The sequence below is a fragment of the Curtobacterium sp. MCLR17_043 genome, assembly GCF_003224215.1.
In the GTDB taxonomy this organism is placed as follows: domain Bacteria; phylum Actinomycetota; class Actinomycetes; order Actinomycetales; family Microbacteriaceae; genus Curtobacterium; species Curtobacterium flaccumfaciens.
In genome coordinates this window covers 55077-111546 of record NZ_QKLH01000015.1, presented here as the reverse complement: position 1 = coordinate 111546, position 56470 = coordinate 55077, and the positions used below count along the sequence as shown (strand labels likewise).

The 56470-nt window shown below is 69.0% G+C and carries 52 protein-coding genes and 1 pseudogene (1 of these 53 running past the window's edge); 19 read left to right on the top strand and 34 right to left on the bottom strand.

Translation table 11 applies throughout. The annotated features are described in order from the left end of the window. Nucleotides 1-196 precede the first annotated feature (196 nt). From DEJ03_RS14575 to DEJ03_RS14565, 3 genes are all read left to right on the top strand, one after another. Nucleotides 197-1327, top strand: coding sequence for an ROK family transcriptional regulator (locus DEJ03_RS14575; RefSeq protein WP_110865159.1), 1131 nt, complete (start codon nt 197-199; stop codon nt 1325-1327). A 105-nt stretch (nt 1328-1432) separates the two neighbouring features. Further along, the gene (locus tag DEJ03_RS14570) at nt 1433-3448 is read left to right on the top strand and encodes a beta-galactosidase (RefSeq protein ID WP_110865158.1); all 2016 of its coding nucleotides are present in this window, start codon (nt 1433-1435) and stop codon (nt 3446-3448) included. After that, nucleotides 3445-5604 carry an alpha-galactosidase gene (locus DEJ03_RS14565; protein ID WP_258370836.1) on the top strand — a complete coding sequence of 720 codons (2160 nt, stop codon included), beginning with the start codon at nt 3445-3447 and terminating at the stop codon, nt 5602-5604. Before DEJ03_RS14570 ends, DEJ03_RS14565 begins: the two co-directional genes overlap by 4 nt. A 346-nt stretch (nt 5605-5950) precedes the next feature. Here the strand turns inward: DEJ03_RS14565 and DEJ03_RS14560 are convergent, their stop codons facing one another. Beyond that, nucleotides 5951-8506, bottom strand: coding sequence for a glycoside hydrolase family 2 protein (locus DEJ03_RS14560; protein WP_110865157.1), 2556 nt, complete (start codon nt 8504-8506; stop codon nt 5951-5953). A 116-nt stretch (nt 8507-8622) separates the two neighbouring features. On the opposite strand from DEJ03_RS14560, the gene DEJ03_RS14555 reads away from it, so the two are divergent. The 6 genes from DEJ03_RS14555 to DEJ03_RS14535 are packed head-to-tail and all read left to right on the top strand — an operon-like array spanning nt 8623 to nt 16365. Beyond that, nucleotides 8623-10308 (top strand): ABC transporter substrate-binding protein, encoded by a 1686-nt coding sequence (locus DEJ03_RS14555; protein WP_110865156.1) that lies wholly within the window; start codon nt 8623-8625, stop codon nt 10306-10308. Nucleotides 10309-10342: 34 nt separating this feature from the next. Further along, nucleotides 10343-11332, top strand: coding sequence for an ABC transporter permease (locus DEJ03_RS14550; protein ID WP_110865155.1), 990 nt, complete (start codon nt 10343-10345; stop codon nt 11330-11332). Nucleotides 11333-11346: 14 nt separating this feature from the next. Next, on the top strand, nt 11347-12387 hold the full coding sequence (locus DEJ03_RS18065) for an ABC transporter permease (protein ID WP_181422741.1): 1041 nt from the start codon (nt 11347-11349) through the stop codon (nt 12385-12387). After that, nucleotides 12384-13340, top strand: a complete 957-nt coding sequence (locus DEJ03_RS18060; protein WP_051596654.1) for an ABC transporter ATP-binding protein — start codon at nt 12384-12386, stop codon at nt 13338-13340. Before DEJ03_RS18065 ends, DEJ03_RS18060 begins: the two co-directional genes overlap by 4 nt. After that, nucleotides 13337-14230 carry an ABC transporter ATP-binding protein gene (locus DEJ03_RS14540; RefSeq protein ID WP_110865154.1) on the top strand — a complete coding sequence of 298 codons (894 nt, stop codon included), beginning with the start codon at nt 13337-13339 and terminating at the stop codon, nt 14228-14230. Before DEJ03_RS18060 ends, DEJ03_RS14540 begins: the two co-directional genes overlap by 4 nt. Next, a complete protein-coding gene (locus tag DEJ03_RS14535) occupies nt 14227-16365 on the top strand; it encodes a glycoside hydrolase family 36 protein (RefSeq protein WP_110865153.1) in 2139 nt (712 codons plus the stop codon). The genes DEJ03_RS14540 and DEJ03_RS14535 overlap by 4 nt, the downstream gene beginning before the upstream one ends. A gap of 209 nt (nt 16366-16574) precedes the next feature. Here DEJ03_RS14535 and DEJ03_RS14530 read toward each other — a convergent pair whose 3' ends face one another. The 6 genes from DEJ03_RS14530 to DEJ03_RS14505 form a co-directional block, all read right to left on the bottom strand. Beyond that, nucleotides 16575-16994: a tripartite tricarboxylate transporter TctB family protein gene (locus DEJ03_RS14530; RefSeq protein ID WP_110865152.1), complete on the bottom strand. Its 420-nt coding sequence runs from the start codon at nt 16992-16994 to the stop codon at nt 16575-16577. Nucleotides 16995-17099: 105 nt separating this feature from the next. Continuing rightward, the gene (locus DEJ03_RS14525; protein WP_110865151.1) at nt 17100-17732 is read right to left on the bottom strand and encodes a response regulator transcription factor; all 633 of its coding nucleotides are present in this window, start codon (nt 17730-17732) and stop codon (nt 17100-17102) included. After that, nucleotides 17729-18931, bottom strand: a complete 1203-nt coding sequence (locus DEJ03_RS14520) for a sensor histidine kinase (RefSeq protein ID WP_146237752.1) — start codon at nt 18929-18931, stop codon at nt 17729-17731. The genes DEJ03_RS14525 and DEJ03_RS14520 overlap by 4 nt, the downstream gene beginning before the upstream one ends. 29 nt (nt 18932-18960) lie before the next feature. Continuing rightward, on the bottom strand, nt 18961-19782 hold the full coding sequence (locus tag DEJ03_RS14515; RefSeq protein ID WP_110865149.1) for an ABC transporter permease: 822 nt from the start codon (nt 19780-19782) through the stop codon (nt 18961-18963). After that, the gene (locus DEJ03_RS14510; protein ID WP_181422740.1) at nt 19779-20618 is read right to left on the bottom strand and encodes an ABC transporter ATP-binding protein; all 840 of its coding nucleotides are present in this window, start codon (nt 20616-20618) and stop codon (nt 19779-19781) included. The genes DEJ03_RS14515 and DEJ03_RS14510 overlap by 4 nt, the downstream gene beginning before the upstream one ends. Before the next feature lie 164 nt (nt 20619-20782). Then, nucleotides 20783-21355, bottom strand: coding sequence for a hypothetical protein (locus DEJ03_RS14505; protein WP_110865147.1), 573 nt, complete (start codon nt 21353-21355; stop codon nt 20783-20785). A 139-nt stretch (nt 21356-21494) separates the two neighbouring features. On the opposite strand from DEJ03_RS14505, the gene DEJ03_RS14500 reads away from it, so the two are divergent. Further along, nucleotides 21495-22427 (top strand): NADP-dependent oxidoreductase, encoded by a 933-nt coding sequence (locus DEJ03_RS14500; protein ID WP_110865146.1) that lies wholly within the window; start codon nt 21495-21497, stop codon nt 22425-22427. Between the two features lie 152 nt (nt 22428-22579). Here DEJ03_RS14500 and DEJ03_RS14495 read toward each other — a convergent pair whose 3' ends face one another. Continuing rightward, on the bottom strand, nt 22580-23179 hold the full coding sequence (locus tag DEJ03_RS14495) for a GIY-YIG nuclease family protein (protein WP_110865145.1): 600 nt from the start codon (nt 23177-23179) through the stop codon (nt 22580-22582). Between the two features lie 238 nt (nt 23180-23417). On the opposite strand from DEJ03_RS14495, the gene DEJ03_RS14490 reads away from it, so the two are divergent. Both DEJ03_RS14490 and DEJ03_RS18270 read left to right on the top strand, forming a co-directional pair. Next, on the top strand, nt 23418-24173 hold the full coding sequence (locus DEJ03_RS14490) for a DUF4839 domain-containing protein (RefSeq protein ID WP_181422739.1): 756 nt from the start codon (nt 23418-23420) through the stop codon (nt 24171-24173). A 21-nt stretch (nt 24174-24194) separates the two neighbouring features. Next, nucleotides 24195-24704: a DUF6998 domain-containing protein gene (locus DEJ03_RS18270; RefSeq protein ID WP_258370834.1), complete on the top strand. Its 510-nt coding sequence runs from the start codon at nt 24195-24197 to the stop codon at nt 24702-24704. Between the two features lie 274 nt (nt 24705-24978). Here the strand turns inward: DEJ03_RS18270 and DEJ03_RS18265 are convergent. The 6 genes and pseudogenes from DEJ03_RS18265 to DEJ03_RS14465 all read right to left on the bottom strand — a co-directional run. After that, nucleotides 24979-25134, bottom strand: a pseudogene (locus DEJ03_RS18265) (nuclease-related domain-containing protein); the annotation flags it as partial. Between the two features lie 18 nt (nt 25135-25152). Next, nucleotides 25153-25875, bottom strand: coding sequence for a hypothetical protein (locus tag DEJ03_RS14480; protein ID WP_146237751.1), 723 nt, complete (start codon nt 25873-25875; stop codon nt 25153-25155). Next, nucleotides 25872-26765 (bottom strand): hypothetical protein, encoded by an 894-nt coding sequence (locus tag DEJ03_RS14475; RefSeq protein WP_146237750.1) that lies wholly within the window; start codon nt 26763-26765, stop codon nt 25872-25874. Before DEJ03_RS14475 ends, DEJ03_RS14480 begins: the two co-directional genes overlap by 4 nt. Next, complete coding sequence (locus DEJ03_RS17745) at nt 26755-28572, bottom strand: hypothetical protein (RefSeq protein ID WP_146237749.1); 1818 nt, start codon at nt 28570-28572, stop codon at nt 26755-26757. Before DEJ03_RS17745 ends, DEJ03_RS14475 begins: the two co-directional genes overlap by 11 nt. Next, nucleotides 28569-29549: a PD-(D/E)XK motif protein gene (locus DEJ03_RS14470; RefSeq protein ID WP_146237748.1), complete on the bottom strand. Its 981-nt coding sequence runs from the start codon at nt 29547-29549 to the stop codon at nt 28569-28571. Before DEJ03_RS14470 ends, DEJ03_RS17745 begins: the two co-directional genes overlap by 4 nt. After that, the gene (locus tag DEJ03_RS14465) at nt 29546-32131 is read right to left on the bottom strand and encodes a Z1 domain-containing protein (RefSeq protein ID WP_146237747.1); all 2586 of its coding nucleotides are present in this window, start codon (nt 32129-32131) and stop codon (nt 29546-29548) included. Before DEJ03_RS14465 ends, DEJ03_RS14470 begins: the two co-directional genes overlap by 4 nt. 111 nt (nt 32132-32242) lie before the next feature. On the opposite strand from DEJ03_RS14465, the gene DEJ03_RS14460 reads away from it, so the two are divergent. After that, a complete protein-coding gene (locus DEJ03_RS14460) occupies nt 32243-32686 on the top strand; it encodes a very short patch repair endonuclease (protein ID WP_110865138.1) in 444 nt (147 codons plus the stop codon). Nucleotides 32687-32695: 9 nt separating this feature from the next. Continuing rightward, nucleotides 32696-33784 carry a DNA cytosine methyltransferase gene (locus DEJ03_RS14455; RefSeq protein ID WP_110865137.1) on the top strand — a complete coding sequence of 363 codons (1089 nt, stop codon included), beginning with the start codon at nt 32696-32698 and terminating at the stop codon, nt 33782-33784. 499 nt (nt 33785-34283) lie between these two features. Here the strand turns inward: DEJ03_RS14455 and DEJ03_RS14445 are convergent, their stop codons facing one another. Genes DEJ03_RS14445 through DEJ03_RS14425 form a run of 6 tightly spaced genes read right to left on the bottom strand, consistent with a single transcriptional unit; the run spans nt 34284 to nt 40285 of the window. Then, nucleotides 34284-35789: a PTS transporter subunit EIIC gene (locus DEJ03_RS14445; protein WP_110865136.1), complete on the bottom strand. Its 1506-nt coding sequence runs from the start codon at nt 35787-35789 to the stop codon at nt 34284-34286. Nucleotides 35790-35834: 45 nt separating this feature from the next. Beyond that, nucleotides 35835-36758, bottom strand: a complete 924-nt coding sequence (murQ, locus tag DEJ03_RS14440; protein ID WP_110865135.1) for an N-acetylmuramic acid 6-phosphate etherase — start codon at nt 36756-36758, stop codon at nt 35835-35837. Between the two features lie 8 nt (nt 36759-36766). Continuing rightward, nucleotides 36767-37681, bottom strand: a complete 915-nt coding sequence (locus DEJ03_RS14435; RefSeq protein ID WP_181422738.1) for a MurR/RpiR family transcriptional regulator — start codon at nt 37679-37681, stop codon at nt 36767-36769. A 56-nt stretch (nt 37682-37737) separates the two neighbouring features. After that, the gene (locus DEJ03_RS17740) at nt 37738-38325 is read right to left on the bottom strand and encodes a hypothetical protein (RefSeq protein ID WP_146237746.1); all 588 of its coding nucleotides are present in this window, start codon (nt 38323-38325) and stop codon (nt 37738-37740) included. Continuing rightward, a complete protein-coding gene (locus DEJ03_RS14430; protein WP_110865133.1) occupies nt 38322-39614 on the bottom strand; it encodes a hypothetical protein in 1293 nt (430 codons plus the stop codon). The genes DEJ03_RS17740 and DEJ03_RS14430 overlap by 4 nt, the downstream gene beginning before the upstream one ends. Continuing rightward, nucleotides 39614-40285, bottom strand: a complete 672-nt coding sequence (locus DEJ03_RS14425; protein WP_258370833.1) for an ATP-binding cassette domain-containing protein — start codon at nt 40283-40285, stop codon at nt 39614-39616. Before DEJ03_RS14425 ends, DEJ03_RS14430 begins: the two co-directional genes overlap by 1 nt. 167 nt (nt 40286-40452) lie before the next feature. Between DEJ03_RS14425 and DEJ03_RS14420 the strand changes: the two genes are divergently transcribed. Continuing rightward, nucleotides 40453-40881: a hypothetical protein gene (locus tag DEJ03_RS14420; RefSeq protein ID WP_146237745.1), complete on the top strand. Its 429-nt coding sequence runs from the start codon at nt 40453-40455 to the stop codon at nt 40879-40881. Between the two features lies 1 nt (nt 40882). On the opposite strand, the gene DEJ03_RS14415 is transcribed toward DEJ03_RS14420, so the two are convergent. The 5 genes from DEJ03_RS14415 to DEJ03_RS14395 all read right to left on the bottom strand — a co-directional run bounded on the left by DEJ03_RS14415 (nt 40883) and on the right by DEJ03_RS14395 (nt 44017). Further along, on the bottom strand, nt 40883-41497 hold the full coding sequence (locus tag DEJ03_RS14415; RefSeq protein ID WP_110865130.1) for a hypothetical protein: 615 nt from the start codon (nt 41495-41497) through the stop codon (nt 40883-40885). Then, complete coding sequence (locus DEJ03_RS14410) at nt 41494-41943, bottom strand: hypothetical protein (RefSeq protein WP_146237744.1); 450 nt, start codon at nt 41941-41943, stop codon at nt 41494-41496. The genes DEJ03_RS14415 and DEJ03_RS14410 overlap by 4 nt, the downstream gene beginning before the upstream one ends. A gap of 256 nt (nt 41944-42199) precedes the next feature. Then, the gene (locus DEJ03_RS14405) at nt 42200-42679 is read right to left on the bottom strand and encodes a DUF4395 domain-containing protein (protein ID WP_110865128.1); all 480 of its coding nucleotides are present in this window, start codon (nt 42677-42679) and stop codon (nt 42200-42202) included. Then, a complete protein-coding gene (locus DEJ03_RS14400) occupies nt 42676-43173 on the bottom strand; it encodes a co-chaperone YbbN (protein WP_220034144.1) in 498 nt (165 codons plus the stop codon). The genes DEJ03_RS14405 and DEJ03_RS14400 overlap by 4 nt, the downstream gene beginning before the upstream one ends. Nucleotides 43174-43264: 91 nt before the next feature. Further along, complete coding sequence (locus DEJ03_RS14395; RefSeq protein WP_110865127.1) at nt 43265-44017, bottom strand: hypothetical protein; 753 nt, start codon at nt 44015-44017, stop codon at nt 43265-43267. A gap of 91 nt (nt 44018-44108) precedes the next feature. Between DEJ03_RS14395 and DEJ03_RS14390 the strand changes: the two genes are divergently transcribed. Next, entirely contained in the window at nt 44109-44327 is a 219-nt protein-coding gene (locus DEJ03_RS14390) for a DUF1653 domain-containing protein (protein WP_258370832.1), read from the top strand. 63 nt (nt 44328-44390) lie between these two features. Here DEJ03_RS14390 and DEJ03_RS14385 read toward each other — a convergent pair whose 3' ends face one another. The 5 genes from DEJ03_RS14385 to DEJ03_RS17735 form a co-directional block, all read right to left on the bottom strand. Next, nucleotides 44391-44831 (bottom strand): hypothetical protein, encoded by a 441-nt coding sequence (locus DEJ03_RS14385; RefSeq protein ID WP_146237743.1) that lies wholly within the window; start codon nt 44829-44831, stop codon nt 44391-44393. 257 nt (nt 44832-45088) lie between these two features. After that, a complete protein-coding gene (locus DEJ03_RS14380; protein WP_146237742.1) occupies nt 45089-46546 on the bottom strand; it encodes a hypothetical protein in 1458 nt (485 codons plus the stop codon). Beyond that, a complete protein-coding gene (locus DEJ03_RS14375) occupies nt 46543-46803 on the bottom strand; it encodes a hypothetical protein (protein WP_146237741.1) in 261 nt (86 codons plus the stop codon). Before DEJ03_RS14375 ends, DEJ03_RS14380 begins: the two co-directional genes overlap by 4 nt. Further along, entirely contained in the window at nt 46790-47587 is a 798-nt protein-coding gene (locus tag DEJ03_RS14370) for an ABC transporter ATP-binding protein (RefSeq protein WP_258370838.1), read from the bottom strand. The genes DEJ03_RS14375 and DEJ03_RS14370 overlap by 14 nt, the downstream gene beginning before the upstream one ends. Nucleotides 47588-47589: 2 nt before the next feature. After that, nucleotides 47590-47844, bottom strand: a complete 255-nt coding sequence (locus DEJ03_RS17735) for a hypothetical protein (protein ID WP_111233936.1) — start codon at nt 47842-47844, stop codon at nt 47590-47592. 136 nt (nt 47845-47980) lie between these two features. Here DEJ03_RS17735 and DEJ03_RS14365 point away from each other — a divergent pair, with 136 nt between their 5' ends. The 3 genes from DEJ03_RS14365 (at nt 47981) to DEJ03_RS14355 (ending at nt 52894) form a co-directional block, all read left to right on the top strand. After that, nucleotides 47981-51490, top strand: coding sequence for a TM0106 family RecB-like putative nuclease (locus DEJ03_RS14365; protein WP_110865122.1), 3510 nt, complete (start codon nt 47981-47983; stop codon nt 51488-51490). 83 nt (nt 51491-51573) lie between these two features. Next, on the top strand, nt 51574-51888 hold the full coding sequence (locus DEJ03_RS14360; RefSeq protein ID WP_146237740.1) for a hypothetical protein: 315 nt from the start codon (nt 51574-51576) through the stop codon (nt 51886-51888). A 148-nt stretch (nt 51889-52036) separates the two neighbouring features. Further along, nucleotides 52037-52894: a nuclease-related domain-containing protein gene (locus DEJ03_RS14355; protein ID WP_110865120.1), complete on the top strand. Its 858-nt coding sequence runs from the start codon at nt 52037-52039 to the stop codon at nt 52892-52894. 32 nt (nt 52895-52926) lie between these two features. Here DEJ03_RS14355 and DEJ03_RS14350 read toward each other — a convergent pair whose 3' ends face one another. The 4 genes from DEJ03_RS14350 to DEJ03_RS14335 all read right to left on the bottom strand — a co-directional run. Next, complete coding sequence (locus DEJ03_RS14350; protein ID WP_146237739.1) at nt 52927-53352, bottom strand: SseB family protein; 426 nt, start codon at nt 53350-53352, stop codon at nt 52927-52929. Nucleotides 53353-53447: 95 nt separating this feature from the next. Then, complete coding sequence (locus tag DEJ03_RS14345) at nt 53448-54251, bottom strand: SDR family oxidoreductase (RefSeq protein ID WP_110865118.1); 804 nt, start codon at nt 54249-54251, stop codon at nt 53448-53450. A gap of 120 nt (nt 54252-54371) precedes the next feature. Next, entirely contained in the window at nt 54372-55163 is a 792-nt protein-coding gene (locus tag DEJ03_RS14340; RefSeq protein WP_258370831.1) for an HNH endonuclease family protein, read from the bottom strand. A gap of 49 nt (nt 55164-55212) precedes the next feature. Beyond that, nucleotides 55213-56470 carry the 3' portion of a DEAD/DEAH box helicase gene (locus DEJ03_RS14335; RefSeq protein ID WP_146237738.1) on the bottom strand. The gene runs 2165 nt beyond the window's last position, so the window shows 1258 of its 3423 coding nt (coding positions 2166-3423); its start codon lies off the right edge, out of view; it ends in the stop codon at nt 55213-55215.

Sequence of the window (56470 nt, the reverse complement as noted above, 5' to 3'; positions counted from 1 at the left end):
GAAGCTAAGCCTCTCAGCGCCGATGGTACTGCAAGGGGGACCTTGTGGGAGAGTAGGACGCCGCCGGACTTAACGTAGAAGAACCAGGGAACCCCTGACCATTCGTGGTCAGGGGTTTTCTGCGTTCCCGGCCCGTTTGGGGTCCTTGTCGAAGGGGTCCGGTGAGGCCGTAGGATCAGCCGACGACGGAGGAACGATGACCGAAGCCTGGCCGGCCCTGCCCGATGGCTCCCGACTGGCGCTGCGGGAGATCCTCATCCACGGGGTGCTCTCCCGTGCCGAGATCGCCCGGTCACTCGGGCTCTCGCGGGCGAGCCTCACCCGGGCCATGCGCATCCTCGTGTCACAGCGGCTTGTGGTCGAGGTCGGGACCGATGTGCGTGGCGCCACGGGTCGCCCGTCGGAGCTCCTGCAGGTGAGCAGTGGGCAGTGGGAGTTCGTCGGCATCAAACTCACGAAGGACCGCCTGTACGCCGCGGTCACGGACCTGGGCGGACGGGTCCTCGCCCTGCACGAAGAAGGCATCGACGACACCGCCGCCGAGTCGCTCGCGGAGCAGATCACGGCGGTGCTGGACCGGCTCCGGGATGCGCACCCGGCCATCTGCGCGATCGGCGTCTCGCTGCCCGGTGACGTGATGGTCCGCGCCGGGGAGTCCGTCGTCGCGGCGTCGGTGTTCCTCGGGTGGCACGAGGTGCCGTTCGCCCGGATGCTCGAGGAGCGGACGGGCATCGCCACGTTCACCGCGAACGACGTCCACGCGCTCACTGCGAAGGAGCACTGGTTCGGTGCGGGTGCCGGTCGCGGGTCGATGGTGCTCGTGACGGTCGGTGAGGGCCTGGGCCTCGGGCTCATCGCGAACGGGCAGGTCTCCACCGGGGAGCACGGGCGACTGGGGCGCATCGGGCACCTTCCAGTCCTCGGGGGCGGTCCGGACTGTGGCCTCGGTCACGCCGGGTGCGCCTCGAGCTACCTGCCGAGTCCGGTCATCGTGCGGAACGCCGGCCACGCGGGGAAGACCTACGACCAGGTGGTCGAGCTCGCCCGGGACGGCGACGAGGGCGCCCTCGCAGCGTTCGAGGATGCCGGCCGCGCCCTCGGGGTCCTGCTCGCCACCGCGGTGCACATCGCGGACCCCTCGGCGATCGTGCTGACGGGCGACGGGCTGCCCGTGTACGACCTGGCGCGGGCGACCGTGGACGAGTCGATGCGGGCCGCACTGGCGCCGTACACCGAGCCGGTGACGGTGGAGGTACAGCCGTTCGAGTTCTCGGAGTGGGCACGCGCCGGTGCGGTGCTCGCCATCCGTCGGCTGCTTGGGGAGTGAGCGGCCGAGGCATCAGGCAGAGGTCTCGGCGCGTTAGTTACACACGTTGACAAACACGGACGCAGACGGGAGGCTTGCACGGTCCACACCATCGAAGGAGATGCCGTGACCGCAGCCCCCACCGTCCCGTGGCCGACCGACGGCCTGTCGTTCGGCGGCGACTACAGCCCCGAGCAGTGGCCCCGGGAGACCTGGCTCGAGGACGTCCGCCTGATGCGCGAGGCCGGGGTGAACCTGGTCACCGTCGGGGTGTTCTCGTGGGCACTGCTCGAGCGGTCGCCGGGGGACTTCACGTGGGAGTGGCTCGACGACGTCCTCGCGCTGCTGCACGAGCACGGCATCGCGGTGGACCTCGCGACGCCGACCGCTGCACCACCGAACTGGCTGCTGACGGCACACCCGGAGATCCTGCCCGTGGACGCCACGGAGCGGCGGGAACGACCCGGAGGGCGACTCGGGTGGTGCCCGGCCTCCGAGCTGTTCCGGGAGCACGCGCTCCGCATGGTCGATGCGCTGGCGGAGCGGTACGGCCGGCATCCCGCGGTGCGGCTCTGGCACGTGAGCAACGAGCTCGGCGGCGGCAACGGCCGGTGCTACTGCGAGGAGTCGGCAGCGGACTTCCGGCACTGGCTCGTGGCGAAGTACGGCGACGTCGAGGCCGCGAACGACGCGTGGGGCACGGCCTTCTGGGGGCACACGTACACCTCGTTCGACGAGGTCTCGCCGCCGCGCGGGGTGGGCGGCGCGCCGAACCCCGGGCTCGCGCTGGACTTCGAGCGGTACTCCTCCGACGCGCTGCTCCGCCAGTACGACGCCGAGAAGGCCGTCATCGAGCAGCACTCGGACGTGCCGGTGACGACGAACTTCATGGTGGGCGCCGGGTCGCAGGTCGTCGACTACGCCGGGTGGGCCAAGCACGTGGCGATCGTCGCGAACGACCACTACACGCTCGTCGACGACGCCCGCCGCGAGCAAGACCTCGCGCTGGCCGGTGACCGGATGCGCGGGATGTCGGCTGACCGCCGCCCCTGGCTGCTGATGGAGCACTCGACGGGTGGCCCGAGCTGGCAGCAGCGCAACCGCGCCAAGGAACCGGCCGAGCTCGTCCGGAACGCCCTGGCGCACGTCGCGCACGGGTCCGACGGGGCGCTGTTCTTCCAGTGGCGGGCCTCCACCGCGGGCGCGGAGCAGTTCCACTCGGCGATGCTCCCGCACGCCGGCACCCGCACTCGCATCTGGCGCGAGGTCCTCGCCCTCGGCCGGGCGCTGCAGGACCTCGCCCCCGTGCAGGGCACCCGCGTCGAGCCGGCCCGGGTCGCGATCGTCGTGGACGAGGCCTCCGGGTGGGCCGTGCAGTCGGGGCTCAAGCCGCACCGGGGCCTGCGCTACGGGCGGGAGCTCCGCGCCTGGCACCGCGCGTTCCACGACCGGCAGGTGCTCACGGACGTGGTCCCCGCCGACGCCGACCTGGACGGCTACGACGTGGTCGTCGTGCCGACGATGCTCATCGTCGACGACGCGACCGCCGAGCGGCTGTCCGCCGTGGTTGACCGCGGGGCCACCCTGATCGTGACGTACCTGTCCGGCGTCGCCGACGAGACCGCGCGCATCCGCACCGGCGGGTACCCGGGCGCGTTCCGCCAGGTGCTCGGCGCCTGGAGCGAGGAGTTCACCCCGCTGCAGCGCGACGAACGCTGGACCCTCGACGACGGCGAGGTCGTCACCGACTGGGCCGAGGCGGTCGTGCTCGATGACGCCGAGTCCGTGCTCCGGTACACCGACGGCCCGCTCGCGGGCCGGGCCGCCGTCACGCGCCGCGCCGTCGGCGGCGGCGCCTGGTACGTGTCCGCGATGCTCGCGGACGACAGCATCCAACGGCTCGTGGACGGGGTGATCGCGGAGCGGGGGATCCTGCGGACGGTCACCGGGCCTCCCGGCCTGGAGGCGGTGCGTCGCGTCGGCGACGACGGTTCCGCCTTCCTGTTCCTCGTCAACCACCGCGCTGACGACGTCACGGTCGTCGCGTCCGGCACGGACCTGCTCGACGGGTCCGGCCACGGGCCGGACACCGTCGTGCCGGCCGGACGCGTCCGCGTGCTGCGCGAGGAGCGGGCCTCGTGACCGTCGTGGAGCGCGAGTCGACAGCCGTCGGTGCACGCGATCGACGTGTGTACGTGCTGCGATCAGCCGGGGTGTCGCTGGTGCTGGCGTCCGCGGCGGACGGGCTGCCCGAGGTGCTGCACTGGGGTCGGGACGTCGGGCCCGTCGCGCCGGACGATGCGGCCGACCTGCTGCTCGCACTCGGACGGCCGCTCGGACCGAGTGCGCTCGACGCGCGGTGGCCCCTCACGGTGCTGCCGACCGAGCGCGACGGGTGGGAGGGGCGACCGGGGATCGCGGGGCACGTGGACGGGATGCCGCTCGTGCCGCGTTGGCTCGACGTTGTGGTGATCGGTGACGACGAGCGGATCGTCGTGACCGCCGAGTCGGACTCGGTGGCGCTCCGGAGCGAGTTCGCGCTCGACTCCGCGGGGGTGCTGCGGGTGCGGCACACGGTGACGAACACCCACGCCGAGCCCGTGCACGTGCAGGCGCTCGAGGCGACGCTGCCGGTGGGCGAGCGGATCACCGAGGTGCTCGACCTGGGCGGACGGTGGACCCGAGAGCGCACACCGCAGCGCCGGGGGGCGACGGCCGGGAGCCACGCGCGGGAGAGCCGTCGCGGGCGGACGGGCCACGATTCGCCGACGTTGCTCGTGCTCGGGACGCCCGGGTTCTCGGACGCCGAGGGCGAGCTGTGGGCGGTGCACCTGGCCTGGAGCGCGGACTCCGTGTACCGGTACGACCAGCTCGCCGAGGCGCGACCACTGGTCGGTGCCGGAGAACTGCTGCGCGCCGGCGAGGTCGTGCTCGGCGAGGGGGACTCGTTCGCTTCCCCGGATGCGGTGTTCGTGTGGAGCGACACCGGGATCGACGGGCTGTCCGACCGCCTGCACGACTCGTTGCGCAGCCGTCCGGGGCACCCGCGACGACCCCGGCCCGTGGTGCTCAACACGTGGGAGGCCGTCTACTACCGGCAGGAGCTCGAGCCCCTGGTGGCGCTGGCAGAGACGGCGGCGGACATCGGCGTCGAGCGGTTCGTGCTCGACGACGGGTGGTTCCTCGGCCGGCGGTCGGACTCGACCTCGCTCGGGGACTGGCGCGTCGACCCGTCGGTGTGGCCGGACGGGCTGGCACCGCTCGTCGACCGCGTACGTGCGCTCGGCATGGAGTTCGGGCTGTGGTTCGAGCCCGAGATGGTCAGCCCGGTGTCCGAGCTGGCGGAGGCACACCCCGAGTGGATGCTGCAGCGCCCCGAGGACGACGTCCGCACGTGGCGGAACCAGTACGTGCTCGACATGGCGAACCCACTGGCCCGGCACCACGTGCTCGAGAGCATGTCCCGGGTGATCGGTGAGCACCACGTCGACTTCGTGAAGTGGGACCAGAACCGGGACATCGTGCACGCGGTGCACGCGGGACGCGCCGGCATCGACGCGCACACCCGCGGCGTGTACGCGTTGATGGACGAGCTGCGTGCGCGGCACCCGTGGCTCGAGATCGAGGCGTGTGCGAGCGGCGGTGCCCGGATCGACCTCGGCGTGCTCGAGCGCACCGACCGGGTCTGGCCGTCGGACTCGAACGACGCCTTCGAGCGACTGCCGATCCAGCGCTGGACCGAGGCATTGCTCCCGCTCGAGCTGATCGGCTCGCACGTCGGGCCGGAGATCTCGCACACCACGGGCCGGCACCTTGACCTGGACTTCCGGATGGCGGTGTCGTTGTTCGGCTCGGCCGGCATCGAGACCGACATCACGAAGCTGTCGCCCGAGGAACTCGACCGGCTCCGGGCCTGGACGGCGCTGTACCGACGGGAGCGCGGGCTGCTGCACTCCGGGCGGCTGCGGCACCTGGACCTCGGGGACCCGGGGACGGTGGCGACGTCGGTCGTGGCCGCCGACCGTTCGCGGGCGCTGGTGCGGGTGGCGCGGACGGAGACGGGGCCGAGGTCGTTGCCGGTGCCGCTCCGGGTGCGCGGACTCGACCGGTCGCGGCGCTACCGGCTCGCCCCGGTGTCCGGGCTCGCTGTGCCGCGTGGGCTCGACATGGTGCCGCCGGAGTGGCTCGTGCGCGGACACCTGGAGCTGACCGGCGCCGTGCTCGAGGACGTCGGCGCACGGCTCCCGCTGCTCGCACCCGCGTCCGCGATCGTGCTGGAGCTCCGCGCGATCGACTGAGCGCCGTCAGCCGCGCTCCTTCGGCGGGGGAAGCGTTCCCTGACCGGCGACGTGACGGTTCTGGTTCGCGATCCTCGGGGATCGTGAACCAGAACCGTCACGCGTCGAGAGGAAATGTCCGTCCCGGGGCGCTCGGTGTGGGGTGTCGCGCGGTGAACGAGGCGGCGGTGCGGGACGGCCCCTCCGTCCGCGGGCTGCGGTGCTGCGGGCTGCCGGGTTGCGGGTGCAGCGGAGGTGTGCGGGCGTGCTCGGGTGACGGTTCCGGTTCGCGAACCCGGGGGATCGTGAACCGGAACCGTCAGCGGCGCGAGGGAACGTCGCCGTCCCCCCCCCTAGGGCGCCCGAGTCAGGGCAGCAGCGAACCCGCGTGGCGGAGGACGAGCGGGTGGACGAGCTCCTGTGCAGCGATGCCCGGCGCACCCGTCACCGTGAAGGTCACCGACTCGCCGGGGAGCAGGGACACCAACCCGTCGTCGACGCGGGCGGCCGAATCGACGCGGTCGGGGAACAGCGAGACGTCGCGCGCGTACGCGGTCGCCGTCACGGTGACCGTTGCGCCGACCTCCGTCGCCGACACCACCGTGGACAGGGGCGAGGGCTCGAGTGCCTGGTCGACGACCTCGGCGAAGTCGTGCACGGTGCGGGTGCCGGCTCCCGTGACGACGAGGACCTCGGAACCGGCGTCGCCCGGTGCCGCGAGCGACGACGGCAGCTGCACCCGGTCGGCATCGGCGGGAGCGGCCGCGAGCGTGAACGACGACGACTCGAGCACGGTGCCGTCGAAGGCCACGCGGGAGACCGTGACCTCGTCGGCGACCGGCGCCCCGGACGCGTTGACGAGGACGACGTCCAGACCTCCTTCGCCGTCGCCGTCACCGCCCTGGGCACCGGACGACGGCTGCACGGTGAGCAGCACGGGCTGGTAGGCCTGCCGGACGGCGTACCAGACGGGCTTCCGGATGCCGGCGTGGTCGACGAGGGCCCACGACACCACGGGCCAGTCGTCGTTGAGCTGCCAGACGACCATGCCGGTGTTGTCGGGCGTGCGGGAGCGGAACCACTCCATGCCGAAGCGGATCGCGTGCGCCTGGTTGAGCTGCGCGGCGAAGTGCCAGTCCTCGATGGAGGTCGGCTCGGGCAGGTGCCCGCGCATGCCGTCGGCGAGCTTCCGGTTGCCCCGGTCGGCCTTCTGGTGCACGAGCATCTCGTGGCCGTCCGGGTCGAGGGGCTCGTCGTGCACCACCGCGGTCAGGGTCGACCACGCCGGCGGACCCTGGAACCCGAACTCGGCGACGAACCGCGGCTCCCAGTCGGCGTAGGCGCGGTAGTCGAGGCGGTTCCAGACGTCCCAGATGTGCACGCTGCCGTTCCGCTGGTCGTTCGGCGTCAGGTACTCGTCGAACGAGAACGGGCTGCCGGGCGTGTACGGCCGGGTCGGGTCCAGCTCGGCGACGACCGACGGCAGCAGGGAACGGTAGTAGCCGTTGCCCCAGGTCCGGCCGACGAGCGACGGCCGCCAGCCCCACTCGGCGTAGGCGACGAGGTTCTCGTTGTTGCCGTTCCACACCACGAGTGACGGGTGCGGGCTGAGGCGGATGACGGCCTCGCGGACCTCGGGCTCGACCTCGTCGGCGAGCCAGGGCTCCTCGGCGTAGGCGGCACAGGCGAACAGGAAGTCCTGCCACACCAGGACGCCGAGCTCGTCGCACCGGTCGTAGAGGTCGTCGGACTCGTAGATGCCGCCGCCCCAGATGCGGAGCAGGTTCATGTTCGCGTCGATCGCGTCCTGGATCCGGTCCGCGTAGCGCTCGGGCGTCATCTCGGTCAGGTAGGCGTGGTCGGGGATCCAGTTCGCCCCGCGCACCATGACCGGACGGCCGTTGACGCGGAGCAGGAACGGCGCGCCGCCGGCGTCGGCGGCGGTGTCGAGGGTGACCGTGCGGAAGCCGACGCGGCCGGTCCACACGTCGTCGCCGACCTCGACCCGGACGTCGTACAGCGGCTGGTCGCCCTCGCCGCGGGGCCACCAGACGGCGACGTCGGGGACCTCGAGGCGGACGGTCGCGGCGCCGTCGACGACGGGACGTGCGCCGACGACCCGGCCGGCGGTGTCGGATACCGTGTGTCCTGCGGACGCGGGGTGCGGGGCCAGGGTGATCCGTGCCTCCAGGCCGGTGCCCGCGGAACCGTCCGCGGACGCGACGGGCGCGCTGCCGATGGCCTGCGAGAAGGAGCCGGTGGAGCCGGCGTGCTCGACGTCGACGTGGGCCGTCAGCACCCCGGTGGTGCCGTCGAGGTCGACGAGCGGGCGGACGGCCGCGATGCGGACGCCGCTCCAGGACTCGATGCCGATCGATTTCCAGATGCCGCTCGTGGCGACGTCGACGCCCCAGTCCCACCCGAAGTTCGACGCGTTCTTGCGGAGCGCGTTGTAGGGGTGGTGGTTGACGTGCGGCAGCTCGCCGCCGTGCAGGGCGGACAGGCGCTCGGCGGCGGGGACGGGCGCGTCGAACGTGACGACGAGCTCGTTCGCGCCCGGTCGGAGCAGGTGCCCGACGGGGAACCGGTACGAGCGGTGCTGGTTGGCGGTGGTCGCGACGACGATGCCGTTGAGCTCGATCGTGGCGAGGGTGTCGAGGCCCTCGGCGACGAGGTCGTGGCGGGTCTCGTCCGGCGCGGTCCACTCGAACGTGCGGCGGTAGCGCCAGACGGTGTCGCCGATCCACTGCGTGGCGGCCTCGCCGTCACCGTCGAACGGGTCGGGGATCCGGCCGGCCCGCAGCAGGTCGGTGTGCACGCAGCCGGGGACCTGTGCCTCGACCGGTTCGCGGTGCTCCGCCGACTGCTCGGGCCCGGTCACCGCCTCGAGGGTCCACGTGCCGTCCAGGGTGGTCCGCTCCATTGCGTCTCCTCATCGTTACGGGGCCGTGACCCGACCCCTTGACCGCCTTAGTTTACGCGTGTAACAATCACGCTCACAACGTGGACCCTGCGACGACGCAGACCGAGAGGACAACGATGTTCAACCCAACCCGTTCACGGCTCGCCATCGGCGGCGCCGTTCTCCTCGCAGCCGGCCTCGCGCTCAGCGGCTGCAGCTCCAGCGGCACCGCCAGCACGAACGACGCCGCTGCCTCGACCCTGGTGGCGTACACCGGCCAGTCCGGCGACTACCAGATCAACTTCAACCCGTGGTCGCCGTCCAACATCGGCGGCGTCGGCACGATCTACGAGTCGCTCTTCTTCATCACCAACGTCAACACGAAGGACCCGAAGCCACTGCTCGGCAAGTCCTACGAGTGGAACGACGACGGCACGCAGCTCACCATCACGCTGCGCGACGGAGCCACCTGGAGCGACGGCGAGCCCTTCACCTCGAAGGACGTCGTGTTCACGCTGGACATGCTCAAGAAGCAGAAGGCCCTGAACTCGATCGGCTACGACGGCACCGCGAAGGCCGACGGCGACGACAAGGTGGTCGTCTCGTTCGACAAGCCGTCGTTCGTGCTCGGCCCGAACCTGCTCGGCAAGACCTGGATCGTGCCCGAGCACCTGTGGAAGGACATCGACCCGACCACCGACGTCGTGCGCGAGCCCGTCGGCACCGGCCCGTACACGCTCGGCACCTTCAAGGCGCAGGCGTTCACCCTCGAGGCGAACAAGAAGTACTGGGACGGCGCCCCGGCCGTGAAGACCATCCGCTACCTGTCGCTCTCCGGCAACACCGCCGGCGCCGACGCACTGAAGCAGGGGTCGATCGACTGGCAGACCGGCCCGGTGCCGAACATGGACGACATCCCCGCGAACTACAACGGCTACGACGGCATCACCGTCGGCCAGAACCAGATGGCCCTGCTGACCTGCGCGAACACCGACCTGGGCTGCGCCGGCCCGCAGACCGACCCGGCCGTCCGCCACGCGATCGCCGATGCCATCAACCGCAAGCAGCTCAACTCGCTGGCGTTCGAGAACACCGCGAGCGAGATCTCGCCGACCTTCGCGCTCACCACGACGCAGAAGGACACCATCTCGAAGGACATCGAGCCCGCCGTGATGCCGGAGACCGCCGACACCGATGCGGCCGCCTCGACCCTCGAGGACGCCGGGTGGAAGAAGGGCTCCGACGGCATCTACGCCAAGGACGGCAAGAAGCTGTCCCTGACGGTCGAGGTCGTCACCGGGTGGACCGACTACATCACCGCGATCGACACGATGACGCAGCAGCTCAAGGCCGCGGGCATCGAGCTCAAGGCGCAGCAGTCGTCGTGGAACGAGTGGACCGACAAGAAGACCAAGGGCAACTTCGAGCTCGCGATCGACTCGCTCGGCCAGGGCCCGACGGCGAACCCGTACTACCTGTACAACAACTACTTCACGACGGCCAACACCGCGAAGGTCGGTGAAGCGGCCCCGATGAACATCTCGCGGTACAGCAACCCCGACGTCGACAAGGCCATCGCGAAGCTCGCCACGATCAACCCCGAGGACACCGCGGCGACCCAGCCCGAGCTCGACACGATCCAGGAGCACATCGTCGAGGACCTGCCCTACATCCCCGTGATGACCGGCGGCACGACGAGCGAGTTCCACGCGGCGAAGTTCACCGGTTGGCCGACGGACGACGACCTGTACGCGTTCCCGGCGGTCTGGGCGAGCCCGGACAACGCCGAGATCTTCAAGGCGCTCAAGCCGGCGAAGGGCTGACACCGATGGGATCGCGACCGAGGGGCACTCGACGATGACCTACTTCCTGCGCAAGATCGGTTTCTACGTCGTCGCACTGTGGGCGGCCCTGACGCTGAACTTCATCATCCCCAGGCTCCTACCCGGCAACCCGGTGGACATCCTGCTCGCCAAGCTCCAGCAGCGCGGCGGGCAGGTGACCCCGGCGACCCGGGAGGCGTACGAGCTGCTCCTCGGTGGCGATTCCTCGGAGCCGCTCATCTCCCAGTACGGCCACTACCTGGTCAACGTGTTCCGCGGTGACCTCGGCGTGTCCGTCAGTTACTTCCCGGCCCCCGTCACCGAGGTGATCGGCAGTTCGCTGCCGTGGACCATCGCCCTGGTCGGGATCGCCACCATCGTGGCCGCGATCATCGGCGTCGGCCTCGGGGCCTTCGTCGGGTGGCGGCCCGGCACCTGGCTCGACTCGTTCGTGCCGGCCACCACCCTGCTCGCCGCGGTGCCGTACTTCTGGCTCGCGCTGATCCTGGTGTACTTCTTCGCCACCGGGCTCCACCTGTTCCCGGCGCAGGGCGGCTACGACGTCATCCTGACGCCCGGGTTCAACTGGGACTTCATCGTCTCGGCGGTGCAGTACGGAGTGCTGCCGGCGGTGACGATCGTGCTCGCGTCGCTCGGCGGCTGGCTGCTCGGCATGCGCAACATGATGGTGTCGACGCTGTCCGAGGACTACATCACCACCGCGCAGGCGAAGGGCCTGTCCGACGGCAAGATCCTGCGGACCTACGCCGCCCGGAACGCCGTGCTGCCGTCCGTCGCCGGCTTCGCGATCTCCCTCGGGTTCATCGTGTCCGGTTCCGTCGTCACCGAGCAGGTGTTCTCGTACCCGGGCATCGGGTCGAAACTGCTGTCCGCCGTGACGAACAACGACTACGCGCTCATGCAGGGCATCTTCCTGTTCATCACCCTGGCGGTCCTCGGCGCGAACCTCGTCGTCGACCTGCTGTACGGACTGATCGACCCGCGCACGCGGGCCCGGAGCTAGGGGAGGAGACGACCATGACCAACATCCAGCAGGAGACCGAGCCCACCATCGGTGCGCTGACCGAGGAGGCCGACAGCACCACGTCGATCGCCACCCGGCGCGCGTCGAAGGGCGGGTTCCGCAGGTTCCTCCCAACGCTCACCCCGTGGCTCGTCACGGGCATCGCGCTCGTCGCCGGCGTCACGCTGTTCGGGGTGATCGGACCGCTGCTCGTCGGCGACCCGACCACCATCCGCGACACTGGGCTGCAGGGACCGAGCGGCTCGAACGTCCTCGGCACCACCCAGACCGGTCAGGACGTCCTGGCGCAGCTCGCCTTCGCCACCCGAGGGAGCCTGCAGATCGGGCTCATCGTCGGTGTCCTCGCCACGGTGCTGTCCGCGTTCTTCGGCATCCTCGGCGCCTACCTGGGCGGGATCATGGACGAGGCGTTCTCGCTGTTCTCGAACGTGTTCCTCGTCATCCCCGGCCTGCCGCTCGTCATCGTCATCTCCGGCCTGGTGCCGCGTGAGGCCCGAGGGCTCTGGACCATCGCGGTCGTCCTGGCGATCACGTCGTGGGCCGGGTCCGCCCGGGTGCTGCGGGCGCAGACGATGTCGATCCGCAACCGCGACTACGTGTCCGCCGCCCGGGTCGCCGGCGAACGGCCCTGGCGGGTCATCGCCGTCGAGATCCTGCCGAACCTGCTGCCGGTGCTCGCGTCGCAGTTCGTGTTCGCGGTGATCGCGGCGATCCTCGGGGAGGCGGGGCTGTCGTTCCTCGGGCTCGGGGCGTCGAACTCGTCGACGCTCGGCACCATGCTCTTCTACGCCCAGAACGGCTTCGCGCTGGCGAACGGCGCCTGGTGGTGGTTCGTGCCGCCGGGCCTGCTCATCGCCCTGCTCGGCATGGGCCTGTCGCTGGTGAACTTCTCGATCGACGAGGTCATCAACCCGCGACTCGCGAACGTGCGTGCGCAGCGACGGCGCGACCGTCGTGCGAAGCGTGCGGCCCGCTCGGGAGGCCCGACCCGCGTCGCCACCGCCGGTCACGACACGAAGGGGGTCGCCCGATGAGCGCCACCGACACCGCACGACCGGTCACCTCCGACGCCACGGGCGACGGCCGCCGGCCGGCCGTGCTGACCATCGACCACCTCGACGTCGTCTACGAGACCGAGCACCCCGTGCACGCCGTCAAGGACGTCTCGCTCACCCTGGCGCCCGGCGAGATCCTCGGGCTCGCGGGGGAGTCGGGCTGCGGCAAGACGACCCTGGCGTACGCCATCACCCGGCTGCACCGGCCGCCGGCGAAGGTCACGTCGGGCAGCATCACGTTCCACGACCGGGACGGCACCGACGTCGACCTGCTCGGCCTGCCGCACGAGCAGCTCCGGGCCGTGCGGTGGTCGAAGCTGTCGATGGTGTTCCAGGGAGCCATGAACGCGCTCAACCCGGTCACCACGATCCGCGCCCAGCTCGACGACGCCCTGGTCGAACACCGCAAGGGCCTGCCCCGCAAGGAACGACGGGCCATCGCCGAGGACGCCCTGCGCCGCGTCGGCGTCGACCCGTCCCGCATCACCGCGTACCCGCACGAACTGTCGGGCGGCATGCGGCAGCGCGTGATGATCGCGATGGCGATGCTGCTCGAACCGCAGATCATGATCATGGACGAGCCGACCACCGCGCTCGACGTCGTGGTGCAGCGGGAGATCCTGCGCGAGATCGTCCGACTGCGCGACGAGCTCGGGTTCGCCGTCGTGTTCATCACGCACGACCTGCCGCTGCTGCTCGAGATCAGCGACCGGATCGCGATCATGCTCCGCGGCGAGGTCGTCGAGTGCGACCGAGCCAGCGTGATCCAGCACGACCCGCAGCACCCGTACACGCGGAAGCTGCTGCAGTCGTTCCCGAGCCTGTCCGGAGCCCGCGGCGCGTTCATCCGCACCGGGGTCGAGGACGGCGCCGAACCCGAGACCGACACCCGGGCCGTCGTGGTCCAGGCAGCACAGGAGACGGACCGATGACCAGTGTGACCGTCAGCCACCTCGGCAAGGACTTCCACACCCGCAAGGGCCTGAAGCGCACCACCCTGCGGGCCGTCGACGACGTGTCGTTCGACCTGCTGCCCGGCCGGACCGTCGCGCTCGTGGGGGAGTCCGGCTCGGGCAAGTCCACCATCGCGCGGATGCTCGCCAAGCTCGAGACCAGGACGCGCGGCTCGATCGACGTGCGGCTCGAGGACGGCACCCCCGTCGAGGGCAGCATGTACCGGCGGCACGTGCAGATGGTGTTCCAGGACCCGTTCGCGTCGCTCAACCCGTTCCACTCGATCGAGCACCACATCGCCCGGCCGCTGCAGCTGCACCACCGGGCCCGCGGCGCCGACGAGACCGCCGACAAGGTGCGGGAACTGCTCGGCCGGGTGAACCTCGACGAGGACTTCGCGTCGCGGCGGCCGCACGAGCTCTCCGGCGGGCAGCGGCAGCGCGTCGCCATCGCCCGCGCACTCGCCCCGGGCGCCCAGGTGCTCATCGCCGACGAACCCGTGTCGATGCTCGACGTCTCGATCCGCCTGAGCGTGCTCAACCTGCTCGGTCGGCTGCAGCGCGAGGACGAACTCGCCGTGCTCTACATCACGCACGACCTGGCGACTGCGCGGCACTTCTCCGACGAGATCCTCGTGCTCTACCGCGGCCGGGTCGTCGAGCGCGGTCCGTCGGACGCCGTCATCCTCGACCCGCACCACGACTACACCCGGCTGCTCGCCGAGGCCGCCCCCGACCCGGAGCGCATCGAGCGCCGGATCACCGCGGGGCCGCCGCTCGACCGGACGAAGATCGACAACACCACCTGCTACGACCACACGGTCGGGGACTGGGTGTCGAGCGAGCCCGCACCGGTCGGGGCGCGATGAGCGACGGGTCGACGTTCGTCGACTGGGTCACCGACGGGTTCGCGGCACGGTTCCGGGTCGGTGCGGACCAGCCCGCGGCGCTCGTGTCGTTCGTGCCGGCCGGCGGAGCGTCGGCCGGCGGAGCGCTCGCCGGTGGCACGCTCGCTGACGGGCCGGACGACCCGCAACCGCTCGTCGAGCTGACGACGATCGGGCACGGTCGGTTCCCGGGCGGATTTCGGCACGTGGACTCCACGATCGGTGCGCGACTGCGCCCCGTGTCGCACCACGTGCACGACGACGGGACCGACCTGTGGTTCCGGATCGTGCAGGCGGACGCGGCCACGGGCCTCCAGGCCGAGTCGGTGTTCCGGGCGCGCGCCGGCGTGCCCGCGTTCCAGACGTGGACCGAGGTGTCGGCCGAGCACGGTGAGCACGTCATCGACTCCGTGTCGTCGTTCGCGACCGGGGCGTTCCTGACCGACTCGGGCGCCACCGTCGACGAGCTCTCCCTCGTGCACGCCGACAACGACTGGGCAGCGGAGAGCCGGTGGCGGACCGATCCGCTGCGGTCGATCGGGCTCGCGGCGATCGACCGGGAGGCCCAGCACCACCCGCCCCGCAGCCGCGCCGTCGTGCAGAACCGCGGCTCGTGGTCGACGGGTGAGGCGCTGCCGATCGGGGTGCTGCGGGCGGAGGACGCTGTGTCGTTTCCGTACGCGCTCGTCTGGCAGGTCGAGCACAACGGGCCGTGGCTGTACGAGCTCGGCGAGACCCGTCGGCACGCGTACCTGCTGTTGAGCGGCCCCACCGACCAGGAACACCAATGGACCACCGTTGTCACGCCGGAGCAGCCGTTCACCTCGGTGCCGGTGTCCGTCGGCATCGCCGGGTCGATCGACGACGCCTTCGGGGTGCTCACCCGGCAGCGTCGGGCGTTCCGGCACGTGCGGGAGGCCGACCGTGCCCTGCCCCTGGTGTTCAACGACTACATGAACACGCTCATGGGCGACCCGACCACCGAGAAGCTCCTGCCGCTCATCGACGCGGCCGCCGACGCCGGAGCGGACCTGTTCTGCATCGACGCCGGCTGGTACGCCGAGGGGCACTGGTGGGACACCGTCGGAGCATGGGAGGAAGCGGCTTCGCGGTTCCCGACGGGGCTTGGTGCCGTCATCGACCACATCCGTGCGCGCGACATGCAGGCCGGCCTCTGGCTCGAACCCGAGGTCATCGGCATCCACTCGCCGCTGGCTTCGACCCTGCCGTCGTCCGCGTTCGTCGAGCACCACGGGGTCCGGGTCGCGGAGCACGGGCGGCACCTGCTCGACCTGCGCTCGCCGGAGGCCCGCGCGCACCTGGACTCGGTCGTCGATCGACTGGTCGGGACGCTCGGGGTGACGTTCTTCAAGATGGACAACAACACGATGACCGGGCCGTTCGCCGGGATGCTCGACCACGAGCGGGCGCTGCTCGACTGGCTCGACGCGGTGCAGGAGCGGTACCCGGCACTGCTCATCGAGAACTGCGCCTCGGGAGCGATGCGCGCCGACTGGGCCATGCTGTCCCGCCTGCACATGCAGTCGACGTCGGACCAGCAGGACCCGGTGTTGTCCGCCACGATCGCCGCCGCCGCTCCCGCTGCGATGCTGCCCGAACAGGCGGGGAACTGGGCGTACCCGGCGCCGACGATGGACCCGGAGCTGTTCACGCTGTCGCTCGTGAACGGGGTGCTCGGGCGGATGTACCTGTCCGGGTACCTGAACGAGATGTCGTCGTCGCAGCGGGCGGTGGTCGGTGACGCTGTCGCGGCACACCGGCAGATCCTGGACGTCGTCGAGGCGTCCGTCCCGGTCTGGCCCCTCGGGCTGCCCGCCTGGGAGGACCCCTGGACCGCACTCGGACTGCACGCCGCCTCGGGCGACCTGTACCTGTCGGTGTGGTCGCTGCCCGGTGCGTCGGCGTCGGTGTCGTTGCCGCTGCCGGCGTTCGCCGGGCAGGCGGTGGTCGTCGAGCCGCTGTTCCCGACGGCACTCGGGTCGTGGTCCGTGGCGTGGGACGCCGCTTCGGGCTCGCTCGAGGTCGCGAACGGTGGATCGACCCCCACAGCGCGGGTGCTCCGCGTCCGGTCGCAGGAGGCGGACGCGGGGGCCTGAGCGGGCGCGCGTCGCGATGGCAGGGCGCGTGCTGGAGCGGACGGGAGGCACGGTGCGGGCAGGCACCGTGCCTCCCGTTCCGTCGGTGGTCGCGTCCACGGCGCGGGGGACGCGGGTTCGTGTCCGCGCGGTGACGGTTCCGGTTCAGGATCCTCGGGGATCGTGAACCAGAACCGTCACCGGCGCCGCAGGATGTCTGCTCCCCCGAATCACGCGGTTTCGAGAGCGGCCTTCCACATGTTCGCGCAGCGGTGACGGGCGGACTGCCACACGTAGAGCCAGACGCCGAACACGGTGAAGCCGACTGCGACGACGACCATGCTCGTCCCGAACGCCACCTTCCAGTTCTCCGAGGATGATCCGGCGGCCACCGTCAGCGCGATGGTGGTCATCAGGGCCAAAGCCGTGAGGGCGATGGCGAACATCGCGAGGATGCCGCCAGGGCCGGTCGCGGCATCAGCTCGTACGCGGTTCAGTACTCGGAGCACCGTCTCACCGTCACGGCGGTCGGCGTTGTGGAATGCGGACACGAGGTCCTGGGTCGGTGCTTCGCGACGTCGGTACGCACGGTCGAACTTCGCTTCATCGAAGCAGATCGGTGCCGGTGCGTTCTTGTCCTTGCGAGCCATCGGGGTCCGTTCCTGGTCGAGGTGATGAGCAGGCAGTGACCGGCTCATGAACTCCCATCGACCAGAGGCGGGAATTCGTAGGCGACTTCCGAAGTCGCTCGCAGGTCAGGGAAGGAGCTGGAGCTCCATCGCGCGGGTGACGGCGCGGGTGCGGTCGTTCACGCCGAGCTTCTCGAAGACGTGGCCGAGGTGGGTCTTCACCGTGGCTTCGCTGAGGAACAGCGCGCGGCCGATCGCCGGGTTGCTGTTGCCCTGGGCGACGAGGCGCAGGACGTCGAGCTCGCGCGGGGTCAGCGATGGGCCGGCCGCGGCGGGGAGCGAGCCCGTCGCTCGGCGGACGAGCGCTGCGGCCGCGGAGGGCGCGAGCGCGGTCTCACCCCTTGCGGTCGCCCGGACGCCGGCGAGGATCTCGGACTCCGGGGCGGCCTTGAGCAGGTAGCCGGTGGCACCTGCTTCGATGGCGGCAAGGATCTGGTCGTCGGACTCGTACGTCGTCAGGATCAGGACGCGGACGCCGGGATCGGCGGCGAGGATCTCCGCCGTCGCCGCATCGCCGTCGAGCACGGGCATCCGGAGGTCCATGAGCACGACGTCGGGGCGTTCGGCCAGTGCCACCGTCACCGCGGCGCGGCCGTCGCTGGCCTGGCCGACGACCTCGACGTCGTCGGCGTCCTGCAGCAGGGCCACGATGCCCGACCGGACGATCGGGTGGTCGTCGGCGACCACGACGCGGATCACCGGGTCACCTCTGCCACGGGCTGACGATCGCCGGCCGGGAGGCTCGGTTCGGGTCCGGTGGGCAGGCTCGCGTCGACGACGGTGCCCCGGCCCGGGCTGCTCGTGATGGCGCAGGCACCGCCGGAGAGCACCAACCGTTCGTGGAGGCCCCGGAGACCGTGCCCGGCCGTCGGGACGCCGGTGTCGAACCCGACGCCGTCGTCGGTCACACGGACGCCGACCCGTTCGGGCGCGTGCTGCAGGACGATGCGGACGGAGCTGGCATCGGCGTGGGCACGGATGTTCGCGAGGGACTCCTGGACGACCCGGAGCAGCACGACCTGGGCGTCACGGTCGAGCGCGCCGTCGGTCGCGTCGACGGCGACGGGCGTACCGGTCTCGCGGGTGTAGCGCTCGGCGAGGCGGTGCAGGGCCCCGGCCAGACTGCCGCTCGTGGCACCGGCGACCCCGGCGGCGATGAGGGCGCGGGAGTCCTCGAGCGCCGCTCGTGCCGACTCCTCGAGGACCGCCAGCCGTTCGTCGAGCGCGGCACCGCGGTCGTTCGCCAGGTCCTTGCGGGCACGTTCGGTGAGCATGACGATGCCGGCGAGGTTCTGCGCGACGGTGTCGTGGATCTCGCGGGCCAGGCGCTCCCGTTCGCTCGCGACGCCCGCGCTGCGGTGGGCATCGGCCAGGGACTGCTGGGTGGCGCGGAGTTCGTCGAGGAGCTGGCGGCGCTCCTCGGACAGGCCGGCGACGCTCGAGATCCACACGCCCATCGCGCAGGCACCGATCACGCTGATGCCCTCGATGAGCAGGGTGCTGACGAGGGCGTCCGAGCCGCCGGAGACCTGCAGGCCGGTGCCGCTCGCGACGCCGACCGCGACCGAGAGCAGGACGGCGGTGCGGACCCGTTCGGACTGCACCCAGACGAGGGGGAACGCGATGCACTGCACGAACGCGGTGCTCGGCACGACGGCGGGCAGCACCAGGGCCGCGACGAGGACCAGCGGCAGGAAGGCCGCGGCGGCACGGGGGCTGTCGTAGCCGCGGTGGCCGAACACGGCGTAGGCGACGACGAGCACCACGACCGCGGTGTACGCGGGCCAGCGCATCGACCACGGGGACCAGCCGAACACGGTGATCACGGCGGTGAGGAGCATCGTGCCCGCGAAGAAGACGTGCAACCACCGGTTGCGCATCCACGTCTCGCCGTTCATGTGCCCAGCATCCCACCAGCGGGGCGCCATCAGGCGTCCTTGCGGTTCCACCGGAACGTCAGCAGGCAGGCCACCGTGCCCAGGACCAGCCACGCTGCCAACACGAGGGCTCCGAGGCCGAGGTGCCACGCGCCTCCCGGCTCACCCGACTCGAACGCACCGGGCAGGAAGACCGAACGCATGCCGGACGCCATCCAGCGCAGGGGGAAGACCGACGCGACGTCCTGCAACCAGGTGGGGAGCTGCGTGAAGGGCAGGTAGACGCCGGAGATGAACTGCAGCACCAGCACGATCGGGACGATGGTGGCGGTGGCGCGCCGACCCTCGCGGGGGAGTGCCGAGACCGCGATGCCCAGGACACAGCTGGTGGCGATGCCGAGGACCATCACCCCGGCGAAGACACCCCACTTGCTCGCGTCGGTCGGCAGGTCGACGCCGAACACCAGGCTCGCGATTGCCAGCAGCAGGGCCGTCTGCACGAGCGTGGTGACGAGGACCATGCCGATCTTGCCGACGAAGTACGACAGGACGGGCAGCGGTGTGCCGCCGAGGCGCTTCAACGTGCCGTCGCTGCGCTCGCCGGCGATGTCGACGCCGAGGGACTGCGTGCCGGAGAGCAGGATGCCCGTCGCGACCAGGCCGGGCAGGTAGTAGGTGGCGTAGTCGACGTCGACCGGCCGGCCGTTCGCTGCGATGGCGCGGATCGGGTCGGCGTCCGCGAAGGCGACCGAGAAGAGCGCCAGCATGATGATGGGGAAGAGGAACGTGAAGAACACCGCGTCGGGGGCGCGGAAGTAGGAGCGAATCTCGTAGCCGATGCGGCTGGCGCTCGTGCGCGCTGCGGTGTTCATCGCTGGCCCACCATGTCGAGGTAGACGTCCTCGAGTGACGGGCGGATGACTTCGAGGTCGTGCATGGCCGTGGCCTGGCTCCTGATCAGTGCTACCGGGTCGGTCGAGCGTTCGTCGTGGTGTCCGCCGTCGTCGTCGCGCCAGCGCACCCGGGGCGTGCGCGCCTCCGCGCCGCCGATCTCGTCGATGGGTGCGAGGTCGAGGAGCTTCCCGTCGGCGATGACCGCGGCCCGGTCGGCGAGCTGGGCGGCTTCGTCGAGGTAGTGCGTGGTGAGCAGGATCGTCGTGCCGTCGTGCTGCACCTGGCGCAGGAGGTCCCAGAACTGCCGGCGGGCCTCGGGGTCGAAGCCCGTGGTCGGCTCGTCGAGGAACAGGACCTCGGGCCGGCCGATGATGCCGAGGGCGACGTCGACGCGGCGGCGCTGGCCACCCGACAGCCGGCTGATGCGGGTGTTGCGCTGCGTCTCGAGCCCCGTCGCGGTGAGGAGCTCCTCGACGCTGCGGTGCTTCGGGTAGAGCGTCGCGAAGTGGTTCAGCTGCTCGGCGACGGTGACGTTCGGGGACTCCGCGCTGGTCTGCAGAACGATGCCGATGCGTGCGTTGTGGCTGCGGCTCGTCCGTGCCGGGTCGTGGCCGAGGACGCGGACCTCGCCGGCGGTGCGGGAGCGGTAGCCCTCGAGGATCTCGACCGTCGTGGACTTGCCGGCACCGTTGGGGCCGAGGAGCGCGAAGGCCTCGCCCCGTTCGATCGTGAAGGAGACGTCGTCCACGGCACGTTTGCCGGTGGCGTACTGCTTGCCGAGGTGCTGGACCTCGATGGCGGGGGACTCGGGCATGGGTCCAGCTTCGCCGCCCGGTGGCCGTGGGGGATCGGCCGGGGCGGTGGTCTCGGCATCGTCCGATCGGGGGATGGTGCCGGCGGGGGAGGTGGTTCGGTTTCCGGCCGGTGACGGTTCTGGTTCGCGATCGTCGGGGATCGTGAACCGAAACCGTCACCGTCTCAGTACTGCGGCCGGATCCAGTCCGTCGGCTGCACGAAGCGGGCGCGGGGCAGGACCTCGTCCGGCTCGGCGGTCCGCACGTTCGTGATGATCGTGGTCTGGCCGTACTCGTACGACCGGCGGGCGATGCCGTCGCGCTCGTCGATCACCAGCGTCGTGCGGAACGCCGGGTCCTCGCCGTGCTCGAACGTCACCAGGATCGAGTGCTCGCCGACGTGCTGGATCAGGATCGGGTGGACGTCGTCCGTGGCGCGGCCCCACCGGAGCATCAGATCGGGGACGGCCATCCGGACGACGGGAGACGGGATCATGCTCCGGGCGAACGACACCTCGATCGGGCCGTCGTCCGGCTCGTGCAGCACGCCCTCGCGGTAGGAGACCGGCTTGGCCCGCTGGCGCACGAGAGTCCAGGTCTGCGCGGCCTCGTCGATGTCGACGCGGAACTGCCAGTACTTCTGCCGGGACTCATGGTGGATGCCCTCGAGGACGTACCGGGCGGGTCGGCGGAGAGCGGCGAGCTCCTCTGCGATCGCGGGACCGTCGGACCGGGTGAGGAGCTCGTCGAAACGCACGGTGCCAGCATGGCGCACCACGTGCCGTGGACCGCACCCCCTGACGGGCGGGAGGCGCGGGGCGGGGTGGTGCCGGGCCTCCAGGCCGTGGGGTGGTCGCGTCAGGTTGCGTCAAGCAACGTGCGCGTAGACCGGGAGGATGCAGGTCGTCGGAGTCGAACAGTTCGGAGGGCCCGAGGCCCTCGCCGTCCACGAGGTGCCGGAGCCGCACGCCGGCGCGGGGTCCGTGCGGATCCGGGTGCAGGCGTTCGCCGTGAACCCGACCGACACGGGGGTGCGTGCCGGGCAGCGGGACAGCTCGCAGGCCTCGCCGCCGTACGTGCCGGGGATGGACGCCGCCGGCGTCATCGACGAGGTCGGGCCCGACGTCACCGGATGGCAGGTCGGCGACGAGGTCATGGCGATGGCATTGCCGCTCAGCGCCCACGGTGGCGCCTACGTGCAGGAGCTCGTCGCGCCGGTGGGGTCGTTCACGCGGATCCCTCGCGGGACGTCTATCGAAGCTGCGGCAACCGTGCCCATGAACGGGCTGACGGCGTTGCAGATCCTGTCGCACGCCTCGCTCGCGCCGGGGCAGACGCTCGCCGTGACCGGGGCCGCTGGGCTGCTCGGGAACTACGTGGTGCAGCTGGCGAAGGCCGCCGGGCTGACCGTGATCGCGGATGCTGCCCCCGCCGACGAAGCACTGGTGCGGTCGCTCGGGCCGGACCACATCGTGCCTCGTGGTGATGGGTTTGCTGCCGCGGTGCGCGAGCTCGTGCCGGAGGGGGTCGATGCGCTCGCCGATGCTGCGGTGCAGCGTGGGGTCGTCGTCGATGCTGTTCGAGACGGGGGAGTGTTCTTCGACGTGCGTGGGTGGCAGGGCGACGGGGCTCGCGGGATCGAGTTCGTGCAGGTGATGGTGTTCTCGGAGTACCGGTCGTTCGACAAGCTCGAGCAGCTGCGGCATGCGGTGGAGAGTGGGACGTTGACGCCGCGGGTGGCGGAGGTGCTGCTGGCTGCTCGGGCTGTGGAGGCGCATGAGCGGTTGGAGGCTGGGGGGACGCGGGGGCGGTTCGTGTTGACGTGGTGAGTTGATGACGTCGTGATGGACGGGAGGCGCGGTGCCGGTTGGCGCCGCGCCTTCCGTCGTTCGGTGGCGAGGCTCTCGTGCTTCGCTCACGTCGAGTAGGTGTCCAACTGGAATACGGCCAGACAGTCAGAGCGCGTGGGATCCCGTGGAGGTCAGTTCATCCACGACCGCGCCTGCGCACTCAGCACCGAGCGTGCGGCTTTGAGCGCAACGCGAGAGCTCGCGGCACCCTGGATGTTGATCGGCGGATCCCATTCGCGGATGATGAGCGCCTCCAGCAAGCGGAGAGGAGCAGTCAACTCTGCGGGCTTTGCCCACGCGGACAGCAGGAGGTGTTCGTGCATCCACGTGGTCAGACGGAGATCATCGTCCGAGCGCAGGGCGTAGTTCGGGAAGTGCCCCGGCTTCTCGACGTTCCTCGGGATGGCCCGGAAGCCCAACGACGGGGCCAGAAGTGCTGCGAAGGAGCGGCGCAGCGTGGACGATCCGGTCTTCGACACCGCGGAGCGTCCCGCCGCAAAGTGCGTGTCGATCTCGCGTTTGCGAAGGCTGTCCTCGGCCTTGCCGACGTAGAGCGGAGTGAGCGGTCCCCGCCACTCAAGTCCGAGTTCAGACCACGTTTCCTCGTTGGACCAGACCGCATAAAGGCCCGGACCGGTCGGCATCCGCTCGCCCGACGTGACCGGGAATGGGTCGGCTCTCAGGGCCTGCTTCGCATTGTCCAGATGGACCTCGAGAGAGTCAGAGCTCATGAGGAAATCCTAGGCATTGCCCGCGGCCAGCGGTTGGACGGGCCGATCACGAGATCGAGCGCACGCAGCTGTCGATGGCGCGTGGCTCGTCGGTGCCACTCTTGCGTGATCCCGAAGGGATATCGCAGTTGTGGCGCAGGCGTTGCCTCACTGCTCGGGGAGGGATGCGCGCTCCCATAGGCTCCTGCGGGCCGACTGAATGTCGGTGGCGCGTCTGCGCAGACGAAACGGGGAGAGCATGGCCGACGAGGCTGTTCGGTACGAAACGCGCACGGTCAAGTGTGTGCGGGGGATGGAGTCGCGCACAGCGGCACGATGGGAGCAGGACGGGTGGGAGGTCGTTTCTCAAAAGCAGGGTCGCCTCCAGTCCGAGCTCGAGATTCGGCGGCCGGTGCGGAAGATCTCTCGGCGTGCTCTCGTCATCGGTGGCGGCGTCGCGTCAGCACTCGTTGTCGTGATCGTCCTCGGGGCTACCGGAGTACTCGGGAGCGACAGCAGCGAGAACGACACCGGAGCAGACGGTGCTTCGACGACAGCGACGACAAGTTCGCGGACACCGACGCCGTCCTCCGCTGCAACTCCTGCGGCGGAAACGACCGCTGACGCCGCGGTCGTCACCGCGGCGAACACCCCGCAGTTCGCATCGCTGTTGCAGCTCGGGGAGTACTGCGATTCCTCGATCGGCGCGTTCGCAAACGACTATGAAGGTCGCACAGTTGCTTTCGACGGCTCGGTCCTGAAGATGAACAATCACGACAGCTACACCACGCGCTACGACATCCTGCTCGGTGCTGGCGATTTCAGCACGACCGAAAGTCGCGGGCCGGCCTTCCAATTCGAGGACGTCAATACGACGTTCGACCTGCACTACGTTGGCGACGTGCCCGCCACGATCGGCGAAGGAACGAATATCGCTGTGACCGCGAAAGTCGGCGCCTACAACTCGAACCAGTGCCTGCTCCGGCTTGAGCCTGTCCAGACAGCAATCCGCTGACCGCAGCCGTACAGTGCTCTGGTGAACACGCCTGGGTTGCCGTTCGATCCGTCAGCGCTGTCCGTCCGGCAGCTGCTCGCCACGTCGGTCGCGGTGATCGAGGAGCTGCTGCATCGTGGATTGGTTCGCACTCGGAACTCACCGCTCGGCGACCTCGCGGAGTCGATCGCGCTCCGGGCCTACGGTGGAGTACTGGCTCCGAACTCTGAGAAGAGCTACGACCTCCTCGCCGATGACGGCCGGCGCATCCAGGTGAAGGCCCGGCTCGTCGACCCGACTGACCGACGCAGCCAGCCGTTTTCGGCGTTCCGGTCCTGGTCGTTCGAAGCTGCGCTGTTCGTACTCTTCGACGCCCGGACGTACGACATCATCTGGGCGCGGGAACTGTCCAGTGCTGAAGTGCAGAGTCTTGGTCGGCGTGTAGAACACACCAACTCGTCTGCTGTGCTCGTCCGGCAAGTTGCCTTTGCCGGTCAGGACATGACAGAGGTGATAGCGGCGGCGTTCGATGGGCTCGACGATCCCGCTTGAGAGGCATTGCCCACTCACCACTCACCACTCGCGCGCGGGCGCAGTCAATCGTAGTCTGCGATGGCCCCCATGCCGCAGTTCGACTGCACCTCGATCGACACCCAGGGCTTGCGTTCACCGACATCGACTTGACCGCGTATCCGGTGGTGTCAGCAGACCAGAGCGGCCGACCGTCGTCGATCGCGTCCTGCCGGATGGTCGCGTCGTAGTCGACCTGCTTCCACGTCTTCGCGACCGTGACGTCCTCTTGTCCGCGGGTGATCCGGTCGCCGTCGATGGCGACCTCAGGCCAGGCCTTCGTGTCGACGATGAAGACGCCAGCACGGCCGCGGACGACCATGCCGATCTGGGTTGTGCGGCTACCGGGCCAGCGACGGTCAGCGAACAGTCGGTATCCGATGCAGGCGAGCGGGGCGAGGACGCGGGCGGTCTCGCTCTCGGTGCGTGTCTAGGACTCCCCGATCCTTTGGATCGACTCCTCGACGAAGCCCGACATTACCGCGTCCAGCACGTTCGGCTCGAGCGAGTACATGTCCGCCCATGCAAGGCGACGGCGAACTCGTGCGGTGACGTCGCGAATAATTTTGCGTCGCCCTTCGCCGCTGGCCGTCCGAGAAACAACTGCCCGCGCGATGGCCCGCGCCAGACGCGGATCACCACCAATCCGACGGCGCTCGAGGAGTTGATTGAGGTCGCTTTCGGTGAGCTTGGCAAGGAGCGCGAGATCGCCTTCGAACACAATCGCCTGCCACCATAATCGAGACCACGTGTGACGGTTCGGATCCGACGCGACCCATCGCTCCGAGTTGTCCGTCCCGAATCGCCATGACGTGATGTCGGGCAAAGCGACGAGCGCGAGGAACGACCAAACGTCCCGGGCGGCGGCCTCCGACCAGCTGAGATCCATCTTTGCTCGGATGAGCGGGGCCGCCGCTCGGTCGAATGCGATCCGCGCGGACACCTCGCTCCGATCCGGGAAACCGAAGCCTTCGGCGAGCTGTCGGACACTGGAGGCAAGGTCCGCGACCTCTTGTAATGTCGCACGCCTTCCACCGACGGGGGCATAGATCTGAGCCGGGTGGCTGTCCGCAGGCATTAGGGCACCCCTGCGTGCCTCGATGTACATGGCGGCAGCCACCGAAGCCGTCAGTCGTGGCCACAACGCACTCACGTGAAGCTCCTGCCGTATCCAAGAGAGCGGACGACGCCACTGAGGCGACTCTTAAAGTCGGAAATCGCCTCCGGACCCGAGCCTGGAAGTGAGAGTCCTCGGCTTTCGACGTCGTCAAGCATCGAATTCAGCACCGATCCGACAGTTCCCGGTTCCCAAGCTCCGCCGTCGCGAAGCTCGTTTCGCACCGCGAGGGCGGCTTCGGCAAGGACGCCAGCCACGCCTTCCTCCAACGCGAACACCAGCTGCCGATCCGATGCGTCGGACGACGGCCGGGTAATCGCCCGAACAAGCTCCTCGTCGCGCTCGTTGACAAGCAACTGGAAGACGCCAAGGAACGGTGCTTCGAGATCGCTCGAGACTTCAAGAACCCAGCTCGATTCGACGTCGAATGGCGTCGCCGCGAAATCGATCACCGCGACCGGGAACATCGCACCGTCACCCTGGAGCGCGACCGTGGTGGTTGAGTCCAGCAGGACCGATCCAGGCTCCTTCGGCGCAGCCACGGCTCCGGTATTCCCCGTCGCTCCGAGTGCGAGCGATGTCGTGATGGTGAGAACGCCTCCGATTCGCCCTTGTGGGAGTGTCGCCTCCAGCGTGACGACGCGTTCAGTTACGGGTACGCGATCGATCAAATCGGTCATCTGATTGCTCGAGCTCGACCATGACGCGGTGACCACGAGCGTGGCGCCCAGGTCAAGACCGGACTGTTCGACAATGACTTCGCGGTCAACGTCGATGATCTGACGAACGTGGAGAGCCGTGTCGGCATCCCAATCCTCAAGCACGTCTGGCAACGCCTGCCAGCCGCCGTCCCTAAGGAGCTGCCATTCCCCAACGCGCCAGCTCTCCGATGAAGGCACCCGAAACGGCTTAACCTCATGCGGCATCGTTCGACCTCCTGATAGTCACACGCACGACGGCATCCTCGACATACGTCGCGTAAACCCACCACTCCGAGTCCGCGCCGGGCCCGATCGTGATCGCGCTGCCTCCGACCGAAGGCCCGCCGTCGATGGGCCGCCACTCGACAACACTCGGTGTTCGCGCTCCGGCGAACGCCGCGGACTCGCGACCACCACCGTCGAGCACGACCGACGCCTCGGCACGCCAGGCGCTTTCGGACGTGCCACCGGGGATCGATACGCGCGTTACGACGAACGGACGGTCACCGAAAATGTGAAGGGCGGGGCCGTCGAGGATTCGTGCGCTCCTCGATGGTGCTCCTTCACGACGCCGACCAACCGTGGGGACGGGGCGACCTGAGTTCCGTGTTGCGCCATCAGCGGAGATGCCCGGAGTCAGCCGCGCGAGTCGCGCCGCGACGACCCCGAGTCCTGCGGCACCTCGCGCCTGCGCCTTGACGGCTATGCCGAACTTCTCCTCGAGTGCACGGCGGATGAAATGGCGTGCGTTCTGAACGACACCCCGACTGGTACCGCGGAGACCTGCCTCGACCCAGTCATCGTGAGTTGGAGGCTCAGCCGCGGCGAAGTACTCGTCGGACTCGATCGTGGACCGAAAGACTCCGCCGTAGGAGAAGACTGGATCCGGATGCTCGGGACCAGGAAGGTAGTCGACCACCAGCTCAGCGAGACGCATGCGAGCAACGTGATGCGGCGCTCCGACGAAGGGCCGTGCCCGGTCAACGACGGGCGATGACGGTGCCTCGGCCGCACCAAGTTCGGTTGCGAGCCGACCCACACACCACGGTGCGGACTTTCTTGTATGGAAGATCCCACCATTTGACCGGACGATTCGGAGGGCCTCCGCGAACGGTCGAAGGTGGGGCACACTGAACGGATCTGGGACCTCGATCTGCAGGCCGTCCACTTCCACAGTGAATCGCATTGGCGCCGGCTCCACCTCAGATCGGACGAGTTTGGGCCAGAGGTTCCAGAGGATGGACGAAGCGAGGAACTCTCCGGCCGCCGTTAGTGAGTCGATTTCCAGGTCTGCGGAATCGAGCTCCGCTCCGACTATGACGATGTCGGTCCCGGTACGCCCGTCGGCGAAGCCTGGCAACCCGAGCTCATCGGAGAGCGATGCCGCTTCCTCGCCGAGAACGGGGTCGGGAATGCCGCCGCGAACGTCACCCCACCAGTGCCGACCGGTGTAGCGCCGCTGTTCGTCGTTGTAGAAGCTCGCGCCGAGGGCTGCTCCCATGAGCCGACGTTCCGAGTCGGAGCCGTCGCCGGTGTAACTGTCTACGAGGATCGTCGAAGCACCGCTGAGCCTGTAGAAGATGCCCTTCCCAAATCCGTATGTACCGCCACCAAATTCATTGTCGCGGGTCTCTCCGACGTTGCGCAGAAACTGGACGAAATCGCTCCTCGTTCCATCGGGTGCCTTTGATCCCGCCCGCACAGGTCCGCCGAGGCCGCGAGTGTTCCGGTCCGAAACGATCACGATCACGGACTCGGGTCGCAAATAGTCCGTCAGGGCGGCGACAGCGCCCTCCATGGGCGCAGGTGTCAGTCGTCTCGTCCAAGCGGATGCGAGGTCTCCGAGGCGCGCAACGCGGATGGTGAAGTCGACCGTACTCGTGCCGGTGCGCGCGTCCCAGCTGTTTTGCGCCGCTTCTCGAACGAGTACCGTCAATTCGTCGAGCGCGGGGCGCCCGAGTTGGTTGATGATGCCCTCGGCTGTGGCGGAGCCTTCCTCGGCGAACGGTTGCGACCACCATTGGGCGCTCACTTGATCGCTCGCTTGATCTCGTCCAGACTTACGGTTCGCATTTGCCCGATGACCGCCGCGCGGTCGAGATGGTACGAAAGTCTCGAAAGGCCTTCGGGGACACCGGCAGCCAGGTCGCGTGTGATGATCCGAGGAAAAGCCGCTGTCACCTGGACCATGAATACTTGGCCGAGCGACAATCGAGTGTCGTCCTCGGAGCTGTACCCGAGCTTGTTGACCTTGGCTCGAAGAGCGCCAGACCTGGCGACGGCCGCTTCGGTTTCGGCGAGGACGTCTGCCAGTCTCTCTCCGCCGACGTCCTCCTGGACCTCGGCGATCACGAGGTGCAGGGGCTTCCCGTCCAATTCGTCCAACTGTTCGAGGCCGTGGACAACGATGTGATCCGCCTCCGTTCCGACGCCCTTGACCTCGATCGAGGCGGAGTTGAACTCGAAGTCGTGCGGCGCGGCCTCTGGGCCCGTCCAACTGTCCGCGTCCGCCAGACCCTCCGAAGCGAGTGCTCGCAGGACGTTCAGCTCCGCGAACAACCCAATCCGCTGCTCCGGGCTCAAGGCGCGCGATCGCATGGTTCGGAGGAGCCGTCTCCAACGACCTATCACTTGTGCGCTACGCTCCGCGGCCCGCGACGCACCATCTTCGTCGAATGCTTCAAGGATGTCGGCACAGATTTGATCGAACTCGCGACGCAGGGACGGGTCCTGACACGCGATGTCCACGTAGTTGAGGGGACCGGCGCCAAATCTGAGCGATCGTGAGCTGGTGGTAAGCGCCGAGTGCGGCTCGACGACGAGAATCGAGGCGTCGTCCTTGTGCGGGACGAGGAGATGCCGGCGCCCCGCGCGATCCACCGCAGCGCGTGGTCCGGATTCCCCCGCCCGCTGGTCGAGTACGAAGGACGAGAGTTCGGCGGTGCGCGGCGGGACGAGCACGGCCCAGGCGCGCACGAGCGTCGGCACTGCACTCATATCGGTGGTCAAGACTCGTCGCCCTCCTCCAGGTAAAGGGCTTCCTGTAGGTCCTCACGCTGTTCCCCGTCCTCATCCCAAGCGCTCCCGGACGCCCCAGCTAGGTCGACCGCCATGTGGGTCACCTCGACTGTCGTTCCGCCTCCGACGCTGCCGGGGAAAACGATGCCGTAGCCGATCACCGGAACGACCGCATCCATCGGAATTCGCGCGACGCTTCCGCGCGCGGGAGCCACCGGCTCGCTGCGCGCATCGATGGGATACAGCACGAGCAGGCCACGCGAGCGGTACTCCGTGTCGCGCTCGCGCTGCTGCACGAGTTCATTCTCAGGCTTACCAGCGTCGTAGCTCTCCCACGTCGTTAGATCGAGCAACCGGTCCCGTTTGCTCATTAGGGTCTTGATGTCGGCGATCGAGTCCACGCCTGTGTCGAGTCGCGATCGAATCACGGTTCCAAACGACCGGCCTCCGAGCTCGATCTTCGCCCCGGAGCTCTGGACGACAACGACGGTCCACTTATCGAGCGCCGGCTGCGGACCACCGCGCTGGCCGTCGATATACCGAATGAGTTGACGAGGCATCAGGTCGGCGGAATCCTCGTGCACGTTGTAACGACGGAGAAACGCCACGACGAGGTGTGCGGGCACGTCACGGTAGAGCTCAGCCGAACCGCGCTGCTCCGGCTCGCGGCCGCCGGAAGAGATGTCCTGAACTAAATCGCCAGCGGCAGCGATGTTGTTCTCGAGCCAGGTGCGATTCTCACGTAGGAAGTACCTCGTCTGGAGCCGCCGTCCGGCGTACGACACCTTCGCAGGTGCCGCGGCGCCCATCTTCGCCGTGATCGCTAAAGACGGGTGTGTCCGGATTCTCACCGCGACGTCGGTCGGCCGGAGGTTTTGCCGTTGATACTGGTCGATGTCGTCCCGCATCTCGCGTTCGACGGTTGCAAGGTGGCGGAACGCTCGTTCGAGCGCATGGGTCATCCAAATACGAGGCAGGTCCTCGTATCCGGGACGGAAGCCAAACCACCGTGCCATCTGCAGCAGTGTGTCGTACGCCGACGCAGTCCGGACGAAAAAGCTGACGACGAGACCTTCCAGCGTGAGCCCACGGGACAGGGTGTTGCCTCCAACCGCGATCGCTACAACCGGCCCCGACGAGTAGTCGAGCCGATCTGCACTCCGGTAGTTGTCGAGCACGACTCGTTGCGCTTCCAGAACGTCGCCGAATTCGTGGAGCACGGACTCGAACGAGTTCTGCTGCCGTCCATGCCAGTTCATCGAGTCGACTCGCCCGGTCTCCCTGACCCACAGGTTTCGAAGTGTCTCGATGAACTCTTCGTCTCCGGCTCGGATCGCCGCAAGGGCTCGGGACCGCATGTCTTCGAGAGGGTCCTTGAAAGCTTCCTGCACATCGATCTTCACCGACGTATGAATGAGCATGGTGCTGTGCGAGCGATCGCCCCGGGCTCGCCGCGCCGCGGTCGCCAGCCAGAACCAGCTGACGGCGTCGATCAGATCCGGCGTCATGGTCGGTACGAACCCCAGAGCGTTGGCTTTCCCCGAAGGGCGGAGTAATTGAACGTCATCCTCGGGGACGATGCGGACCATGTCGTAACCGTCGGGAGCCGGACCCTCGTTCTCTCCCTCGACGACGTCGGCTCCGAAGATCATCTCAGTCCCGAAGTAGCCGTCCGGCCGAGGCAAGTTGAGGATGAAGTCCTTCGGGTACAGATCCGCCGATGCGGGGTCGATGAAGACATTTGCGAACGGGGTCGCGGTGTAACCGATGTAGGTGTTTCTCGGGAAGAGAGCGAGCAGGTCGCGAATCAGGGGATTGATTCGTCCGGTGGCGACTGACGCTTGGTCGGCTTCGTCGTCGACGATGAGAACCCGGAGATCCTCGAGCGCGCCGCGCGCCCCACCAGCGCTCAGCCACTTGATGAGTCGCTCGAGCACGGTCGCGTTCTTCTTGACGACCGCGAGCACGACCTTCTCAGTCGACTTGAGAAGGCTGACCGCATCGGAGGCCTGCGGACCGAAGTCGCGGTCCTCGTCAGTCAATGTGATCCAGTGTTCGTTGTTCAGGCCCTTGAGTTGGCTGTTCAAGCGCGCCTGCGTCTGCTTTCGCAATCCGTTATGGATGCCTGAGAGAACGATGACAAATTTGTACTGCTCGTCGGCGAGCTTCGCGATCACCGAGGTGAAGTTCGTGGTCTTGCCGCTTTGGACGTATCCCACAACCAGGCCTCTAGCCTGGTAACGCTGACGATCAGGCCGCGGGGTGTGCGCGACGACCTTGTTCGCCGCCTTTTCGAGGTCGTCCAGGCGTTCCGCGCCCCAATTCTGGGCATCTTGGAAGTGTGCTCGTAGTGGTGGCCAGAACATTGATCCGTCGGTCGAGCCCGAGTACCAGGATTCGTTGCCCGCCGCGACGATCGCCGGGCCGCCGAGTTGTACGGTCTCAAGATCGGCCTCGAACTGCTCCTTGTAGGTTGCCGCAAGCTCCGTTCCGCCGACTGCCGCGAACTTCGCGACGGCAGCGTCTAGTCCGAACTGCTTCGCCCAGGTGCCGAACAGTGGGTACAGGTCCACGATCACTCCTCCGTGATGCCAACGGTCCTTCCTAACATGAGGGGGCGTCGCACTCGAGCATTGGCCACGCCTGTACCCGAACTGGGGTCAATATCGGCTTAGGATTTGTGTATGCGTCCCGTGCCGCACGACGAGATGGTCAGCGAGCGTCTTGCTCGGCAACGTCGTCGTGACACCGGCATCGAAGTCAGGCTCCGACGACGTCTACACGCTCGCGGGCTCCGATTCAGGCTCGTCGTCCCGGTCCCCGGCCGGGCACGGAGGTCCATAGACGTCGCCTTCGCTCGCGAACGTGTCGCAGTCCTGGTCGATGGGTGCTTTTGGCACGCATGTCCACTGCACGGAACGTTGCCTCGAACCAATCGCGACTGGTGGGCGTCCAAGCTGACCGCAAACGCGACCCGCGATCTGGATACACGCTGTGCGCTCGAAGAAGCAGGGTGGGCGGTGATCCGGGTCTGGGAGCATGAGGACCCCGAATCTGCGACGGACGCAGTAGAGGCCCTGGTGCTGGTACGGCGCGCCGGCTGCGCCACCGTCGGTCGCTCGATCTAGGATCACCGCATGCTGGCTTTCGAACTCGTAGACCTCTTCGCTGGATGCGGTGGCATGACGCAGGGGTTCGTGGAGGCGGGCCGCTACTCCCCGATTGCGGCCGTCGAGATCGACCGCATGGCAGCAAAGACCTACGCCGCGAACTTCGGCGACCATGTGTTCAGTGGCGACATCCGTGACTGGCTCCAAGGCGAGCTACCCTCGTCCGCCGATGTCGTGATTGGTGGACCGCCATGCCAGGGTTTCTCGGCCCTCGGGAAGCAAGACCCGCTCGACCCGAGAAACGTGCTCTGGCGCGAATACGTGCACGCTCTCGAACGCTTGCAGCCGACGGCGTTCGTGATCGAGAACGTCCCCCAGTTCTTTCGCTCACCGCAGTTTGAGGATCTGAAGCACGAGGTGCGGCCTGGCGGTGGTCTCTCGAATTACGAGATCGAGCCCTTCGTTCTCAACGCTGCCGAGTACGGCGTCCCGCAGACTCGTCGACGAGTTTTCGTCATCGGCCGCAAGCGCGGACTTTCGCCGCTCGGACACCCGCCCACGACGACCCGCCGAGCCACCGTCGAGGATGCTTTTGCGGGCTTGGTGCGGAGGGTCGTCGACACCGAGCTGCCGCCGGACCGAGCGCTGAGACGGGGTCCGTATCGAACGACGGAGCTGCACCTCACGCGAAATCCCACCAGTACGTCGCTTCGCCGCTATCGAGCCATTCCACCCGGAGGAAATAGGAGGGATCTGCCCGACGAGCTGTCGACGCCAGGCTGGCGAAAGCACAAGACCGGTTCAGGTGATGTTATGGGCCGTCTCTGGCTCGACCGCCCGTCCGTGACCATCCGCACGGAGTTCTTCAAGCCCGAGAAGGGCCGATACCTTCATCCGACGGAACATCGACCGATCACCCATTTCGAAGCTGCGCGTATTCAGGGCTTCCCGGACGATTTTCGGTGGTATGGGAGCAAGACAGAGATCGCAAAGCAGATCGGAAACGCGGTGCCGGTTGGCCTCGCCCGAGCCATCGCGACCCACATTCTGCCCTGGCTGGAGCCTTCCGTTGCCTCGCCGGATACCGAAGTCGGTCTCACGCAGGTTTCGAGCTGAAGTCGTCAGCTCGGTGCGACCAGCCCGACAAACCGCGCCAGCAGCGACAAACGACCATGCGATAACGGTGTTCACCGCTTCTGGCCCTCGCAGACGCCAGGTTGGTAGCCCATCCCGATGACGGACTCGTGCCCCGGCACAGTTCCACCTGACCGGGTCGTCCGTCCATCGTCGCCCGATCACGGCGGCGCGCGACGGACACGATCGTCGCGTCGTCTACGGACGCCGTCGTATTCCCAGCTTGCAGGACCGCGACGGCGTTGTGAGGCTGACCGGTCAATCGACGAAGAACCGTCGCCCTCGGCGGTGCAGTTCACGGCGCAGCGCGAGCTCGGGCGCAGTGTCCCGTCGACCGAAGCGGGCCATGTGCCGCCGGCGAGCGTCGTCTGCGTCCCATTTCTCCACGCTCGGATTCTCACCAAGTATCCGATGAGTTGAGGACCCGAGCGGTTACCTGTGCACCGACCGACGGCGGACTGCGATGTGGGGGAGCGGCTGATCAGCGCGTGGTAGCCGCGGTCGCACCGACCGACGTGACGTGCGCGTCTAGCGGGGCGTCCGGAGCGACGGGATCGCCGGACGGCGCAGGCGACTGTGCCTTCAGGTCAGCCCGCACGGACGCGGACACCCCGAACAACAACGTCGCCACGAACCCCACGACGTAGGCCACCACGAGCCCCGACCCGTACCCGAGCAGCGCCCACCCGTATCCGGACGACCCGTTCAGCAGCGGGATGAGTGACAGGTCCGAAGCCCCGATGGCGATCGCCCCGACGGAGTGCCCGAGCTGGTCGAACAGCCCGACGACACCGCCACCGAACGCTCCACCGATGCATGCGGTGATGAACGGCCGACCGAGGGGGAGCGTCACGCCGTAGATCAGGGGCTCACCGACACCGAGGAACCCGGCCGGCAGCGCTCCGCGGATGGTTCGCACCAGCGAAGCGTTCGACCGGAACCGCACCCACAGCGCGATGCACGCACCGATCTGCCCGGCACCACCCATCGCCAGGACGGGCAGCAGCACGGTCCACCCGGTCTGGTCGATCAGCGTGGTGTGGATCGGGATGAGCCCCTGGTGCATGCCGGTCATGACGAGCGGCAGGAACAGGCCTCCGAGCACGAAGCCGGCGAAGGCCCCACCGTTCGCGAGCAGCCAGGTCGCAGCGGTGCCGATCGCGACCGAGACGACACCGGCGACGGACATGAGCACACCGAGGGTGATCGAGCCGGCGACGAGCACGGTCACGGTCGGTACGACGATGAGCGCGATGACGTCCGGCGTGAACCGGCGCATGAACCGCTCGACGTAGGCGGCGAGGATGCCTCCGGCCAGAGCGCCGAGCACACCGCCCTGCCCGGGAGCCAGGGTTTCGCCGAACACGGTGACGTTCGCGACACCGGCCGCGACGATGATGCCGCCCACTGCGCCGCCGAGGATGGGCGTGCCGCCGAACTCCTTCGCGGCGTTCATCCCGACGAAGACGGCGAGCAGCGACAGGAAGCCGGACGAGAGCACGCCGAGGAACGGCGTCACTCCGGGCACCCACCCCAGGTTCGTCAGGATGCCGTTGATCCCGGCGATGAGCCCGCAGGCGATCAGTGCCGGGATGAGCGGGATGAAGATCGCGGAGATCTTCCGGATCGCGCGCATGGTGCGGCCGTCGGAACGAGCCCGCGCTGCTGCCTTGATCTCGGCTCCGCGAGCCGCGAGTTCTTCAGGTGAGGACCCACCAGCCGCAGCCGACGGGGCGGCCGCGCGCAGGGCCTCCAGGCCATCGGCCACGCGATCGACGAGACCCGGGCCGAGCACGATCTGCAGGTTCGAGCCGGCCGCGATGGCGGCCATGACGCCGTCGGTGGCCTTGAGGTCCTCGAGCGCGACGGAGGAGTCGGACACGACCTCGACCCGCAGGCGGGTCATGCAGTTCTCGACGTCGGCGATGTTCACGGAACCGCCGACGGCGTCGAGGATCTGCTGGGCGAGTTGCTGGGCATCGGGCATGGCGTGCTCCTCGGGGGAAAGGAAACGGAAAAGGGGGAACGGGGTCTACAGCACGGCGCGCAACGAGCCAGCAGCAGCATCGAGGCGCTCACGGGCCGAAGCAGCCGAGGCACCGGTCAGGATCACGGCGATGGCGGTCTTCACCTCGCCGTCCGAGGCGTCGAGCGCCGCCTGGACCTCGGCGGGGGGAGCGCCCGTGACGTCCTGCACGAGCGAGAACGCCCGGGCGACGAGCTTCGCGTTCGTCGCACGCACGTCGACCATGCGGTTGCCGTACGTCTTGTGGCTGCGCACCATCGCGAGCGTGGTGAGCATGTTGAGGACGAGCTTCTGCGCGGTGCCCGCCTTCAGGCGGGTCGACCCGGCGATGAACTCGGGGCCGACGACGACGTCGATGGCGATGTCCGCTTCCCGCCCCGCGGCCGAGTCGGGGTTGCACGCGACGGAGACCGAAAGGGCAGAGCGGCGCCGTGCCTCCAGGATGGCCGCGATCACGTAGGGCGTCCTGCCGGACGCGCTGATCCCGACGACCACGTCGTCGGCCGTCAGGCCGAGCGCGTCGAGGTCGCGGACGGCGGCGGCTTCGTCGTCCTCCGCGCCCTCCACCGCGGTGGTCAGGGCGGGGTCGCCGCCGGCGATCACGCCGACCACCTGGCTCGGGTCGGTACCGAAGGTGGGCGGGCACTCGCTGGCGTCGAGGACGCCGAGCCGGCCCGGCGTGCCGGCGCCGACGTAGACGAGTCGGCCGCCGCGCGCGAACGCTGCGGCGATCGAGTCTGCCGCCAGGGCGATGGCCGGGAGGCACGGCTCCAGTGCCGCAGGCACGCTGCGGTCTCCGGCGTTCATGCGCTGGGCAGCCTCCAGCGTGGAGATCGTGTCGATGTCGTCCAGTGAGTGGTCGGTCGCCTCGGTGGTGAGGGCCGCGAGTTCGTCGCGGAGGGCGTCGTGGGTCTCGTGCCTTGTGGTCATGGTGATGCTCAGTTCCGGTGGTGGGTGCGAACGGCGTCGCGGCTGCGGGCGAGGAGCGGCTGGGAGCGCTCGTCGGTGCGCTGCGCGACGACGATGAACAGGGTGTCGACGATGGCGAGCTGGCTCATCCGGCTGCCCATGGCCGCGGGGCGCAGGGCGCTCTCGGCACCGGCGACACCGAGCAGGACCTGGTCCGCGGTGACGGCGAGCGGGGCGGCGGCGTGGCCGGTGATCGCGACGATCGTGGCGTGCTGGGCTCGGGCGGCGTGGGCGACCTCGAGGGTCTCGACGGTGGAGCCCGAGTGGCTGACGAGCACCAGGACGTCGTGCTCGCCGATCACGCTCGCCAGGGTCAGGGCGTTGTGCGGATCATCGGCGATCGAGCTCACGATGCCGATGCGTTCGAGCTTGAGGTGCAGGTCTCGGGCGACGATGCCGCTCGCGCCGACGCCGTACAGGACGACGCGGCGGGCGTCGCTCACGGCTGCTGCCGCTGCTTCGAGCGCGTGCGGGTCGAGTGCGGCGCGGGTGTCGGCCATCACCGCTCGGACGTCCTCGGTGACCTTCGCGATGACGGTGGCGACGTCGTCGTCGACCGCGACACCGGCGTGGATCTCGGTGGATTCACGCTCGTGGATCCCGCGTTCAACGGCCCGGGTCATGCTGCGCTGCAGGGCGGCGAAGTTCGCGAAGCCGAGGTGCTGGGCGAAGCGGGAGACCGTGGCGGGGGAGACCCCGGCTCGGCCGGCGAGGTCGGTGGCGTTGGTGGTGGCCGCGGCTGCCGGGTCGTCGAGGACGGCGTCGGCGATGGCGCGCATGCTCGACGGCATGCTCGCCGACTGGGTGCGGACGAGGGCGAAGGCGTCGGCGCGCTCGGACCGCTCGGGCCGCTCGGACCGCTCGGGCCGCTCGGTGATCGTCATCCCGCCATGAAAGCGCCTTTCGTCGGCGAGCGCCAGTGCTGAAAGTAAATTGCGTGTTACCTCGTTGTGCCCCACCTGTGTGCCAGCGGACTGACGATGGCGGCCATCACCATGGGGAGGACGAACACCCACGACACCGGGTCGGTGTTCGTCGACACGACTCCGGCCCATCCGGCTGGTTGGTCCGGGGTCCCGCGACCGAACAGCGCTGCGACGAACAGGTAGAGCACGCCCGGCACGGACTGGTACCGGTCGCCGAGTACCGCTCGGCTGACCAGTGCGAGTGCGCAGAACGCGATCGTGTTCCGGGCGGTCGCGACCGCGGCCTCGGGTTCGGCGCCGACCGCGAGGCCGATGCTCGCGGTGACGCTCACCAGCGCGACCACCGCGATGACGGTGGCCAGCTCGAGCAAGTCCGTCCGCCGAGTGGGCGCGGGGAACGGTGCGCGGGTGACCGAAGCGCTCGTCGCGATGGCGATCACCAGCGGGAGCACGGCCGCGACGGGGATCAGTGCGAACGGTGCGCCGCCGCCGAACGAGGGGAAGAGCATGCCGATCGGGCCGAGCGCGATCGAGAGCACCGTCAGGGCGGTCGTGAGTCCGAGCAACGGCAGGGTGCGGTGGACACGCAGCCACCAGATCACGAGGACGGCACCGGGATGTGGCCGACCGAGCAATCCGTCAGGCGGTCGATCGTCGCCGTGACCCACGCGGCCTGAGCGGGGTCCGAAGCACGACGGAGGGCTCGCAGAACGTCGGGGTCGTCCAGCTCGAGGGCGGGCTCCACGTGGTCGGCGTTCACGATGCCCTCGGCGGCGACGTCGATGAGCCATCGGTTGGCGACGGCGGCATCGTTGAGGCGTTCGGCGTCGTCCTCCTCGGTGCCGCAGTACGCCACCTCGGCGTCGCCGAGCAAGGAGGTGGTGATGCTGTGGAGCACGTCGGCGTCGGTCATCCGGACCTGGACGATCATGTTCAGGACGTCGGGCGTCGACGGCGCGTTGCTCGCGCGGATGGTCGACGGCACCGTGATGCCCGAGCGGCCGAGGTTCTCCGCAGCCTTGCGGATGACGGATTCTGAGTTGCCGCTGTCGCGTTGCTCCGGGAAGAGGCAGATCGTCGGCGCCGCGCCGCTGCAGGTCGCTTGCGCTTGCGGGCGGTCGACGATCGGTGCCGCGCCGAGGCCGGAGCCGGCGGTCAGTGCGACGAGGGTGATCACGACGAACGAGCTCGCGCCGATCTGGAGTCCGAACCGGCGCGCACGGTCACCACTCGAGCGTCGGGCGACCGCGATGACGAGCAGAGTGCACCCGGCGAGCAGACTGAACGCCGTCGCGATGACCGGCGCACGGACGTTGAGCGCGGTCTCGACGGAGCAGCAGTCCGCCATCACGAGACCGGCGAGGTACCGGAGCGGGAAGTAGTCCACGGACCAGGTGAAGCCGAGCCAGCTGTACGAGACGAGCAGGCTCAGTGGGATGGACGCCACCGGCGGAAGCCACCGCCCCAGTGCGAACCCGATGCAGCTGTGGAAGAACAGGATCCCCGCGAATGCCAGGCCGACGAGGGGCGACGGGCCACCGGGAGCGCCCCAGGTGTCCCGGCTCATGAGTGCGACCGCGACGAGCTGGAGCAACAGACCGGCAGCCAGTGGTGTCCACAGGTGATCGGTGACGACTGCTGCACTGGGTCGGCTGCTGGACTCGATCACGGGCGCAGCCAGACGGAAGCGCTTCCCTTCCCAGGCGCCGGCCGTGGCCGCCACTCCGCACGAGAACACCAGGTAGATCGCGGAGCCGGCCATCGCCGCGGGCCAGTAGCCGGCGACGGTCGTCTCATCTGCGAACTGCACGCTGTAGGCGACGACGCCGAGCAGCCCAGGAATGAGGAGCCACACTGCTGCTCGGCTGCGCCACGGGATGACCGGGCGCATCAGTCGTCCTCACGCGTGAACCGCGCGTACGAAGCGGTGATCGCCTCGGCGGGCGGGAGGTCTGCGAACGGCTCGGTGAACGACGCGACCGAACCAGCGAACGGCACCCGGCCGTCCACGAGGACCGTCACGTGGTCGTAGGTCGCGGCGACGTCCTCGGTCTGGTGCGTCGAGACGACGACGGACACTTCCGTCGGCAGGTTCTGGATCACCCGAGCGAACCGCGCGCGCTGTGCCGGATCGAGTCCGGCCGTCGGTTCGTCGAGCAGGATCCACTGTGCGCCGGACACCAGCGCGCCGGCAACGCCGAGCCGCCGGATCTGGCCGCCCGACAACGACGACGCTCGTGCGTCGGCTCGGGTGGCGAGATCGACGGCGGTCAGCGCGGACGTCGAGCGATCCCAGGCGTCGGCGCGCGACAAGCCCTTCAACCAGCCGCAGTAGGCGACGTGCTCTCGGGCGGTCAAGCCGGGGAAGGCACCGCTTCGTTGCGGGAGCCACGCGACGCCGCTGCGGTACCGTCGACGGTTTCCGCGCGTGCCCGGTTCACCCAGTCCCTCGATGTTGATCGTCCCGGTGCGGGGACGGAGCGTGTCGGCGACGAGTCCGAGGAGGGTCGACTTGCCGGCGCCGTTCGGCCCGAGCAGGACGCTCCCTCCGGTCGGGAACACCGTCGACAATCCCGGAAGCACCACGTGGTCACGCCGGTACCCGAAGGTGATTTCGTCGATCCGTATGCCCATTGTGCCCCCGTTGAAACCTTGTACTGGTGTTTCACCGTACAGTAGCGTGCAATCGGCTCGGACAGCCCGGGCCGTCACCTCAAGGGGGAAGTGCAATGGTCAATCCCAGTCGTCGTCTCGCGGCAGTCGTCGCAGGGGGAGTCGTGGCCGCCACGGTGTTCGCGGCAGCGCCGGCGTTCGCCGAGGGTTCCTGGTCGTCGAAGCTGACCGGTGTTGCGATCGGCAAGAACTCGAGGAGCTGGCAGGACTCGCACAAAGACAGGGTGCGGACCGCCACGACGTTCGCGAGCTGCCGGATCTCGGGGAACGCCAGCGGATTCCGATCCGCCACCATCCGGCTCTACGACGAGCGCGGCCTGTTGCCGGACAAGAGCATGGGGTCGAAGGTGAACAAGTGCGGCCGAAGCGACTGGGGCGTGATGAACCGGCCTGACCGGTACCACTGGACGATCACGGCGCTCAACGGCTCCTCGTACGAGCCCGCTCTGCGGCTGTCGGTGTCGCGGGTGCGGCAGGCCTACTGAGTCAGCGCTGGCGGGCGGCTGCTTCGGTGGCCGCCTGCACGTAGCGTCGACAACTCCGGGACTGGTGGAGGAAGAGCGGCGTGAAGACGACGGCCGCAACGAGGAGCGTGCCGCAGAGGATCCGACTGAAGACGCTAGAGAAGGGGTCGTCGCCGACGAGGTTCGGGAGCTGCGGGCCAGCGATGCCCAGGCAGAGCAGCAGGAACTGGCCGAGGGCGATCGGTTGGTAAGCGGCTCGGAGACGGGCGAGGTCGAATGCCCGTCGTGCGAGGTCAGAATCGGCCGGTTCGATCGGGGCTTGCTTCGCGATCGCCTGCGAGAGGGTCTTGCGGCCGAAGCGCGAGAGTCCTTCGAGGGGCGCCTGCATCTGCGGAGTCAGGCGGAGGGTGGTGGCGAGCAGCGAGAACGCCCCGGCAAGTCCGCCAACAGCCACCGTGCAGCCGACCACCACGATGGGCCATCCAGGGCCCCGGCGCGCGTCTCCGAGCAGGATGACGACCACGACGCCCACCATGAGGCCGACGATTCCTCCGGCCAAGATGATCCAGGCAGTCCGGCGCCAGGCGCGGCGGGCGATCGCGTCGGGCGTCTCTGGTGTCCTCGTCGCGGTGGTCATACGACGGAGACCGGAGTGTCGGTGCGGCGTTCGTTCTCGGCTGTGGCGGCATCCGCGTAGCGCCGAGCTCGGCGGCCTCGGGTGACCAGCAGCGGCACGAGGAACGCCACTTCGATGACGAAGAGCGCGAGGAAGATCCGGCTGAAGGGCACGCTGCCATCGCCGGTGACGGCTCGGGCGAACTGGGGAGCGGCGGCTCCTGCGAACAGCAGGAGGTTCTGACCGAGGATCAGTCCGTTGAACACGGCGGTCCCGCGGGCGAAGGTGAGCGCGCGGTGCTGCAGTTCCGGGCCCGCGTCCTCCGCGAGCGGAACGCCCGAACGGATTGCCCTCTTGATGATCTTGCGACGGTCTCTCGTCAGGCCCTCGTTCGCCTGCGTGGCGATCGACGACGCGCGTGCACTGGCGGGGAGCAACGAGAGCATCCCGGCCAGGCCGACCAGCACGGCGACGCACGTGAAGATCGCCAGGGCGACGGTCCAACCATCGTCGTCCCGTGAGGTTGCCCAACCTGCCACCGCTCCGGCGACCGCGGCGATCGACACGACCAGGGCGGTACGACGCCATGCACGCCGGATGATTCGTTCGTCTTCCCCCACCCGCTCACCCTACGGGGCGGGGCGCAGCCGCGTTCTGGAGCCGAGCACCTGTCGGACGCTGGCGGTGCGGTCGAGGCGAGGCGGGCCTCCAGGCCGGACGCCGTCAGGCGACGCCGCGCCGCGGGCGGAAGACCCCCGCGCGGACCAACCACACGTAGAGCAGGCAGCCGATGCAGATGTCGAAGACGGCGTTGAGGAACGCGGCGACCAGGGCGACCGCGGCACCGATCGGGGCGGTGTACGGCACGCCGAGCAGTGCGAGGAGCAGGGCGACCGCGGTCACGAACAGGCCGACCTGCTGGGCGAAGGTCGGGGGTTCCGGGGCCTCGAGTTCGGCGGGCGGGGCGAGGCGCGGGCGGACGACCCGTCGGAAGAGTGCGCCGTAGGGGTGGCGGCGGATGCCGGCGATGCCTCCGACGGCGAACAGTACGACGATGACCGCGAGCAGCACGATGCCGGCGACCCACGTCTCGGGGATCAGCGTGAGGACGATCGTCGCGGCGAGGAGCACCGTGGTGATGGCGGCGCCGAAGCGTGGGGAGCGCGGGTCGATGCCGCGGTCGGTGTCGTTCGTGGTGGTCATCGGGACTCCTGGGTGCCGGTGGTTCCTGGGGTGCCTGTGCTGCGTGTGGTGTCCGTGCTGCCTGCGGTCAGGACGGCGTCGAGGGCGGCGGCGAGCTCGGGTGGGCGGGGTGGGCCTCGGAAGCGGGTGTGGACCGAGCGGTCGGCGTCGAGCAGCAGGACCGTCGGCGTCTGCATCACGTCGAAGCGGCGAGCGAGTTCGGGGTGCTCGGCGAGGTCGATCTCGATGCGTCGGACGCCCTCGTGTTGATCGGCGACGGAGGCGAGCTGGCGCCGGGTGGCCGGGCACCGCGCACAGGTCGGCGTGGAGAACTGGACGAACGTGGCGGCGGTGCCGTAGTCGGTGTCGAGCGCGAGGCCGTCTGCGTTCTGCCTCGTCGACGCGGCGCTGCCCGCCGACCGGGCTCGACCGGTCCGGTGGCGGAGCAGGAGACCGAGGACCGTCGCGAGCGCGAGGACCCCCACGAGCACGGCCACAGCGGTTCCGAAGGTCACACGGCGACGGTACGCGCAGCCGACGAACTGCTGTCGAACGTGACCGGATGTGACGCCGGGCTGTGCGCGTCGCGCCGGACTCGGCGGGGACTCAGTCCTCGGGGAGCGTGCGGACCCACTGCTCGAACGCGGTGGCGTCGTCGTCGCTGAAGACGGCGGAAGGCCGCGACTCGTCCTTCGCCGAGTGCAGGAACAGCGTGCCGTCGGCCATCCCCGGCGTCGCGTCGCTGAGGATGGACGACTTCGCCGCGACGCCCTTCCTGGTGAGGAAGGTCAGCTGTTCGCCGTTCGTCGATTCTGCGATCGCCGCTTCACCGTCGAAGAACGAGGCGAGCTCCATCACCAGGAACGCGGTGGCCCCGTCCTGCGTGGTGAGGGCGACGGCCGGCTTCGTCCGACTCTTGCCGAAGGGGTGCTCGACGGCCGTGGCCGTGACTCCCGAGCCGGTCCACGGTCGCACCTCGGTCAGGGGGAGCCTGGCGGCGACCCGCGCCGCGGGTCGTCTCGGCGTGACGACGGCCTGGAACAGCAACGTCCCGATCACGACCGCGAGGAACCAGGCGTACGGCGAGAACGTCTTCGTCGCGATGAGGACGAGGAAGCCACCGAGGAACCCCGCCCAGACCAGGTTCGGCCACCACCTCGACTCCTGACGCAGGCCGAGCGGCCACAGCACGGCGCCGTACACGAGTCCGACGACCGTGGGGACCCAGAAGGCCGAGGGGCGGACGGCGCCGGCGTGGAAGTGCAGCCAGACGTCCGCCCCCGCCATGACGACCGCCATCACGACGAAGAAGACGCGCTGTGCGCGACGGTCCCGCTCGCGCGTGCTCAGTGCGGTCATCTGGTTCCCCCGTGGTGCTCGTTCCCCGTGCTGCTCAGTCAAGCAGAACGCGCGGTCATGGTCCCACCGCTCGGGCCGTACCCTCGGTCGGGTGACTGACGACGTGACCGCGGGCCGCTACCGGCACTTCAAGGGCAACGATTACGAGGTGCTGCTCGTCGCTCGTGACGTGGAAACCGAGGAGCCCGTGGTCGTGTACCAGGCGCTGTACGGCGAACGCGGGCACTGGGTGCGCTCGCTCGCCGAGTTCACGGCACACGTGACACGTGACGGGTACGACGGCCCGCGGTTCGTACCCTTGACCGACTGATCGCGGAGGCCGGACTGTTTGCCGGCCCGCTGAGAGCGCTCATGTCCGGCGGTTGGCGAGGGTTCACTGTCGGCTGGACTGTTCTCGGCGCTCGGGGAACTTTGACGAGCGGGCAGACCTGACGGCGTCGCGCAGATTGGCGCCGTCCCCGACCGGGAAAAGCAGGGTGACAAGGTGACCTACCCCGATCGAGGCGAGAACGACCACCTCGATGACGTGGGTCGCGAAGATCATCGCGGCGGCGCAACACGACGCAACCAGGAGCGGCCCGCTCACCGCGACGACGGCCTCGCGGAGAGGTGGCAAGGAGTTGCGCACAACGTGGGCGAAACCGAGCCTCGCGACGACATGGACGTGCGACCGTTGCGCCGACAGCAGGCCAATGGCGAGGAGATGACCGAGTTCATGGCAGAGATTTGAGACGAGAAACGCGAGCACCGCCAGCAACGGTCCGTACGTCGCTCCGCTGCCGAGAAGCGTCGCCATTGCGAGTGCGGTCGTCACCGTCAAAGGAAGTGCCGCAGAACCGACGACTGCCAGGACGAGGCGCACGTACACCGAGAATCTCTTCGCATCGCCAGAATCCACAAGCGCTCCCGCAGTGAAGGCCGTTCTCCATCGGCTCTCGCCTCCAGCGATGAATCCGTGGTCGATCGCTGCGCGACGCCTCGCGTTCGTGTCGGTCCGGAGCGACAGTGCGAACTCTTCACATCGAACGGCAGGGCCCTCCGGACTACAGCACGGCGGCAGCAGTCGGGAGATCATCGGGACGAGGTCAGTCGGATGCACGTGGTCACCGACCCTGCTACCAGCAGGCAGATACAGCAGATACTTCCGAGCACCTTCAATGGTCCAGCGAGCTGATCCAGATAGGAGATGAGGGAGCTGCATCCCAGGTACAGCACGGTCGTCAGCATCAGGCCGACGCTGCCTGACATGGGCTGTGTGTCGCTCCACGGGACGAGGGCGCCAGCGAGTGCCGCTGACAGGAAGAGCAGCGTCGCACGGAAGACCATCCCCGGGAGCTCGTCGAATTGGACGACGCCCAGGAGGAGGGCTGCGCCGCTCAAGCCTGTCCAGGCAAGGGCAGCGGCGACGATGTGCGCCACTGCAACGGGCGCGAACCACCACGTGCGGCGACGACCGAGCGCGGTGCCGGTCCAAGCCCATGGCAGGACGCGCCCCGGGCCGAAGAGGACGAGAGCACATCCCGCCGAAGGAACCGCCATGGCCAAGCCGTCGCGTACCTCTGCTGGAACGTTCGGCGGGAGCGCCCACGCCGTTGTCGCCAACAAGCAGATTGCGCCAGCAATCGCTAGGGAAGTCTGCGGCGCACGAATCATCACCAGGAGCTGAGAGAGGAAAGGCCCCTGCGGTCCACGGAGTATCCGATCGGCAGGGAGAAGCGCGAACGCGGACGGGACCGCCTTTGAAGTCGAGATCTTGCTGACTGCCCACACGAACACAATCGTCACGACGAAGTAGCTCACGAAGACCGGCCACGCCAGATCAGGCCTCCGGCTGGTCGCGACATCGCTGATCAGCCTTGGGAGGGACAATGCGGGCGCGTCATCGGTAGCCAAACCCGAGGGCACGATGACGCCGGGGCCGAAAGCGACGAGCGCAGCGCCGATCGTCACTGCGCCACTGATCGTCGACGAGACGGCGAAGGGTGTTCGGAGCCAAGACTGCATCAAGCTCCCTACTGCGTGCAGCAGGCCTTGGGCGAGCGCTTCAACGAGAGCGACGCCCGCGAGAAGCGCGACCACGTATCGCGTCGCCTCGCTGAGGTCGAGAACACGACCTGCCACGAGCATCGCCGGGACGCACAGCGCCGTCGAGCCAATTGTGGTGAGCACGGTCAGTGGAAGCGATCTGCCGATTGCTCGAGCGCTGTTCGTCACCGGTAGGAGGCACAGAAGGTGGTCGAGGGCCGAGCCCGCTGGGGCAGTGAGCGCGAGGACGACCGTCACCAGCGCCGCGCTCAGCAAAGCACCACTCGCCGCGGTCTCCACCATGAACGCTGCGATCGGTGCCGGCACTTGGCCGCTCAACGTCGAGACTGCCGTCAACCCGAGGGCAAGTCCGAGTGCAAGGATGCCTGCAACTGTGAACGCAGCGCAGAGGAGGACTCGCCGACGTGAGACGTTGAAGGCTCCAGCGAGTTCTGACATCCAGACCAACGCGGTGGCGCGCGCGACCGTGATGGTCTGACTCACGGGTGGGGGCGAGCGCGAAGGCGCAGGGCGGCGTAGCCGACCGTGATGAGAACGACCGTCACGAGAAGCCCCAACCCGTTCGGCGTGAACTCCACCGATGGCAGCCCGTTCTCCGTGCCGACTGTGGCCGAGAACACGAACGGAATCTCAGCGGGTGTCCCACTGACGGCTGAGGTGGCGATCGTGGCAGCGATGGCAAGGAAAGTGATAGCGATGCCGAGCACGAGCCCGATGAACGTCACGCTAGCGGTCTTCATGAATTTCCTTTTCGTCGGGGGTGAACAGGGCACGGAGCCGGTCGGCGCGGGTAGCCATCGACGAAGCGCTGCTGATCCGCGCGGAGAAGCACTGGCCGACCGAGCCATGGCTGGAAACGATCTCCCGGGTGCGACCTGAAGCAACAATTGCTCCGTTGTGCAGCATGGTTATGGCCTCACAATGCGTCTCGGCGCGCAACAGGTCGTGCGTCGCCATGAGGACCGCTCCGCCTGCCGCGGTGAACAAGGAGAGGCATTCTTGGAGGACTTGCGCTGTGTCCGGGTCCAACCCCCTGAACGGTTCGTCGAGGATGAGGAGCGAGGGACTGTGCGCGAGCGCACACACCAATTGAAGCTTTCGCTTCATGCCGTGGGAGTACGAGGAGATCGGCTTTGAGAGTGCGTTTCGTACCTGGAGGACACGTGCGAGGGACATTGCTCGGGACGAGTCATCGCGGCGACGGAGTGAATCATGCAGGCGCAGGTACTCGCGGCCCGTCAAAGACTGGGGAAGCGGGAGATCATCGGGTGCGAAACCGAACCGCATCCGAGCGACGGCTTGGCTGACCGTCACGCCATGGTGAAGGACTGATCCGCGGTCCGGGTCGATGATGCCCGTGATCACATGCAAGGCTGTACTCTTCCCGGAGCCGTTCGAGCCGAGGAGCCCGTGAATGCTTCCGGGGACGATGGTCATCGAGAAGTCGACCAGTGCAGGGCGCCCGCTGTACGACTTGTCGACTCCGATCACCTCCAGGACAGGATTCACGGGCTCCTCGTGCATGTTCACTTTCGGCAGTACACCTTCCATGTGCCGCCGGCACTGAAGGACGGCATGTCCATTGCCGGGTACATGCCCTTGTTCTGGCAGGTGATCCACCACGCGGTGATGAGGCCGACCGCGAGCAACAGCGCGATCGCGATGAGCACGAGCACAACGACTCGGTCCTGTTTGAGAGCGAGCCGATCACGGATCGATTCGACTCTGTCGGTGATCGCCGATTGTGAATAGAGCGCTCCGTTGAGCACGAGGTTCGACATGAACCATCCCCTTTCTGGTCGAGCGTTAACGTATCACCGACGGAATCTAGTATGTCAAGAGCGAATTCGAGGAACCCGTCCCGTTGTCTGACGCCGCCCCTAGGCTTTCAGCGCACCGGAGAGCAAGGGGGAGCGCATGCAGATCGGCGTCGACGGGCACGTGCTGCTCAGCCCGAGTGACCTGAGCACGTGGTCGGCCTGCGAGTGGGCGTTCCTCCGCCGCCTCGACGCCAAGCTCGGCCGCGGGGAAGCCCTGCCGGACGTGCACGACGACATGCTCGAGCGCACGGCTCGGCTGGGGGACCAGCACGAGCTCGACTACCTCGACATCCTCAAGCAGACCCGCGACGTCGTCGAGTTCGACCGCCCCGCCCCGCCGGACTACGCACGCGCCGCAGCCAAAGCACGACAGGCCTTCGCCGACGGTGCCGACGTGCTGTACCAGCCGACGTTCCACGCAGCGCCGACCGCAGACGCCCCCGGCTTCATCGGCTTCGCGGACTTCATCATCCGCAACGACCGCGGCGAGTACGAGGTCTACGACACCAAGCTCGCCCGCCACGCCAAGATCAGCGCCCTGCTGCAGCTCGCCGCGTACGCCGAGCAGATGCAGGCGCACGGCATCCCGACCGGGCAGCAGGTGCACCTGGTGCTCGGCGACCGGACGACCACCACGCACGACCTCGCCGACATCGCGCCGGTGTACCGCACGCAGCGCGCCGAACTGCAGCGGGTCATCGCCGAGCGCATCGCCGCCGACGAGTCGCTGCGGTGGGGCGACCCGCGCTACTCGAGCTGTGGCCGATGCGCCGTCTGCTCCACACAGGTCGCCGAGCACCGCGACCTCGTCCTCGTCGCGGGCATGCGCCTCGACCAACGGGCGAAGCTGATCAAGCACGAGGTGCGGACGATCGACGACCTGGCGACCCGCACCCGGACAGTACCGGGCTTGTCCCGCGCGACGCAGGATCGGCTGGTACGGCAGGCGAGCCTCCAGATCGAGTCGGAAGACGCCCGACGGACGGGCGCCGACGGGCCGGGCCAACCCGTCAAGCCGCGCTTCGAGGTCCTCGACGCCCGTGCGCTCGACGCGATCCCGGCACCCGACCCGGGCGACGTCTTCTTCGACTTCGAGGGCGACCCGCTGCACACCGAGGACGGCGTGCACTGGGGCCTCGACTACCTGTTCGGCCTGGTCGACGACCGCGCCGAGTTCACCGCGTTCTGGGCGCACACCATCCGCGACGAACGGGTCGCGCTGGAGCAGTTCCTCGCCTTCATCGAGGCCCGGCGGCAGCAGTACCCGGGGATGCACATCTACCACTACGCGGCTTACGAGCGGACGCACCTGCTGTCGCTCGCCGCCCGGCACGGGGTGGGTGAAGAGGCCGTCGACGACCTGCTGCGCGCCGGGGTCCTGGTCGACCTGTACCCGATCGTCCGCAAGGCCCTGGTCGTCGGCAGCCACAGCTACTCGATCAAGAAGCTCGAACCGCTGTACATGGGGTCGGACCTGCGCGAGAGCGACGTCACGAACGCCGCGGACAGCATCACCGCCTACGTCGACGCGATCGAGGAGCTCCGGAACGGCGACGCGGCCGAGGGGCAGCGGATGCTCGACCAGGTCGCCGACTACAACGACTACGACTGCCGCTCGACCCTGCGCCTGCGCGACTGGCTCCGCTCGCTGCGAACAGACGACCCCGACGCGGCCGACCCGGCGCTCGAGCTCGAGGTCGCACCGATCCCCGTCGAACGCGAGCCGAACCCGGTGTACGTCGCCCTGGCCGCGCAGCTCGACGACGTCGACGCCCTCGACCGCACGCCCGACCAGACCGCATTGGCGCTCGCCGCGGCCGCGATCGACTACCACCGCCGCGAGGCCAAGACCTTCTGGCAGGACCACTTCGACCGCCTGCGGAACCCGGTCGACGACTGGGCCGACACGCGTGACGTCCTGGTCGTGGAGCGGGCGTCCGTCGAGCGCGACTGGGACACGCTGCCGCGTGCCCGCTCGCAGTCGCGGGAACTCCGGTTGTCGGGGACGCTCGCTCCCGGCTCGCGGCTCCGGCCTGGAGGCACGCCCCACCTTGTTTACGACGACCCACTTCCGCCCTCGGTCGCCTCACCGGGCCCCGGGTCGAAGGGCGCGTCGTCGCGCGCCGTGATCGTGGACGTCTGGGACAACGGCGATGCCGTCGAGGTCCTCGTGAAGGAAGGGCTGCCCGTCGGCGGCGAACCGCACCACGACTTCCCGGTGGCACTCGCCCCGTCGGCACCGCCCCGAGCGAAGCCCCAGCCGGAGGCGATCGCGTGGTGGGGTCAGGCCGTGCTCGACGAGCTGCCGGCGATGCTGCCCGACCCGGCGCTCGACCTGCTGCGACGGGTGCCCCCGCGTGGCCCGATCGTCCCCGTGCAGGGCGACGACACGGTGTCCGCCGTCGTGTCGACCCTGCTCGGCCTCGACCGGTCCTACCTGGCGATCCAGGGCCCTCCCGGCACGGGCAAGACCTACGTCGGCTCGAACGTCGTCGCCCGGCTCGTCCGCGAGTACGGCTGGCGCGTCGGGGTCGTCGGCCAGTCCCACGCGACGTCGGAGAACTTCCTGACCTCGGTCGTGAACGCCGGTGTCCCCGCGGACCGGGTCGTGAAGGTGCCGAAGTCCGGCGCAACCGAGGACGAGCTCGACGCCGCAGCCTGGACCCCCGTGAAGAACGGTGCCGCGGTCGCCGCGTTCCTGTCTTCGTGCGAGTCCTCGGGCACCGGCGGTGTCGTCGGTGGCACGGCGTGGACGTTCGCGAACGAGTCCACGATCGAGCGCCGTTCCCTCGACCTGCTCGTGGTCGACGAGGCCGGGCAGTTCTCCCTCGCCCCGACCATCGCCTCGTCGGTCGCCGCGACCCGGCTCCTGCTGCTCGGGGATCCCCAGCAGCTGCCCCAGGTGTCGCAGGGCTCGCATCCGGAGCCCGTCGACGAGTCCGCGCTCGGCTGGCTCGCCGACGGACAGCACGTCCTGCCGCCGGAGTTCGGGTACTTCCTGGCCCGCACCCGCCGCATGGAGCCCGCGCTGACCCGATCCGTCTCGGCCCTGTCCTACGACGGGCAGCTCGCCTCGATGGTCTCCGGCCGGCACCTCGACGGCATCGACGCGGGTGTGCACCCCGTGCCGGTCGTCCACGCGGGCAACACGACGTCCTCTGCTGAGGAGGCCGCTCGGGTCGTCGCACTCGTCGGTGACGTCGTCGGCCGCACGTGGACGGACCGTTCCGACACCCGGGCCCTGACCGACGAGGACGTCATCGTGGTGGCGCCGTACAACGCGCAGGGGGCACTGATCCGGCAGGAGCTCGACCGCGCTGGCTTCACCGGCACCCAGGTCGGCACCGTCGACCTGTTCCAGGGCCGCGAGGCCGTCGTGTCGATCGTGTCCCTGGCAGCGTCGAGTGCGGCGGACATCCCACGCGGCCTCGACTTCCTACTCATGCCGAACCGGTTGAACGTGGCGATCTCGCGGGCGAAGTGGGCGGCCTACCTCGTGCACTCGCCGGCGCTGACCACCGGACTGCCCCCGTCGATCGCGGGCCTGTCCCTGTTGTCCCGCTTCATCGAGCTCGTCGAGCCTCGCCCGCAGGCTGTCCGAGCCTGACCGCGAAGGTGAGGGACATGCTGGAGGACTGGGCGAGCCGACCCGCGCCGTGGCGCTCTCGGGCGTCGACGGCGGACCTCGTCGTGACGGTTTCACTGTTCGTCGCGACAGCGCTGGCTGGGATCGCCGCTGTGCTCATCGGGTGGGTCTTCGCCGGACTGTCGCAGTACAGCTGTGACTGGGAGACGTCGACGCGGCCGTGCACGCCGTGGGTCGCCTGGCTCCCGAGCGTGGTCGAGAGCATCGTGCTCGTCGCCGTCTTCGTCGGGGGTGCGGTCGTGGCCGCCCGAGTTCGGCGGACGAGGCCGCAGGGATGGGCGGTCGCTGTCGGCACCGCGACCGTCATGGCGATCGTGGTCTCCGTGACCTGGGTGGTCGTCGCGGAGCACGCCGGCTGAGTCAGCGCTGCGTGACGGTTCTGGTTCACGAACCCCGGGGATCGTGAACCAGAACCGTCAACCGCGCGAAACCACGGACCCACCCGCCGCGCTGTGGCGCCAGAACGAGGGCTGGCCGGACCAGACGTCGTCCTGGAACGGTGGAGGCATGGGGGAGCACACGATCACCGCAGACCGTCCGAGCCCGAAGGGAACGGCGCCGCTGACACTCCGCGCCCGCAAGCCCGGGTACGCCGTGATGCAGCAGTGTCTCGCGGTCCAGGCCGACGGCCGCGCACTGACGACGTGGCAGCGGTTCTGGGGGCACGACCCACTCCGGCCGGAAGCTCGTTCCTGGTTCAAGGGGGCGATCGGCGAGCGGCAGGTCGCGGCGCAGCTCGAGGAACTCGCCCCGGACTTCACGGTCCTGCACGCCGTCCCGATCGGGGCGGGCAGCACGGACATCGATCACGTCGTGGTCGGTCCGACCGGCGTCTTCTCGATCAACACGAAGAACCACTCCGGTCACGCGGTCTGGGCGGGCGGACGCACACTGATGGTGAACGGCCAGCGGACGCCGCACCTGCACCGCGCGCTGGCCGAGGGAGAGCGTGCGACTGCACTGTTGTCGGCCGCAGCGGGCGGTCCGATCCTCGTGCAGCCGATCCTGGTGGTCGCGGCCGCCGAGCTCCGGTTCGGCAAGAAGTCGCCGGCAGCCGTGATCCTCGAGCCCGAGCGTGTGGGCAGCTGGATCCGCGGTCTTCCGCGTGCGCACTCCGACGAAGCCGTGCGCTTCCTGTCGATGCTGGCGGAGGAACGGGGCACATGGCACGTCGACGCCGTCGTCCTCAACGACACACTTCGCCACGTCCAGCGCTTCGAGCGACTCGAGCGCGAGATCGCTGACGCGCGCTCCCGCCGCAGCCTGATGCGCCGGGCTCGGGTCCTCGCGGTCTTGGCCGTTCCGGCGGGTGGTCTGCTCGGCTACTGGTGGGCTGTCGCTGCTGCCGCGATGGCGGCTGCCTGACGACGAACGGTCAGAGTCTCCGACGGATCGGGTCAGTCGTCGCTGGTCGGGACGCCGCCCTGCATCTGCACTCGCATCTCGGCGAGGACATCGGCGTGCAGGAAGTTCGCCTCGGCCGCACTCGTGGGGTCGACCACGATGCCGAACTCCTCGGGGAGCGCGGACACGAGCTCGGACATCGGCACCGGACGCCCCTCGGCGTCGGGCAGGCCGGCGGCGAGTTCGTCCGGGTCGGTGAAGACCGGCACGAACGGCTTGTCCCGGATCATGACGTGGGCGACGCTGCCGGCCTCCGGGGTACCCGCCGCCTTCCAGGGGACCCACGCCGCGCTGCGCAGGAAGCCCGCAGGCGAGGCCGCCATCCTCCGTCGGAGTTCGGCAGCAGCGGTCGGCGGGGCCTTGTCGACGCCTCGGCCGAAGGCTGACCCGTTGGTCTGATCGGTACTCACACCAGCCATGCTGTCACGGTCGGCGGACACGGCGGGGCCGAGCCGCGCCTCCAGGCCGAAACCCGGCGCACGCGGACGTGAGCCGGGCGTCAGAGGTGACGGTCTCAGTACGCGGCCGACTGCCCGCCGTCGATCGGGACGACCGTCGCGTTGACGTAGGACGCGTCGTCGGAGAGCAGGAAGGCGACGACGGCGGCGATCTCGGGAGCCTCGCCGTAGCGCTTCGTCGGGTTGACCTGGATGAACTCCTCGGCGGCCTTGCGCGGGTTCTCCGCATCGAGCTGCTTCATCGAGTTCTCGACCATGGGCGTCCAGATGGCGCCGGGGGCGATGGCGTTGATGCGGATGCCGTAGCGGCCGTACTCGACGGCCGAGTTGCGGGTGAGCCCGACGACGCCGTGCTTGGCGGCCGCGTACCCGGACTGGTTGCCGATGCCGCGGATGCCGCCGACGCTCGCGGTGTTCACGACCATGCCGGAGCCCTGCTCACGCATGACCTTGAGCACCTTCTCGAGGCCGAGGAACACGCCGCGGAGGTTGATCGACACGACGCGGTCGAACTCGGCGGCGGTGAAGGACTCCGTGGGGTTCTGCTTGCCTTCGATGCCGGCGTTGTTGAAGAAGCCGTCGATGCGGCCGAAGCGCTCGGTGGTGGCGGTGACGTAGGCGTCGACCTGGGCCTCGTCGGACACGTCGGCGACGGTCGTCAGGACCTGCGCGTCGGGGGTGGCCTCGAGCACGGCGGCCTTCGTCGCCTCGAGTCCCTGCTCGGAGACGTCGACGAGGGAGAGCGCAGCGCCCTCGGCGGCCAGGCGGACGGCGGTCGCGCGGCCGAGGCCGGAGCCACCGCCGGTGATGAGGACGACGCGGTCGGCGAAGCGGGTGGTGCCGGTGGTGGTTTCGGGCATGGTGGGAGGCCTCCTGAGGTCTTCGACGGTGAAGGGCTCGGGGTCCGCGGTGGGGCAGCGAGTCCGATCGATGCATCTGCATCGAGATGCCTAGACTACACCTGTCGTTTAGCGGCGGAGTCAGCAGGCGTCCAGCACCCGCACCATCGCGTCTCGCTCCGCCGGAGCCACCCACAGGCGGTACTTCGCCTTCACCGTGACCTGGTGCTCGATGTAGGTGCAGCGGAACGCCTTGTTCGCGGGGAGCCAGGTCGCCGCGTCGCCGGAGCCCTTCTGCGAGTTCGAGCGGCCATCGACCGCGAACAGGTTCACCGGGTCGTTCGCCAGTGCCTGCCGCTCGGTCTCGGTGAGCCGCTGCGCCCCGGTGCGCCAGGCGTTCTCGAGGGCGACGACGTGGTCGATCTGCACGAGCGTCGAGGTCGTGTTGCCGCGCACGAAGTCCACCGTCGCACCCGTGTACGGCGAGACGAGGGTGCCGGTGAGGACCTTGCAGCGGCCCTCGCGGGTGATGCCGGCGAGGTCGCGGGCGAGGACGTCGTTCCGGGTGTCGCACCCGTTGTGGTCGACGTCGAGCCAAGCGCTGCCGAAGTCGCCGGTGCGGTCGTAGCCGGTGCCGGCTGCCTTGCCCTTCACGGGCAGGTCGGCCAGCTGGGTGCGTGCGCGGACCGCGTCGGCGTCGGTTCCGCGACTGACGGTCGGACTGGAGGCGGGGCTCGCCCCCGACGACGCCTGCTGCGGTCCGATCGTGGTCGTCTCCCCGGCCGTGGGGCCGCCCGCAGCGGTCGTGCCCGCCGCGTCGGCGTCCGGCCCGAGGACACCGGACGCGTCGAGTGCGTACCCGCCGACGGCGAGGGCCAGGACGACGAGGACGGAGGTCAGGGTGATGCGGCTGCGGCGTCGGCGGGACGTCATGCGGTGGGACTCCAGGTGGTGCGGGGCGGAACGGTGGTGCGGGTGTGGATCAGGTCAGCAGGGAGCGGATGTCGTCGGCGGTCAGGTCGTCGGCGAACAGCGCGTCGTCGTCGATCATCGTGGCGAACAGCTCGGCCTTGCGCGCGGCGAGGGCCAGGACCTTCTCCTCGATGGTGTCCTCGGCGATGAACCGCTGGACGCTGACCGACCGGGTCTGCCCGATGCGGTGCGTGCGGTCGACGGCCTGGGACTCGGCTGCGGGGTTCCACCACGGGTCGAGCACGAACACGGTGTCCGCCTCGGTCAGGGTGAGCCCGAAGCCGCCGGCCTTCAACGAGATGAGGAACGCCGGAGCGGTGCCCTGCCGGAAGCGCTCGATGACCTCCGGGCGCTTGCGGGTGGAGCCGTCGAGGTACTCGTAGCCGATGCCCCGGGCGTCGAGGGCGTCGGACACCATCCGCAGGAACGAGGTGAACTGGCTGAACACCAGGGCGCGACGGCCCTCTGCCGCGAGCTGCTCGAGTTCGTCGAGCAGCAGGTCGAGCTTGGCGGAGGGGATCGGCGTCGATCCCGACGTGACGTCCGAGTCTGACGACGACGACCCGGACGACACCAGCGCCGGCGACAGCGCGAGCATCCGCAGCAGCGTCAGCGACCGGAACACGATCATCCGGTTCTTCGACAGGTCGTCGATCAGGTCGAGGACCTTCAGTCGCTCCCGGTTCAGGGTGCGCTCGTACAGCTCCCGGTGCGCCGGGTCGAGCGTGACCCGGACGACCTGTTCCTGCTTCGGCGGCAGGTCGGCCGCGACGGCCTCCTTCGTGCGGCGGAGCATGAGCGGCCGGATCCGTCGGCGCAGCCGCCCGGTGAGTTCCTGCCGGGCCTCGCCGCGGAGCTCGGGCGAGGCGAGGGGCTTCACGTAGTCGTCGCCGAACCGGGTCCAGGTGGACAGCAGCCCGGGCGCGACGATGTGGAACAGCGCCCACAGGTCGGTCAGGCCGTTCTCGAGCGGCGTGCCGGTGATCGCGATCTTCACCGGTGCCTGCAGCTCCGAGGCCACACGGTGGGTCTGGGACTGCGGGTTCTTCACGAACTGGGCCTCGTCGAGCACCAGCGCCGACCACGGCAGGTCGGTCCAGGCGCGGGCGTCGAGCCGCAGCAGCGCGTACGAGGTGACGACGACGTCCGACGCAGCGGCGGTCCGGGCGACGAGCCCCGGGTCCTTCAGCGACGTCGAGGTCACCGTCGCGACCCGCAGCGACGGCACGAACTTCGCTGCCTCGGCCGCCCAGTTGCCGACGACCGAG

What these genes read in the sequence shown, in the direction of transcription:
- DEJ03_RS14495 (WP_110865145.1), bottom strand. Translation starts at nt 23,179, where the DNA reads ATGAGCTCTGACTCTCTCGAGGTCCATCTGGACAATGCGAAGCAGGCC.
- DEJ03_RS14405 (WP_110865128.1), bottom strand. Translation starts at nt 42,679, where the DNA reads ATGACCACCACGAACGACACCGACCGCGGCATCGACCCGCGCTCCCCA.
- DEJ03_RS14555 (WP_110865156.1), top strand. Translation starts at nt 8,623, where the DNA reads ATGTTCAACCCAACCCGTTCACGGCTCGCCATCGGCGGCGCCGTTCTC.
- DEJ03_RS17735 (WP_111233936.1), bottom strand. Translation starts at nt 47,844, where the DNA reads ATGTCGAACCTCGTGCTCAACGGAGCGCTCTATTCACAATCGGCGATC.
- DEJ03_RS14455 (WP_110865137.1), top strand. Translation starts at nt 32,696, where the DNA reads ATGCTGGCTTTCGAACTCGTAGACCTCTTCGCTGGATGCGGTGGCATG.
- DEJ03_RS14475 (WP_146237750.1), bottom strand. Translation starts at nt 26,765, where the DNA reads ATGCCGCATGAGGTTAAGCCGTTTCGGGTGCCTTCATCGGAGAGCTGG.
- murQ (WP_110865135.1), bottom strand. Translation starts at nt 36,758, where the DNA reads ATGACCACAAGGCACGAGACCCACGACGCCCTCCGCGACGAACTCGCG.
- DEJ03_RS18065 (WP_181422741.1), top strand. Translation starts at nt 11,347, where the DNA reads ATGACCAACATCCAGCAGGAGACCGAGCCCACCATCGGTGCGCTGACC.
- DEJ03_RS18060 (WP_051596654.1), top strand. Translation starts at nt 12,384, where the DNA reads ATGAGCGCCACCGACACCGCACGACCGGTCACCTCCGACGCCACGGGC.
- DEJ03_RS14370 (WP_258370838.1), bottom strand. Translation starts at nt 47,587, where the DNA reads ATGCACGAGGAGCCCGTGAATCCTGTCCTGGAGGTGATCGGAGTCGAC.
- DEJ03_RS14355 (WP_110865120.1), top strand. Translation starts at nt 52,037, where the DNA reads ATGGGGGAGCACACGATCACCGCAGACCGTCCGAGCCCGAAGGGAACG.
- DEJ03_RS14530 (WP_110865152.1), bottom strand. Translation starts at nt 16,994, where the DNA reads ATGGCTCGCAAGGACAAGAACGCACCGGCACCGATCTGCTTCGATGAA.
- DEJ03_RS14350 (WP_146237739.1), bottom strand. Translation starts at nt 53,352, where the DNA reads ATGGCTGGTGTGAGTACCGATCAGACCAACGGGTCAGCCTTCGGCCGA.
- DEJ03_RS14395 (WP_110865127.1), bottom strand. Translation starts at nt 44,017, where the DNA reads ATGACCGCACTGAGCACGCGCGAGCGGGACCGTCGCGCACAGCGCGTC.
- DEJ03_RS14375 (WP_146237741.1), bottom strand. Translation starts at nt 46,803, where the DNA reads ATGAAGACCGCTAGCGTGACGTTCATCGGGCTCGTGCTCGGCATCGCT.
- DEJ03_RS14575 (WP_110865159.1), top strand. Translation starts at nt 197, where the DNA reads ATGACCGAAGCCTGGCCGGCCCTGCCCGATGGCTCCCGACTGGCGCTG.
- DEJ03_RS14500 (WP_110865146.1), top strand. Translation starts at nt 21,495, where the DNA reads ATGCAGGTCGTCGGAGTCGAACAGTTCGGAGGGCCCGAGGCCCTCGCC.
- DEJ03_RS14550 (WP_110865155.1), top strand. Translation starts at nt 10,343, where the DNA reads ATGACCTACTTCCTGCGCAAGATCGGTTTCTACGTCGTCGCACTGTGG.
- DEJ03_RS14535 (WP_110865153.1), top strand. Translation starts at nt 14,227, where the DNA reads ATGAGCGACGGGTCGACGTTCGTCGACTGGGTCACCGACGGGTTCGCG.
- DEJ03_RS14460 (WP_110865138.1), top strand. Translation starts at nt 32,243, where the DNA reads ATGCGTCCCGTGCCGCACGACGAGATGGTCAGCGAGCGTCTTGCTCGG.
- DEJ03_RS14510 (WP_181422740.1), bottom strand. Translation starts at nt 20,618, where the DNA reads ATGCCCGAGTCCCCCGCCATCGAGGTCCAGCACCTCGGCAAGCAGTAC.
- DEJ03_RS14365 (WP_110865122.1), top strand. Translation starts at nt 47,981, where the DNA reads ATGCAGATCGGCGTCGACGGGCACGTGCTGCTCAGCCCGAGTGACCTG.
- DEJ03_RS14435 (WP_181422738.1), bottom strand. Translation starts at nt 37,681, where the DNA reads ATGACGATCACCGAGCGGCCCGAGCGGTCCGAGCGGCCCGAGCGGTCC.
- DEJ03_RS14420 (WP_146237745.1), top strand. Translation starts at nt 40,453, where the DNA reads ATGGTCAATCCCAGTCGTCGTCTCGCGGCAGTCGTCGCAGGGGGAGTC.
- DEJ03_RS14415 (WP_110865130.1), bottom strand. Translation starts at nt 41,497, where the DNA reads ATGACCACCGCGACGAGGACACCAGAGACGCCCGACGCGATCGCCCGC.
- DEJ03_RS14540 (WP_110865154.1), top strand. Translation starts at nt 13,337, where the DNA reads ATGACCAGTGTGACCGTCAGCCACCTCGGCAAGGACTTCCACACCCGC.
- DEJ03_RS14340 (WP_258370831.1), bottom strand. Translation starts at nt 55,163, where the DNA reads ATGACGTCCCGCCGACGCCGCAGCCGCATCACCCTGACCTCCGTCCTC.
- DEJ03_RS14345 (WP_110865118.1), bottom strand. Translation starts at nt 54,251, where the DNA reads ATGCCCGAAACCACCACCGGCACCACCCGCTTCGCCGACCGCGTCGTC.
- DEJ03_RS14490 (WP_181422739.1), top strand. Translation starts at nt 23,418, where the DNA reads ATGGCCGACGAGGCTGTTCGGTACGAAACGCGCACGGTCAAGTGTGTG.
- DEJ03_RS14560 (WP_110865157.1), bottom strand. Translation starts at nt 8,506, where the DNA reads ATGGAGCGGACCACCCTGGACGGCACGTGGACCCTCGAGGCGGTGACC.
- DEJ03_RS14520 (WP_146237752.1), bottom strand. Translation starts at nt 18,931, where the DNA reads ATGAACGGCGAGACGTGGATGCGCAACCGGTGGTTGCACGTCTTCTTC.
- DEJ03_RS14445 (WP_110865136.1), bottom strand. Translation starts at nt 35,789, where the DNA reads ATGCCCGATGCCCAGCAACTCGCCCAGCAGATCCTCGACGCCGTCGGC.
- DEJ03_RS14430 (WP_110865133.1), bottom strand. Translation starts at nt 39,614, where the DNA reads ATGCGCCCGGTCATCCCGTGGCGCAGCCGAGCAGCAGTGTGGCTCCTC.
- DEJ03_RS14515 (WP_110865149.1), bottom strand. Translation starts at nt 19,782, where the DNA reads ATGAACACCGCAGCGCGCACGAGCGCCAGCCGCATCGGCTACGAGATT.